Raw genomic sequence first — 52,940 nt, forward strand, 5'->3', positions numbered from 1 at the left:
CGCGACGACCTCGCCGTCGTCGCGCTCACCGGCGACTCGCTGTACGCCGGGTTCGCGTACGCAGACCGGTTCGACCTCCCGTTCCCGGTCGTCGCCGACTTCCACGGGGGCGTCGCGGAGTCGTACGACCTGCTCGCGCCGTCGTGGGAGGGTCACTCCGACATCCCGCGGCGCGCGACCGTCGTTATCGACGGCGACTGGACCGTCCGGTTCGCCGAGGCGACGGCCGACGCGCTCGACCGCTCCGACCCCGCGCCCGTCGAGAACGCGACGGAGGCCGTCCGTGAGATCGGTCTCGACGTCGACCGACCGCGGGTGGAGTACGACGGGGCGTGGTGAGCGCCCGGGTCGCCTCCCTCCCCTCCCGGCGTTGTCGAGGTTATTTGACGCCCGCCCGCACAGGTTCGGACATGGAAGCCGCCCTCGCGGAGTACCTCGACGAGTTCACGCGCCGGGACTGGGAGACGCTCGATCCGGAGGCCGTCACCGACCCTGTCCGGGTCGCGGTCGTCGGCCTCGGGTGGTTCGCCCGCGAGTGGGCGCTGCCCGGCATCGAGCGGTCGGCGTACACCGAGGCGACCGTCGTCACCGACGTCGACGCCGCCGCCGTCGAGGCGGTCGCGGCCGAGCGCGACGTGACTGGCGTCACCCCCGAGGAACTCCGAGCCGGCGCGGTCGCGGACGCGTACGACGCGGTGTACGTCGCGACGCCGAACGCGACGCACTTGGAGTACGTCCGCGCGGCCGCGGAACAGGGGAAGGCCGTCCTCTGCGAGAAGCCGCTGGAGGCGACGCCGGAGCGCGCCCGACGGCTCGTGGCCGCGTGCGAGGAGGCCGGCGTCCCGCTGATGGTCGGCTACCGGATGCAGACCGACCCCGCCGTCCGGCGGCTCCGCGACCTGCTCGACGCGGGCGTCGCGGGCGAGGTGGTCGGCGTCCACGCGACGATGTCGCAGACGATGCTCGGCGAACTCGGCGGCGACGCGGACCAGTGGCGGCTTGACCCGGCGCTGTCGGGCGGCGGCGCGCTCATGGACCTCGGCGTCTACCCGATCAACACGACCCGGTTCGCGCTCGGCGCGGACCCGGTCCGCGTGTCCGGGCGGACCCGCTCGGAGCACGCGGCGTTCGCCGACGTCGACGAGCACGCCACGTTCCGGCTGGCGTTCCCGGGCGGCGTCGACGCGCTGTGTACGGTGAGCCAGAACGCGCAGCACGCGAGCCGGCTGGAGGTCACGGGAACGGAGGCGAGGCTGGTTCTGGACCCGGCGTTCTACGAGCGCGAGGACCGCGGGTTCGCCGTCGTCCGCGACGGCACCAGGATCGACGTGGACTTCGATCAGGTCCACCAGATCGAAGAGGAGTTCGCCTACTTCGGCCACCACCTGCTGGCGGACGAGCCGTTCCACCCGGACGGCGAGCACGCCCTCGTCGACGTGCGCGCGCTCGACGGAATCTACGAGTCGGCCGAGACCGGCGAGCCGGTCGCGCTAGATGACGACTACGACCCCGACGCGGCCTGAGAGCCGCTCTACTGTTCGATCCCGTACACGTCGCTCGTCCAGTCGCGGGCGGGGGTGTCGTACACCGGCGCGTCGCGGTCGCGATTGTCGAGCCGCCGCCGGTCGGCCTCCTCCAGCTCCCAGTCCATCTCGGCGTTGGCCCGGACGTGGGCCGGCGTCGACGAGCGCGGCAGCGGGACGACGCCGCTGTCGATCGCCCACCGGACCACGACCTGTGCGGGGTGCTTGTCGTACTTTTCCGCCAGCTCCGCGACGACCTCGTCGCCGAACACGTCCGTCCGCGCGAGCGGCGCGGCCGCCTCGATGACGGTGTCGGTCTCGCGGCAGTAGTCGACCAGATCGGGGCGCTGGAACCACGGGTGGAACTCGATCTGGTTGACCGCGATCGGCACGTCGGAGATGTGGTGGGCGCAGCTCAGCTGGTAGGCGCTGAAGTTGGAGACGCCCACGTCGCGGACGAGTCCCCGCTCGCGTAGCTCCGCCATCGCCCGGAGCGTCTCGCGCAGCGAGATCGCGGGGTTGGGCCAGTGGATCAGGTATAAGTCGAGGTAGTCGGTGCCGAGCCGGTCGAGCGACGCCTCGCACGACTCGATCACCGACTCGTAGTTGAGGTTCTTCGCGAGCACCTTCGAGGTGAGGAACACGTCGTCGCGGTCGTACTCCGCGAGCGCGCCCCCGATGACTTCCTCGTTGTGGTACCCCTCGGCGGTGTCGATGTGCGCGTACCCCGCGTCGAGGGCCGCCCGCACGCTGTCGGCCGTCTCCTCGTCGTCGAGGCCGTACGTGCCCAGCCCGAGCGCCGGCAGCTCCGCGCCGCTCGGGAGCGTCTTGGTCGGAACGGTCATGCGAGGGGGTTCGCCGGATCGCCGATTGAAAGTACCGGTCGGGGAACCCGCCTCCGCCGAAACGCCGTGCGGTGGCGCGCGCCTCCGAGCGGTCGCCGGAGGCGACCGCGAGGAGCGCGTGCGAGGTCGCTGGCGCTGCGCGCCGGCTGCCAGAGGGACCGAAGGTCCCTCGCTGGACGCGGTGAGCGAGTGGGTGACCAGAGGGAGCCCCGAGCGAACCGCGAGGCTGGAGAGGCGTGAGGTGCGGTGCTGCGAGAGAAGACGGATCTGCGGGGCTACTCCGATCGAGACGAACAACTCCCTGGTTCGACTCGTGAGGTTAGGAAAACGCACCGGCCGAGACTCCCGTGAGCAGCGAGAGGCCTCCGGTGTCTCTGGCAGCCGGCGCGAAGCGCCGGCGACGCAGCGAACGGGAGTCAGGCCGGTGGATTTTCGAACGAAGTGAGAAAATGCACCGGCCGAGATTTGAACTCGGGTTGCAACCATGGCAAGGTTGCGTGATACCACTACACTACCGGTGCGTGCTTCGCATCCGATCGTAGCCGGAGTCGGAGATATAAGGGTTCCGAACGACGGTCGGCGGAAGGGTCATCGGTAGCGCGTTCCCATGTCCGTTCGAACGAAACCAATGGCCGACCGTTCACCTCGAATCGACAGACGCACCGCCCTCCGCGCGACCGGCGGCCTCGTCGGGACCGGAACCCTCCCCGCGATCGCCGGGTGTCTCGGCGGAAACGGCGGCGACGGCAGCGATGACGACGGCAGCGGCGGCGACGACGGCGGCGAAGCCCCCCCGCCGGACGACGGCGCGGACGTGGACTACGCAGTCGAGACCGTCGCGGACGGCTTCGAGAACCCGTGGGGAATCGCCTTTCTGCCCGGCGACGGCCGCCTGCTCGTCACCGAGCGCCCGGGACGACTCTCGCTCGTCGATCCCGCGGACGGGACGGTCGAGGGGGTCGCGGGCGCGCCCGAAGTGTTCCCGGAGGGGCAGGGCGGCCTGCTCGACGTCGCGGTCCACCCCGACTACCCGGACGACGCCCGGGTCTACCTCACCTACAGCGCGACCGCCGACGGCGAGCGCGGCGCGACGACGCACGTCGGGGCCGGGCGGCTCCCGCTCGACGGCGACGACGGCCCCGCGCTCGACGGGTTCGAGGCGTTCTTCGCCGCCGAGCCGTTCCGCGAGGGCGCGAACCACTTCGGATCGCGGGCGACGTTCGGTCCCGACGGGGCGCTGTTCGTCACGGTCGGCGACCGGCGCGACACGAACTTCGGGCCCGACCACGTCTCGCAGGACCGATCGACCGAGCTGGGCGCGACGCTGCGGCTGACGCCCGACGGCGACCCCCACCCGGAGAACCCGTTCGTCGACGATCCGGACGCGGCCGACGCGCTGTACAGCTACGGCCACCGGAACCCGCAGGCGATGGCCGTCCGTCCCGAGACCGGCGGGCTCTGGCAGTGCGAACACGGCGAGGAGGACGGCGACGAGATCAACGTCGTCGAGCGCGGGGGGGACTACGGCTGGCCGGTCGCCAGCGAGGCCTGTCGCTACGGGACCGACGAGCCGTTCGCCCCGGCGCACGACGAGCGCGAGGGCGTGACCGCGCCGGTCCACTACTGGCCGTGCGGCTCCGGCGGCTTCCCGCCGAGCGGGGCCGTCTTCTACGACGGCGACGCGTTCCCCGAGTGGCGCGGCGACCTCCTCGCCGGCACGCTCGCGGCGCAGTACCTCGGGCGGTTCACGGTCGACGGCGACGGCCTCGACGCGACCGTGACCGAGCGCGACCCGCTGCTCGACGACCGGGAGTGGCGGATGCGCGCGGTCGCGGTGGAACCGGCCACCGGCCACCTCTACGTCGCGGTCGACGACGGCGACGCGCCGATCGCGCGGATCGTCCCGGCGTGAAGGCCGTCACCCCCCTGGCGTGAAGGCCGTCACCCCCCTGGCGTGAAGGCCGTCACCCCCCCCCGGCGTGAAGGCCGTCACCCTCCCGGCCTGCCCCCAGCCACCGCGGTGACGGTTCACACGGTCTCGGCGTCGAATTCGACCGCCAGACCCCGTGTGAACGCGGCACAGCCGGAGATCGGGACCGCTATCCTTTTACGGTGGCGTCCGGAATCGAGGGGTACAGTCTCGCCACGATGCGTACCGAAGACGGGCTCACGATCTGTGTACCGTCTTCGCTCGTTCGGGAGGCCGAGGACGACCGCGAGGCGACTCGCAAACTCGGCTACGTCGCCCGTGCGGCGGCGGTGTTCCGGGCGGATCGGCTGGTCGTCTTCCCCGACGCGGAAGGCGACGGTCGACGGGGCGGGGAGTACGTCCGCACCGTGCTGGGGTACGCCGCGACGCCCCCGGAGCTCCGGAAGGACCTCTGGGGACAGCGCGACGAACTCCGGTACGTCGGCGTGTTACCCCCGCTCCGCGTGCTGTGGCGGACCGGCTCGACCCCTAGCGGGGGAGAGTCGAAAACACAGGGACTCGTGACCGAGGTCGGACCTGAAGGCCGCGTCCGGGTCAATTCCCCGCTGCGGGAACACCCGATCTCCCTGCTCGTCCCCTCCGACATGGAGGTCGAGCAGGGGGAGCGCGTCACCATCAGGGTCTCTTCGAGAGAACCGGTCCGCGCCCGCATCGCCGGGAAGCCCGAGGCAGGCTTCCAGGTCGTGGCCGCGGACCTGTCGGAAGCGCTCGCCGGCGACGGACTGGCCGTCGCGACGTCGCGACACGGGGAGGAACTCTCCGTCTCGCGGCTCGGCGACCTCGTCTCGGACGCCCGCGAGGCCGGCGGTTACACCGTCGCCTTCGGCGCGCCCGAGCGGGGGCTTCCGGAGATGCTCGGGCTCTCGCCCGACCGCATTCGGGCGGCCGTCGCCGACGGCCGCTCGGTCGAACCCGATCCGGGGTTCGACCTCTGGCTGAACACGATCCCGGCACAGGCGAGCGAGGTCGTCCGGACGGAGGAGGCTCTGTTCGCGACCCTCGGCTCGCTCACACTCACGGAGTAAACACATGCCACAACCAAGCCGACCACGAAAAGGCTCGCTGGGCTACGGCCCGCGCACCCGCGCAGACAGCGAGGTGCCGCGCATCCGTTCGTGGCCAGAAGACGACGGGGCCCCTGCGCTGCAGGGATTCGCCGGCTACAAAGCCGGAATGACCCACGTCATGATGGTCAACGACGAGGCGAACTCGCCGCGTGAGGGAATGGAGGAGGCCGTTCCCGTCACCGTCGTCGAGACGCCGCAGATGTACGCCGTCGCCGTGCGAGCCTACGAAGAGACGCCGTACGGACAGAAGCCGGTCGCAGAGGTCTGGAGCGGCGAGTTCCACGAGGAGCTCGACCGCGCTCTCGACCTGCCGGCGGAAGACACCTTCGAGGCCGACGCGGAGGAGCTGCGCGCGCTGCTCGACGACGACGTCGTCGACGACGTGCGCGTCATCACTCACACCGCGCCCTCGGAGCTCTCGAACGTGCCCAAGAAGAAGCCCGACGTCATGGAGACGCGCGTCGGCGGCGGCTCCCTCGAGGAGCGCGCCGACTTCGCGCTGGATCTGGTCGCCGAGGGTGGTGCCCACGAGTTCGGCGACGTCTTCCGCGCGGGGCAGTACACCGACGTCTCCGGCATCACGAAGGGCAAGGGGACGCAGGGTCCCGTCAAGCGGTGGGGCGTTCAAAAGCGGAAGGGCAAACACGCCCGTCAGGGATGGCGGCGTCGGATCGGCAACCTCGGTCCGTGGAACCCCTCCCGCGTCCGCTCGACCGTGCCCCAGCAGGGCCAGACCGGCTACCACCAGCGCACCGAGCTCAACAAGCGCCTCATCGACTTCGGCGAGGGCGACGACGCCTCCGTCGACGGCGGCTTCGTCAACTACGGCGAGGTCGACGGCGAGTACGCGCTCATCAAGGGCTCGCTGCCGGGACCGGACCAGCGCCTGCTGCGCTTCCGCCCGGCCATCCGGCCGAACGACCAGCCGCGCCTCGACCCCGAGGTCCGGTACGTTTCAACCGAATCCAACCAGGGATAACCAATGAACGCAACAGTACACGACCTGGACGGCGACGAGGCCGGCACGATCGATCTGCCGGACGTCTTCGAGACCGCGTTCCGACCGGACCTCATCGGTCGCGCGATCGGTGCCGCCCAGGCCAACCGAAAGCAGGCCTACGGGGCAGACGAGTTCGCCGGGCTGCGGACGCCCGCCGAGTCGTTCGGCTCCGGCCGCGGGCTCGCGCACGTGCCGCGTTCCGAGAACGTCGCCCGTCGCGTCCCGCACGCCGTGTCGGGGCGCGCCGCGCACCCGCCGAAGGCCGAGAAGGACCAGACGAAGAAACTGAACGACAAGGAGCGACAGCTCGCCATCCGGTCGGCCATCGCGGCCACGACCGACGCCGAGCTCGTCGCCGAGCGCGGCCACGCGTTCGACGAGGATCTCGACCTCCCGCTCGTCGTGAGCGACGAGTTCGAGGACCTCCAGAAGACGCAGGAGGCCCTGAGCGTGCTCGAAGCCGTCGGCGTCGACGCCGACATCGAGCGCTCCGAGGAGGGCCGCTCCGTCCGCGCCGGGCAGGGCAAGGCCCGCGGCCGCAAGTACCGCCAGCCGAAGTCTGTCCTCGTCGTCACCAGCGAGGAGCCGTCCCGCGCCGCCCGCAACCTCGCGGGCGTCGACGTCGCGACCGCCGACGAGGTCAACGCCGAGGACCTCGCGCCGGGCGCGCACCCGGGCCGACTCACGCTGTGGACCGAAAGCGCCGTCTCGGAGGTGGCAGACCGATGAACTCGGTCATCGAGCATCCGATCGTCACCGAGCAGGCGATGAACGAGATGGACTTCAACAACAAGCTGCTGTTCCTCGTCGACGTGGACGCGACTAAGCCGGAGATCAGCTCCGAGGTCGCCGAGCGCTACGACGTGGGCGTCGTCGGCGTGAACACGCAGGTGACGCCGCAGGGCGAGAAGAAGGCGATCGTCACCCTCTCCGAGGACGACGACGCGACCGAAATCGCCTCGCGCATCGGGGTGTTCTAAGATGGGACGACGAATCCAAGGACAACGGCGCGGACGCGGCGGCCCGACGTTCCGGGCCCCCTCGCACCGTTACAAGGCGGAACTGTCGCACAAGAAGCTCGAAGACCGTGACACGATCACCGGCGAGATCGTCGGGATCGAACACGACCCCGCCCGCTCGGCTCCGCTCGCGGAGATCGAGTTCGAGGACGACGACCGTCGGCTCGTGCTCGCGCCGGAAGGCGTGCGCGTGGGCGAGACGATCCAGGTCGGCGTCTCGGCGGAGATCAAGCCGGGCAACACGCTCCCGCTGGCGGAGATCCCCGAGGGCGTCCCGGTCTGTAACGTGGAGAGCAACCGCGGGGACGGCGGGAAGTTCGCGCGCGCCTCGGGCGTGTCCGCGACGCTTCTCACACACGACCGCGACGTCGCGGTCGTCCAGCTCCCCAGCGGCGAAGTGAAGCGACTCGACCCCCAGTGCCGCGCCACGATCGGCGTGGTCGCGGGCGGCGGCCGGACGGAGAAACCCTTCGTCAAGGCCGGGAACAAACACCACAAGATGAAAGCGCGCGGCACCAAATACCCGCGCGTGCGCGGCGTCGCGATGAACGCCGTCGACCACCCCTTCGGTGGCGGTGGTCGCCAACACCCCGGACAGCCGAAGTCCGTCTCGCGGAACGCCCCGCCGGGACGCAAGGTGGGTGACATCGCATCCAAGCGCACCGGACGAGGTGGCAACAAATGAGTTCAGATTACCGAACCGGCCGCGAGGACAAGGAGTTCGCCTACCGCGGTCACTCGCTCGACGAGCTGCAGGAGATGGACGTAGACGAGGTCGCGGAACTGCTCCCCGCACGCCAGCGGCGAAGCATCGTTCGCGGACTCGGCACCGAACAGCAGAAGCTGCTGGAGACGGTCCGGAGCCGCGACAAGGAGACGACGGCCGACGACCCGATCCGGACGCACCTGCGCGACATGCCAGTGCTGCCGGAGTTCGTCGGCGTCACCTTCGCCGTGTACAACGGTCACAGCTTCGAGCGCGTTCAGGTCGAGCCCGAAATGATCGGGCACTACCTCGGTGAGTTCCACCTCACCCGAAGCACCGTCGAACACGGTCAGGCCGGCATCGGCGCGACCCGGTCCTCGAAGTTCGTGCCCCTCAAGTAACCCATGGGAATCAACTACAGCGTCGAGGCCGACCCGGAGACCACCGCCAAGGGGATGCTCCGCGACCGGCCCATCAGCGTGAAGGACAGCAAGGAGATCTCCCGAGAGATCAAAGGCGAGACGGTCGCCGACGCGGAGGAGTTCCTCCGGGAGGTCATCGACGAGGAGACCTCGGTGCCGATGCGCCAGCACAACGCCGGCGCGGGCCACCGCTCCGACATCGACGGCTGGGACGCGGGACGGTACCCCGAGAAGGCCGCAAAGGACTTCCTCAAGCTCTTGGAGAACGTCAAGAACAACGCCGACGAGCAGGGGTTCGACGGCGAGGAGATGATCATCAAACACGTCGCCCCGCACAAGGTCGGCGAACGCCCCGGCCGGAACCCCCGCGCCGCGGGCGCGACGGAGTGGAACACCACGCTCGCGGACGTCGAACTGATCATCGAGGAGCCGGAGGCTGACAACTAATGGCTGACGAACACCAATTCATCGAGGACGGCCTGCGCCGTTCCCAGATCAACGAGTTCTTCGCGGACGAGCTCGGCCGCGCCGGCTACGGCGGGATGGACGTGGCCCAGACGCCGATGGGCACGCAGATCGTCTTGAAGGCCGAAAAGCCCGGCATGGTGATCGGGAAGGGCGGGAAGAACATCCGCAAGATCACCACCGAGCTGGAGGACCGATTCGACATGGACGACCCGCAGATCGACGTTCAGGAGGTCGACGAGCCCGACCTGAACGCCCAGATCGTCGCGGACCGTCTCGCGAACGCCCTCGAACGCGGCTGGTACTTCCGGAAGGCCGGTCACACGACGATCGACCGGATCATGGACGCCGGCGCGCTGGGTGCCGAGATCGTCCTGTCCGGCAAGGTCACCGGCGCGCGCTCGCGCGTCGAGAAGTTCAACCGCGGCTACATCAAGCACAACGGCGAGCCCGCCGAGGAGGTCGTCGACCACGGCCAGGGCGTCGCGGTCATGAAGCTCGGGACGATCGGCGTCAACGTCAAGATCATCCCGCCGGGCGCGACCCTGCCCGACGACTTCGAGGTCCGCGAGGACGCCGAGGTCCCGGAGGTCGAGCAGGCCGCGGCCGCGGGCGACGACGAAGGCGTCGAGGCGCTCTTAGAAGAGGAGCCCGAGGAGGTCCCGGACGTCGGGGCCGACGACGACGTCGACGTGCCCGACGAGGACCCCACGGAGGTCATCGACGAGGAGGTCGTCGAGGAAGTCGTCGAGGAGACGCAGGACACGGCCAGCGAGGCCACCGACGTCGCCGAAGAGGAGCCGGTCGGCGACGCGGAGCCCGACGAGCTCGACGAGCTCGACGAAGAGATCGAGTCCGAGGCGGCCGACCTCGTCGCGGAGATGGAGGCGGCCGACGAGGAAGACGAGGAGGACGAGTAAATGGCGATACTGTACACCGACGAGATCCGCGACATGACCGCTGCGGAGCGGCAGGTCGAACTCGAGGAGCTCGAGACCGAGCTGCTCAACTCGAAGGCGCAGCGGGCGGCCGGCGGCATGCCGGAGAGCCCGGGCCGCGTCAACGAGCTGAAGAAGACCATCGCGCGGATCAAGACGATCCAGACGGAAGAAGGCGACTTCGACGAGGAACAGTAAGATGATCTCCCCCGACAACCTCGTTCGGCACGAACTCGTCGGCCTCCCGGTTCGGGTGGTCGACGCCGACAGCGACGCCCACGTGGGTATCGCCGGTCGCGTGCTCGACGAGACGTTCGGCACCCTCGTGGTCCGGACGGAGTCGGGGGACAAGCGCGTGCCCAAGTCGGGCGCGACGTTCGAGTTCGGCGTCGTCGAGACGCCGACCGCTCGCACAGATGAAGCCGCCGGCGACGGAGCGTCGCCGGGGTCCGCGTCCCAACTCGGGTCGGATACTACGGGGGTCCGCCCCCGTCAGTCTGGCCCGTCCGGGTCCACAAGCGCCGTCGACGGTGACGGTGCGGGTCCGGCGAGCCGGCGAGGCGAGTGCAAAGACGCGGTCTACGCGACGGTGGATGGCGATCGGTTGCGACATCGGCCCGCCGAACGCACCGAACGAGGTGCCACACAATGGCGATAGGAATCGACGTACCCACGCCTCCGGAGCCAGACAACCCGGAGGATTACGACTACGAGAAGTGCCCGTTCTACGGGCAGCTCTCCGTCCGCGGCCAGACCCGCGAGGGAACGGTCGTGTCGACGGATATGGAAAAGACCGTCATCGTCGAGCGAGAGTACGACGTGTTCGTACCGAAATACGATCGGTACATGAAGCGTCGCTCGCGCATCCCGGCCCACGTGCCGGGCGTGCTCGACTCGCTCGAAGTCGGTGACGAAGTGACAATCGCGGAGACGCGACCGCTCTCGAAGACGAAGTCCCACGTCGTCGTCGAGATCCTGTCGGGTGATCAGTGATGGAGGCGCTCAAGGCCGACGTCACGCAGGGGCTCTCGAAGGGCTCGCTCATCACGTGCGCCGACAACACCGGCGCTCGTGAGCTGAAGGTCATCTCCGTGTCGGGCTACTCCGGCACGAAGAACCGACACCCGAAGGCAGGAATCGGCGACAAGGTGACCGTCTCGGTCACTAAAGGGACGCCGGAGATGCGGCGGCAGGTGCTGGAGGCGGTCGTCGTCCGCCAGCGCAAGCCGATCCGCCGTCCGGACGGCACGCGCGTGAAGTTCGAGGACAACGCGGCCGTCATCATCGACGACCTCGAGGAGCCGCGGGGCACGGAGATCAAAGGCCCCGTCGCCCGCGAGGTCGCCGAACGATTCGGGAGCATCGCCTCGACCGCGACGATGATCGTCTAACTATGACGAAACAGCCACGCAAACAGCGAAAACGGTCGGAGACCGCGCCGCTCCACGAGCGGCAGAACCAGGTCCGGGCCACCCTCACCGCCGATCTCCGCGAGGAGTACGGACAGCGGAACGTCCGCGTCAACGCCGGCGACACCGTCGAGGTGCTTCGCGGCGACGCGGCCGGCACAGAGGCGGAGGTCGTCTCCGTCGACCTGTCCGCCGAGCGGATCACGGTCGAGGACGTCACCGTCGAGAAGGCGGACGGGGAGGAGGTTCCCCGCCCCATCCCGGCGAGCAACGTCCGGGTGACCGAACTGGATCTGGAAGACGAGCGCCGCGAGGCGCGGCTCCAGGAGGACAACGAATGACGCGACACCAGAAGCGACTGTCAGTACCGAACTCCTGGCCGGTCGAGCGCAAGACGGACACGTTCACGGTGAAGGCGGGCGCGGGCCCGCACGGCGAGGCGGGCGTTCCGCTCGTCGTCCTGCTTCGGGACGTGCTCGGTTACGTCGACTCGACGAAGGAGGCGCGCTACGCGCTGAACAACGACTCGATCCTCGTCAACGGGGACGCCATCTCGGACGAACAGCGTCCGATCGGGATGTTCGACATCCTGGCGTTCCCCGAGCGCGGGGAGTACTTCCGCGTCTTCCCCGACGAGGGCGGTCGGCTCGCGCTGACCCCCGTCGACGAGGAGGCCGCGGGTAGCCGGCTCGGGAAGATCACGAACAAGACCGTCGTCCCCGGCGGCGTCGTTCAGCTGACGCTCCACGACGGGACGAACGTCCGCGTCGACGACGACGCGGACTACGACACGAACGACTCGATCGTCGTCGACAACGAGACGAAAGAGATCGTCGCCCACTTCGAGTACGAGGAGGGCGCTCTCGTGACCGCCGTCGCCGGCCAGCACGCCGGGCAGATCGGCGAGATCGACGACATCGACGTGACCCTCGGCTCCGGAGACAACACCGTGACCGTCGCCAGCGAGGACGGCGGCTACGAGACGGTCGAGGAGTACGTCGTCGTGATCGACGAGAACTTCACGGACGACGACGAGGCGGGTGATTCGGATGAGTGAAGCCGAGAGCGCCGACCACGAGATGCGCGAGCCGTACCTCGAGAAGGTCGTCGTCCACATGGGCGTCGGGCAGGGCGGTGAACCCCTCGCCGACGCCGAGGAGATCATCGAGGAGATCACGGGCCAGCAGTCGGTCCGGACCACCTCGAAGCGCACCATCGCCGAGTTCGGGATCCGCAAGGGCGACCCGATCGGCGTCAAGGTGACGCTGCGGGGAGAGGACGCGCACGCGTTCCTCGAAACCGCGCTCGACATCGTCGACGTCTCCGCGAGTCAGTTCGACGACACGGGCAACCTGAGCTTCGGGGTCGAGGACCACACCGACTTCCCGAGCCAGGAGTACGACCCCAACACCGGGATCTACGGCCTCGACGTGACGACGACGATCGTCCGTCCCGGCTACCGCGTCTCGAAACGCGACAAGGCGACGGGGACGATCCCCGCCCGCCACCGGATGACAGCCGAGGACGCGGCCGCGTTCCTCGAAACGAACTTCGACGTCGAGGTAACCGAATGAGCGAAGCGAACAACGACACGGGCGAACACGCCGCGAAGCGCACCGACTCCCGGCACACGTGCCGGCGGTGCGACCGCGAGCAGGGACTCGTCGGCAAGTACGATATCAACCTCTGCCGGCAGTGTTTCCGCGAGGTCGCCCGAGACATGGGATTCGAGAAGTACAGCTGATCATGACGGGAAACGATCCATTCACCAACGCGCTCGCCGGCATGGACAACGCCGAGAGCGTTGGCCATCTGTCGTACACGGTAGAGCCCGCTTCGAACATCATCGGTTCCGTCCTCGAGGTCCTCTACGACCGCGGGTACGTCGACGGCTTCCAGTACGTTGACGACGGGAAGGCCGGGAAGTTCGAGGTCGAACTGAAGGGAGCGATCAACGAGTGTGGCGCGGTCAAGCCCCGCTACTCGGCGGGCGCTGACGAGTTCGAGAAGTGGGAGAAGCGGTACCTCCCCGCCCGTGACTACGGGACGCTCATCGTCACGACGAGCCACGGCGTCATGAGCCACTACGAGGCCCGCGAAGAGGGCATCGGCGGCCAAGTGATCGCATACGTCTACTAACAATGAACAGAGTCGAAATCGAGATTCCGGACGACGTCTCCGCCGAGACCGACCACCTCGAACTCACCGTCGAGGGTCCCAACGGGAGCGTCACGCGACGCCTCTGGTACCCCGACGTCGACGTGTCGGTCGAGGAGGGCGCGGTGGTCATCACCACCGACAACGAGGACGCGAAGACCAACGCCACCGTCGGCACCTTCGAGAGCCACGTCGCCAACATGATCCACGGCGTCACCGAGGGATGGGAGTACGCGATGGAAGTGTACTACGCCCACTTCCCGATGCAGGTGACCGTGGAGGGCGACGAGGTCGTCATCGAGAACTTCCTCGGAGAGAGCGCCGCGCGGCGCACCCCCATCCGCGGAGACACTGAGGTACAGGTCGACGGCGAGACGGTCACGCTTTCGGGCTCCGACAAGGAGGCCGTCGGGCAGACCGCCGCCGACATCGAACAGCTGACGAAGGTGACCGACAAGGACACGCGCGTCTTCCAGGACGGCGTGTACATCGTCGAGAAGCCCACCGGAGGTGCCTAACCAATGGCAGACGAACTGGAAGACATCAGCGGTGTCGGTCCCTCGAAGGCGGACGCCCTTCGGGAGGCCGGCTACGAGACGGTCGAGGACGTGAAGGCCGCCTCCCAGTCGGAGCTCTCCGAGGTCGACGGCGTCGGCAACGCGCTCGCTGCGCGTATCAAGGCCGACGTCGGCGGGCTGGAGGTCGACGAGGAGGCGGACGCGGAGATCGAAGACGAGACGGACGAGGAGGAGGCCGACGAGGCCGACGCCGACGAGACCGTCGAGACGGAACTTCGCCCCCGCGGCCACGCCGACAAGACGCCGGAACTGGACGACGAGACCGCTCGCGCGCTCGCACAGAAGCACCGCGAGGGGAAACCGCAGTTCAACCGGCAGGACTACCACAAGAAAAAGCGGATCCCGACGTCGTGGCGCAAGCCGCGCGGCGGGCTCTCCAAGCAGCGCCGTCGGATGAAATCGAAGGGACCGGTCGTCGAGGCCGGCTTCCGTTCGCCGACGGCGTCCCGCGACCTGCACCCGAGCGGCTTCGAGGAGGTCCGCGTTCACAACACGGACGACCTCGAGGGCGTCGACGGCGACACGCAGGCGGTGCGGATCGCCTCGAAGGTCGGCGGTCGCAAGCGCGAACTGATCGAAGACGAGGCGGAGGAGCGCGAGATCCGCGTGCTGAACCCGACCTACGTCGAAGTGGAGGTCGACGATGAGTGATCTGAAGGCCCAGAAACGGCTCGCGGCGGACGAGTTAGACGTCGGCAAGGGCCGCGTCTGGCTCGACCCCGAGGCACAGGAGGAGATCGCGGACGCGATCACTCGCGAGGACGTCCGCGAACTCATCGAACAGGGAACGATCCGCGCGAAGGACGCGAAGACGAACTCGCGCGGTCGCGCCCGTGAACGCGCCGAGAAGCGCTCCTACGGGCATCAGTCGGGTGCCGGGACCCGCAAGGGGAAGTCCGGCGCGCGGCAGGACACGAAAGACGACTGGAAGGTGCGGATCCGCGCACAGCGGGCGCGCCTGAAGGAGCTTCGCGACGAGGAAGACGTGCTCGACGCCTCCGAGTACCGCACGCTCTACAACAAGGCGAGCGGCGGAGACTTCGAGGACGTCGCCCGTCTCGAGGCGTACATTCGGACGCAGTACGGCTACGAGGTGACGGACTAATGGCGACAGGACCACGATACAAGGTGCCGATGCGCCGCCGCCGCGAGGTCCGGACGGATTACCATCAGAGGTTGCGCCTGCTGAAATCGGGCAAGCCTCGCCTGGTCGCCCGGGTGAGCAACGCTCACGTCAGGGCGCAGCTGGTGACCCCCGGACCCGACGGCGACGAGACCCACGCGGCCGCCTCCAGCGAGGAGCTCGACGAGTACGGCTGGGACGCCCCCACGGGCAACCTCCCCAGCGCGTACCTCACGGGCTACCTCGCGGGCGCTCGCGCCGTCGACGCCGGCCTCGAAGAGGCCGTCCTCGACATCGGGCTCAACACGGCGACCCCCGGCAACAAGACGTTCGCGGCACAGGAAGGAGCGATCGACGCGGGCCTCGAGATCCCGCACAACGACGACGTGCTGGCCGACTGGTCGCGCACGCGCGGCGAGCACATCGCCGACTACGCCGAGCAGCTCGACGAGCCGCTGTACAGCGGCGAGTTCGACGCCAGCGAGCTACCCGAGCACTTCGACGACGTGCTCGCGACAATCCAGGAGGACCATGAGTAGACACAACGACGGCTGGGAACCGCGGACGCGACTCGGCCGCAAGGTACAGGACGGCGACATCACGTCGATGGAACAGGCGCTCGAATCCGGGCTCCCGCTGAAGGAGGCCGAGATCGTCGACCAGCTCCTCCCGGGGCTGGAAGACGAGGTGTTGGACATCAACATGGTCCAGCGCATGACCGACTCGGGCCGCCGCGTGAAGTTCCGCTGCGTGGTCGCCGTGGGCAACCGCGACGGCTACCTCGGCTACGCGCAGGCCCGCGACGATCAGGTCGGCGGCGCGATCCAGAAGGCGATCGACGTCGCGAAGCTGAACATCATCTCCGTCGACCGCGGCTCCGGATCCTGGGAGGACCAGCCCGGCGGCACCAACTCCCTCACCCGGACGGCGAAGGGGAAGGCCGGCTCCGTCACGGTCGAGGTCAAGCCTGCCCCGCAGGGGCTGGGTCTCGCGGCCGCGGAGACGGTCCGCAACATCTTGGAGCTCGCCGGCGTCGAGGACGCCTGGACGAACTCCGACGGCAACACGCGCACGACGGTGAACCTCGCGAAGGCGACGTTCAACGCCCTGGAGAACGCGGCGCAGTCCCGCACTCCGCAGCACGCGCGTGAGGTCCACTACGACGAGGTGAGCGAGTGATGCAGGCGATCGTCCAGCTCCGCGGTGACGTCAACCTCGACTACGGCGTAGAGGACACGCTCGACATGCTGAACGTCGGGCGCGTCAACCACGCGACGTTCGTCCCCGAGACGGACTCGTACAGCGGCATGATCACGAAAGTCAACGACGTCGTCGCGTTCGGGGAACCGAGCGTCGAGAGCGTCGCGCGCACGATCGCGCGGCGCGGCGAGCCGCTCGAAGGCTCCGCCGACATCGACGACGAGTGGATCGACGACAACACCGACTATTCCGACCTTGAGGCGCTAGCGGAGGCGCTCGTCGACGAGGAGACGACCCTGCGCGAGCAGGGCCTCTCGCCGACGCTGCGGCTCCACGCGCCCCGCGGCGGTCACGAGGGCATCAAACACCCCGTGATCGAGGGCGGCGAACTCGGGAAACACACCACCGAGGAGATCGACAGTCTCCTGGAGGCGATGCGATGACGAGCAAGAAAAAGCGACAGCGCGGCTCGCGCACGCACGGCGGCGGCACGCACAAGAACCGGCGCGGAGCCGGTCACCGCGGCGGCCGCGGCGCGGCCGGTCGCGCGAAACACGAGTACCACAACTACGGCCCGCTCGGCAAGCACGGGTTCAAGCGTCCCGAGGACGCCAAGACGGAGGTCCTCGAAGTGAAGGTCCAGAAGCTCGACGAGGACGCGGCGCTGTACGCCGCGGACGGCCTCGCCGAGGAGGACGGCGACGCGTACGTCTTCGACGCGCGCGACGTCGTCGAGGACGGCCACGAGGCGGACGTCGTGAAGGTGCTCGGCGGCGGGCAGGTCCGCCGCGAGCTCCGCGTCACGGCCGACGCGTTCACCGCCGGCGCGGTCGAGCTCATCGAGGAGGCCGGCGGCGAGGCGACGCTCTCGGAGCGCGCCGAAGACGCCGCTGACGAACCGGAAAACACTTCCGACGACGAGAACGACGAGGCGTAACATGAGCTGGAAGGAGGCCGCCGAACCGGTGCTCTCGCGGATGCCTGTCGTGGAGCGGCCCGCGGGACACGTCCCGTTCAGACGGAAGCTCACGTGGACGGCCGGAATCCTGATCGTCTACTTCTTCCTGACCAACATCAACCCGTTCGGGTTGGCGGTCGGGCAGGGGTCGGACTTCTTCGGGCAGTTCCGGTCCGTGCTCGCCGGGTCGTCCGGGTCGCTGCTACAGGTCGGTATCGGACCGATCGTCACGGCGTCCATCGTCCTCCAGCTGTTGGGCGGTGCGAACCTCCTCGGGCTCGACACGGAGAACGACCCGCGAGACCAGGTCCTCTATCAGGGCCTCCAGAAGCTGCTCGTGATCATCGTCTCCGCCCTGACGGCGGCTCCGATGGTGTTCACGGGCTCGTTCCTGCCGGCTGACGAGGCCGTCGCCAGCACGCTCGGGATCGGCATATTCGGCGTGCAGGTGCTGATCTTCGCGCAGATCTTCGTCGGCGGCATCCTCATCCTGTTCATGGACGAGATCGTGAGCAAGTGGGGCGTCGGCTCCGGCGTCGGACTGTTCATCATCGCGTCCGTGAGCCAGCAGATCGTCGGCGGCTTCTTCAGCTTCTCCGCGCTCGGCGCGTCCGGCTTCTTCGCGAACTGGTACGGCGTAATATTCGGCGACGTGCCGGTGTCGATGTCGCCGTTCACGGCCGAAGGACTCCAGAACCTCCTCTTCGATCCGGGGAACATTCTGGCGCTTTTCACCACGGTGTTCATCTTCGGGATCGTCGTGTACGCGGAGTCGGTCCGCGTCGAGATCCCGCTGTCACACGCCCGCGTGAAGGGGGCTCGCGGACGCTTCCCGGTGAAGCTCATCTACGCGTCCGTCCTGCCGATGATTCTCGTTCGCGCGCTACAGGCGAACATCCAGTTCCTCGGCCAGTTCCTCTCCTCGCAGTGGGCGGGGATGCCGGCGTGGCTCGGCACGTACACCGACGCGGGACAGCCCATCTCCGGGCTGTTCTACTACCTGAACCCCATTCAGGCGCGGACCCAGTGGATGTGGTTCCTCGGCGAACTCGAAGCGGCGTCAATCGAGCCGTGGATGATCGGCATCCGGCTCGCCGTCGACCTGACGTTCATGATCGTCGGCGGTGCCATCTTCGCGATCTTCTGGGTCGAGACGACCGGGATGGGACCGGAGGCGACCGCGAAACAGATCCAGAACTCCGGGATGCAGATCCCCGGGTTCCGCCGGAACCCGCAGGTCGTCGAGAAGGTTATGGAGCGGTACATCCCGCAGGTGACCGTCATCGGTGGTGCCCTCGTCGGGCTGCTCGCCGTGATGGCGAACCTGCTCGGCACCATCGGTCAGGTCTCCGGAACCGGGCTCCTGCTGGCGGTCTCTATCACGTACAAGCTGTACGAGGAGATCGCCGAAGAGCAGCTGATGGAGATGCACCCGATGATGCGCCAGATGTTCGGCAACGAGTAGCGAACATCTGCCTTCCCTGATTTATTTTACAACCGCCAGCGACTGCTCCGTCTCCGCCACTCGCTCCGTCCACGCGTCACCTCACGGCTCCGAGTGTATCCGGATCCGGCTGTCGCCTCAATGGACTCGACGACCGCTCGACCGGTGACGGGAGAACTCCGGCTGACCGTTACCCGGTCCGCTGATGACACGCGGAGAGTTCGCGGCCGGTCTGTCGTCGACGTGACGCGCTGACCGAGGTATCCCGACGCACCGACCCGACCGACGCGACACGCCGACGGGGTCGGTGCGGCATCCGTCTCTCTCCGCTCGGTCCGCGTCCCGGCGGCTTGTCGTGATTCATCGTTTCGAAAAAGGACGCCGAAGTCGCGTCGAGTGAGCGGACGCCGGCCGCACTCCGCCGTCAGCGCCGCCTACGACTCGTCGCGTCGGTCGCCGTCCCCGTCCGCTTCGGAGTCGTCCTCGTCGTCCGCGTTGACCTTCTCGTCCACGGTCTTCTCCACTGTTTCTTCGACCGTCTCGCCGACGGTCTCCTCGACGGTCTTCTCGACGGTTTCCTCGACCGCCTCCCCGACGGTTTCCTCGACGGTCTTCTCCACCGTTTCTTCGACCGTCTCGCCTACGGTCTCCTCGACGGTTTCGCCGACCTTCTCCTCGACGGTTTCGCCGACCTTCTCCTCGACGGTCTTCTCGACGGTTTCCTCGACGGTCTTTTCAACCGTTTCGCCGACCTTCTCCTCGACCGTCTCTCCGACCTTCTCCTCGACGGTCTTCTCGACGGTCTCGCCGACCGTCTCTTCGACCTTCCCGCTCACCTCCTCGCTGACGGTGTCGCTGACGTCGTCGGCGACTCCGCTGACCTCCTTGTTGACGGTCTCGCCCACGCTCTTTTCGACCTCCTTGCTCACCGTCTCTTCGACCTTCTCGCCGACGGTCTCCTCGACGGTCTTCTCGACCTCCTTGCTCACCGTCTCGCCGACGGTCTTCTCGACTTCCTTGTTGACTGTCTCGCCGACGGTCTTCTCGACTTCCTTGTCGACGGTCTCGCCGACGCTCTCCTCGACCTGTTTGCCGACCTGGTCCGCGACCTCGCGGGTCATCCAGTCGGGGTCGAACCGCGCCATCTTCCAGACGACGTGGATCACGTACGAGGCGAACACCCCGATCCCGAAGGCCATCGCCACGGTGTTCATCTGGGTCGTCGCGATGAGCACGATCGATACGGCGATCAGCGCCCCGTACGCGATGTCGGTTATCGCGTCCACTCGGGCCGGACTCACCATCCTCGCCCCTCCGTCTCGCCGTCGGGCGCGTCGCGTCGCCGTCGCGTGGCGTCTCCGTTCATACGTCCGCATTCCGCGCCGGCGGCGTAAAAGCCTCCCATTGTCCTCGTCCCCGGTCGATCGGTTCCCGGTCGCCGGCGGCGGCCGCCCGTCTCGGAGCGCGGCCCTTTTAGCTCGGATGGCCGAACCGGAGGCATGGACATCGAAGAGGGCGGGATCACCGTCTCCGTCCCGGAGGCCCGCGACGGTGCCAGCGAGGGCACCGGCGGCGGCGTCTTCTTCAACCCGACGCAGGAACTGAACCGCGACGTGACCGTCGCGACGCTGCGCGCCTACCGCGAGCGCGAGCCGCGGGCGGCCTCGTACCTCGACGCGATGGCGGCCTCGGGGGTTCGCGGCGTCCGGGCCGCCGCCGAGGGGTACGACATCACCTGCGCCGACGTCGACGCGGACGCGGTCGACCTCGCCGCGGCGAACCTTGACGCCAACGGGCTGGACGGCGAGGCGGTCCACCGCGACGTCAACGCCCTGCTGTACGACGAGGGGCCGTTCGACGTCGTCGACCTGGACCCGTACGGCACGCCGATCCCCTTCGCGGACGCGGCGTTCGCGAACGGCCGCAACCTGATCTGCGTCACCGCCACGGACACCGCGCCGCTGTGCGGTGCCCACCTCCAAAGCGGGATCCGGAAGTACGGCGCGGTCCCGCGCAACACCGACTACCACCCGGAGATGGGGCTGCGGACGCTCGTCTCCGCGCTCGTCCGGACCGCGGCGCGCTACGACAAGGCGGCCCGACCGATCCTCTCGCACGTCTCCCGCCACTACGCGCGGACCTACCTCGAACTGGAGTCGGGTGCCCGCGCGGCCGACGACTGCCTCGAAGCGCTGGGCCACGTCGACGGCTGCGAGGACTGCCTGTGGCGGTCGCCGACCCGCGGTCGGATCGCCGACCCGGTCGACGCCTGTCCGGAGTGCGGGAGCGACCGCGTCCTCACCGCCGGGCCGATCTGGCTCGGTCCCGTCGCGGACCCCGACTTCGCGCGCGCCGTCCGGCGCGAGGTGACCGACGACATGGGCGAGGCGAAGCGGGCGCGGAAGCTGCTCGGCACCGTCGCGCGCGAGATCGACACGCCGACCCACTACGACCAGCACCGCCTGTACAAGCAGTGGGGCGAGCCGGCCATCGGCATGGACGAGTTCGTCGAGCGCCTGCGCGCCGCCGGTCACGAGGCGAGCCGCGCGCACTACCGCGGGACGGCGGTCAAGAGCACCGCGTCGATCCCGGAGATGCGCGAGGCGGTCCTCGGAACGGACGCGGACTGACCGCCCGGCCGACCGTCGCGAGGACCCCGCGCCGCCGCGGACCGACCGGTCTCCGCCCCGCCCGCCACCCGCCCGCTTTTGTCGCGGTCGGTCGAAGGGCGGGGCGTGTCCCGACACTCGCGCACCGCGTTCGGCACGGTTCGGCGCGTCGCCGACCTCGCGATCGACCGACAGGTGACGTTCCTCGCGGCCGCGATCGCCTACTACGCGTTCGTCTCGCTCGTCCCCGCGCTCCTGTTGCTCGTCGTCGTCGCCACCGCCGTCTTCGGCGAGACCATCGCCGCGGAGCTGGTCGCGTCGACGGGCGAGTTCCTCACCCCGGCGGGCGAGGAGGCGGTCGTCGGGGCCGTCTCCTCGGCCGGCGGCCGGACCGGCGCGAGCCTGCTCGGACTCGGGGTGCTGCTGTGGTCGACCCTGAAGGTGTTCCGCGGACTCGACACGGCGTTCGTCTCCCTGTACGGCGGCGACGGGACCCCGGGGTTCCTCAAACAGGTCGCTGACGCCGCCTCGGTCGTCGTCGCGGTCGGCGTCGGCATCGGCGTGATGGTCGTCGTCGGCGCGTTCGTCGCGGCCGCGGACGCGGTCCCGCTGGTCGAGGCGGCGAGCGTCCTCGCGCTGCCGGCGTTCCTCGCCGTCGTCTTCCTCCCGATGTACTACCTCCTCCCGCAGCCGACCCTCTCCGTCCGCGAGGCGCTGCCGGGCGCGGCGTTCGCGGCGGTCTGCTGGACGCTGCTTCAGGCCGGGTTTCAGGTGTACGCCGCGAGCGCCGCGCAGTATCAGGTGTACGGCGTCATCGGCGGGATCCTACTGCTAGTCACGTGGCTGTACCTCGCGGCCATCGTCGTCGTGCTCGGCGGCGTGGTCAACGTGGTGCTCGCGGGGCGGGCGACCCCCGACGATCCCGGCGGAACCGGGCCCGCCGGTGCCGCCGGGAGCGCGGACGACGCCGCGGACCGGCAGTTACAACAGGACCGCGGCCGACCCACGGGTATGAACGGCGAGTCGGACGCCTCCGGGGACGACGACGAACGGCCGCGCGGCGCGCCGGACGTCGCCGCCCTCGAAGCGGAGGTCCGAGAGCTGCGGTCGCAGCTCGACGAGTTCGAGGACGACGTGGAACGACGCACGGTCGACAAACCCGAAGTCGAGTCGGAACTGAAGCGGTACGTCCGGTCCCGAATGCGCCGCGGACACGCCCGGGGCTGGGGTCCGTACCTCGTCCTGCTGTACGGCACGGTGCTGACGCTCGCGGCGCTGACGTCGCTGCAGGGGATCTACGCGGTCGGTGCCATCGTCGTCCTCGGGCTGTCGACGCTCGGCCTGTACACGATATTCGTCGTCGTCGGAATCGGGTTGAACCTGCTCGAAACGCCGGGCAAGGCGCTCGATTACGCCCGCGGCCGCGGCGATGACTGAGCCCCGCGACGCCCGGCGCGACGGGACCGGGGTGGCTCCCCGGTGACCGGACTGGTCGCCGCGGAGCGCGGACTCGGCGAGACCGCGATCGTCGACGCCCTCCCGGAGGTCGTCGTCGTGGCCTTCGCGGCCGTCACGCACCTCGCGGACCCGTGGTTCCTCTTCGCGCTGCTCGCGGTCGGCTACTGGTTTGCGAGCGACGGGACCGCGGGGTCACCGCGCCGCGCCGGAGCCACCGCCATCGCGGCCGTTACCTGCGCGTACGCCGCGACGGCGCTCGGCAAGGCGTGGTTCGCGGTCCCCCGTCCCCCGGGCGCGATGGGGCCGGCGGACGTGCCCACGTGGCTCCCCGCGCTCCTCTCGGGATGGTACGAGGCGCAGGTGCTCTCCGACGGGTTCGGCTTCCCGAGCGGCCACGCCACCGGCGGCGCGGCGGCGTACCTCGCCATCGCGCTGCTGTACGACCGGCTCTGGACGCCGAAAACTCGGTACGTCGCGGCCGCCGGCGTCGCCCTCGCGGTCGCGGCCTCGCGCGTCGTCATCGAGGTCCACTACCTCGTCGACGTGCTCGCGGGACTGGCCGTCGGGAGCGGCGTCGTCCTCGGGGCCCTGTGGCTCGCCGGCGACCCGCGGGTCCGCCGGTCGGCGGCCGCGACCTCGCCGGCCGGTCCGACCGCCGACCTGGACCCCGCGCCCGCGTTCCTGACGGCCGCCGGGCTCTCGCTCGTCGCCGCCGGCGTCGCCCTCACGGGCGGACACACCGGCGAGGTCGTCGAGGCCGGAATCGGAATCGCCACCGGGTTCGGCGGTGCGATCGGGTGGCGGCTCGTCGCCGGCGACGAGCCGCCGCTGTCGATTCGGGTCGCCGTCCCCGCGCTGGCGGTCACCGGCGCGCTGTGGGTCGGCGCGTACGCGCTCGCGGACTCGCTGCCCGTCACGCTGGTCGCGACGACCGTCGCCGTGGTCGCGGTCGTCGCGCTGCCCGCACTCCCGGAATACGCGGGACGGCCGACCTGAGTGCTCCTCGTCGACGGTCCACTCGACGGCTGAAAAAAGCGAAAACGAAACGCGACTGCGGCGGCGACGCCGCGAGGGGGAACCCGCCTCAGAACGTCTCCAGGTAGCGGTCCTCCTCCCACTGCGACACCTGGGTGAGGTACTCGCTGAACTCCTGGGACTTCGCCTCGGCGAACTTCTCGGAGGTGTGCGGGCCGAGCGCCTCCTGAAGCACCTCGTCGGCCTCCAGCTCCTCGACGGCGGCACCGAGGTTCGGCGGCAGCGTCTCGATGCCGTACTCCTCGCGCTTCTCGTCGTCGAACTCGTAGATGTCCTCGCGGACCGGGTCGCCGGGGTCGGCACCGGTCTTGATCCCGTCGAGCCCGGCGGCGATGAGCGACGCCATGCCGAGGTAGGGGTTACAGGACGGGTCGGGGCTGCGGACCTCGAAGCGGGCGGAGACGCCCGCGGCGTCCGGGACGCGGACGAGCGCCGAGCGGTTCGTGTCGGACCACGCGACGTAGATCGGTGCCTCGTAGCCGGGCACCAGCCGCTTGTAGGAGTTCACGGTCGGGTTGGTGACGGCCGTGAACGCGGGCGCGTGCTCTAAGATGCCGCCCATGAACTGGTAGGCGGTCTCGCTCAGGTTGAACTCGTCGTCGTCGTCGGAGAACGCGTTGCCGTCCTCGTCGAACAGCGAGATGTGGCTGTGCATGCCCGAGCCGTTGATGTCGGCGATCGGCTTGGGCATGAACGTCGCGTGCAGGTCGTGCTGCTCGGCGACCGCGCGGACGACGGCGCGGAACGTCGCGATGTTGTCCGCGGTCGTGAGCGCGTCGTCGTACTTGAAGTTGATCTCGTGTTGGCCCTCGGCGACCTCGTGGTGGGAGGCCTCGATCTCGAAGCCCATCTTCTCCAGCGTGAAGATGATCTCCTTACGCACGTCGGACGCGAGGTCCTTCGGGGCGAGATCGAAGTAGCCGCCGTTGTCGTGGGGGATCGTCGTCGCGTTGCCGTCGTCGTCCTTCTCGAACAGGAAGAACTCCGGCTCGGGACCGATGGAGACGGAGTAGCCCATCTCCTCGGCCTCTTCGAGGACGCTCTTGAGCACCTGCCGCGGACCGCCGGCGAACGGCTCGCCGTCGGTGTCGACGATGTCGCAGATGAGCCGCGCGGCCCCGCTGTCGCCGTTCCCGTCGCTGCGCCACGGGAGCACCGCGAACGTGTCGGGGTCGGGTACGAGCCGCATGTCCGACTCCTGAATGCGCACGAACCCCTCGATCGAGGAGCCGTCGAAGTAGATGCCCTCGGTGAACGCCTTCTCCGCCTGGTGGGCGGGGACGGAGACGTTCTTCACGACGCCGAGGATGTCGGTGAACTGGAGCCGCAGGAAATCGATGTTCTGCTCTTCGATCTCGTCGAGTACTGCCTGTTCCTCGGCCGTGAGGCCGCCGTCCGGTTTCGCGTGTTCGTCCGTCATGTTCTGGACGTTTGATTCGTTATCTGCCAGTATAAAGGCCTTATCGCTTGGCGCATGAACCGCCGGGTGGGGAAATGTGCTGGACGTTCGTAAAATTCTAAACCCCCGGAAGCGTGATCGGTTGTGATGACGTACGAAAACCTCGACGCGATGCTCATCAACTCCCTGCTCAGTAACGGCCGCGCGAGCCTTCGGAGCCTCGGGGACGAACTGGACGTCTCGGTGACGACGGTGTCGAACCACCTCCGCGACCTCGAAGAGGAAGGGGTCATTCAGGGATACACGCCCGTCGTCGACTACGACAAGCTCGGCTACGACGTGACGGCCGTCCTCCAGCTCAAGGTCGAGGGGAGCGCGCTGCCGGACGTCACCGAGAAACTGCGGCAGGAGAAACAGATGGTGAGCGTCTACGAGGTCACCGGCGACTACGACGTGATCGCGATCGGGAAGTTCACCGACACGGACGGGATGAACGACCAGATCAAGTCGATCCTCACGGACGCGGACATCCGCGAGTCGAACACGAGCGTCGTCCTGAACGCGGTCACCGAGAACGCGCAGTTCGACCTCGACGTCGACGAGGAGTGACTCGGCCGACGGTCTAGCCCGTTACTCCCGCTTCGCGGCCGCCTCCAGCGCCTCCACCGCCGGGAGCGGCTCGCCCGTCAGCGCGCGGATGTACGCCCCGCCGGCGATGGAGACGTGCGAGAACTCGTCCTCGCTCATGCCGTACATCTCGATGGCCCGGGAGGTGTCGCCGCCGCCGACGACCGAGAAGCAGTCGGTCTCGGCGATGGCTTCGAGGACGCCGACCGTCCCGTCCGCGAACCGCTCGTCCTCGAAGACGCCGAGCGCGCCCTTCACGAAGACGGCGTCGGACTCGCGGATCGCCGGCTCGTAGTCGGCGACGGTCTCCGGGCCGACGTCGAGGTACCCCTCGGTCTTCTCGTCGATGTCGTCGACGGCGACCTCCGCGCGGTCGCCGTCGGGGCCCTCGTACGCGAGGTCGCTCGCCAGCCGGATCGCGTCGCCGCGCTCGTCGAGCACCGACTCGATCAGTTCGCGGTTCCGTTCCCACTGCTCGTCGAACAGGTCCATCTCCCCCACGTCGTGACCGACGGGGTGGCCCGCGGCGCGCAGGAACAGTTCGCCCGCGACGCCGCCGAGCAGGAAGCGGTCCACCTTCTCGTCTAAGGCGTCCATCACGCCGATCACGTCCGTCGCCTTCGTCCCGCCGACGACCATCGTCACCGGACCGTCGAACTCGCGGGTGGCGATGGCGGTGTTCGCCTCGTACTCGGTCTCCATCACGCGGCCCGCGTACGACGGGAGGGCGAGCGGGAAGCCGACCAGCGAGGCGTGCTTCCGGTGGGCGGCCGAGTAGGCGTCGTTGACGTACGCGTCGAAGCGCGGCGCGAGCGTCTCGACGAACTCGGTCGCGGCCTTCTCCTCGGGCGACTCCTTCGGCAGTTCGCCGTCGCACATCCGGGTGTTCTCCAAGAGGAGGACCTCGCCTGCGCCGAGCGCGTCGATCGCGTCCAGCGCCTCGTCGCCGTAGGTGTCGGCGACGAACGCCACGTCGCGGCCGACGTGGTCGGCGAGGATCGCCGCGTGGCCCGCGAGCGTGGTGAAGTCGTCGCGGCCGGGGCGGCCCTGATGGGCCATGAGCACGACGCGGTGGCCGGCCTCGGCCAGTTCGCGGACGGTCCGCGCGTGGCGCTCGAACCGGCGGTTGTCCTGCGGTTCGCCGTCCTCGACCGGGGAGTTGAGGTCGAGCCGGACGAGGACGCGTTTGTCTGTCGGGAGGTCGTCGATGGTGTCGAAATCTGTCATGGGTGGACTGTCGTCGATGAACTACTTAGTGGTGGGTTTCCGAACGACGCTGCGGTCGCGCGCCGGAGGGAAGCGGTCGCGATCGGTCGCTACTACGCCGCAAACCGGCCGCTTACGCCTCGTCGTGGACGTACGCGGCCATGTCGAGCATCCGGTTCGAGAAGCCGTACTCGTTGTCGTACCAGGTGAGAATCTTCAGCAGCTTCCCCCCGGCGATGACGTTCGTTGACTGGAGGTCAACGTAGCTGGAGAAGGGGAGACCGACGATGTCCGAGGAGACGACCTCGTCGTCTGTGTAGCCGAGGACGCCCGCGAGCGGGCCGGAGTCCGCCGCGTCGCGGAAGGCGGCGTTGACCTCCTCCTCGGTGACCTGCTCGTCGAGGCTGACGACGAACTCGGTGATGGAGCCGGTCGGCACCGGGACGCGCATCGCCATGCCGTCGATCTTCCCCTCCAGCTGCGGGAGAACCTCCTGGGCCGCGCCGGCGGCACCGGTCGAGGTGGGGACGATGTTCTCGGCGGCCGCGCGCCCGCGGCGGCGCTTCGACATCGGGCCGTCGATGAGGCTCTGCGAACCGGTGTACGCGTGGACGGTGGTGAGGGTGCCGGCGTCGATGCCGAACTCCGCGTCGAGCACCTTCGCGACCGGCGTGATGGAGTTCGTCGTACAGGAGGCGTTCGAGATCACGTCGTCGCCCTCGTACTCGTCGTGGTTGACGCCGTAGACGAGCTGTTTGACCGGCTTCTCGCCCTTCGGCGGGGCGGAGATGATCACGGTGTCCGCGCCGCCGTCGAGGTGCGCGCTCGCGTCGTCGCGGGTGCGGAAGATCCCCGTACACTCCAAGGCGACGTCGACGTCGAGCTCGTCCCACGGGAGGTCGGCGGGGTCCTGGACGTTGAACAGCGGGACCGAGGTGTCGCCGACCGTCAGCTCCTCGCCGTCGCGCTCGACGCCGTCGAGCCGGCCCATGACGGTGTCGTACTTCGCGAGGTAGCCCATGTCGTCGACGTCCATCACGTCGTTGATCCCGACGAGTTCGATCCGCGGGTTCTCCAACACCGCCCGGAACACGTTGCGCCCGATGCGACCGAAGCCGTTGAGCCCCACTCGAACGACCTCGTCGTCGCTCACGTCGTCGCCGGCCGCCAGGTTCGATTTACTCATGTCCGAAAAAGCTGAGACGCAACTACTTAAATCCGGCTCAGTCGCCCGGAGATCGTCATAATCGTTCGAATTTGTTACGAACGCCGGCCGAACGCGAGCGGTGATCCCGGCGCTCGCCGGCGGCCGTCACCCCGCTCGCGCGGGGCGGGTAGCGGCCGATACGGCGACCGACAGAAGGCTTATCGGGGTCACCGACCTCACGGGAGGTATGGACAGAGACGACCGCGACGATCCGTTCGGAGACTTCTTCGAGGAGATCGAGCGGATGATGAACGAGATGGCCAACGCGAACGGGCCGTCGGCCGACGACGCCGGGTTCGGCGACGACACCCACGTCGACGCCTACACCACCGAGGAGTCGGTGCGTCTCGTCGCCGACCTCCCCGCCGTCTCGAAGGAGGACCTCTCGCTGCGCTGTGACGGCGACGCGCTCACCATCTCCGCGGTCTCGGACCGGCGCGAGTACGACGAGACCGTCGACCTCCCCGCCCCCGTCGACGAGCACTCCGCGGACGCGACGTTCAACAACGGCGTGCTGGAGGTCTCGTTCGACCGCGCCGACGACAGCGCGTCGATCGATCTGGTCTGATCCGGCTCGGACTCCCCACTTTCACTCCCGCTCCGCGGTCCGGCGGATCAGCGCCGCGAACCGGTCGTAGAAGTCGTCCTCGTACTTCGTCGCGGCGTCGACGGTCGGTCGGGCGTTCGTCTCGTTGACGACGAGTCGGTCGTCCGTCTCCAGCAGGTCGACGCCGAGGTAGTCGATCCCGAGCGCCTCGGCCGCGCGCTCGGCGAGGTCGCGGGCCTCGGGGTCGAGGTCGACGCCGCGGGCCGTCGCGCCCCGGTGGACGTTGTGCTTCCAGCGCCCGGCCGCGAGCGCGTCGGCGTCGAGTTCGCGCCGCACCGCCCCCGCGCACTCCCCGTCGACGACCATCGCTCGGTAGTCGCGCGCGTCCGGCAGGAACTCCTGGATCAGGAACGACTTGTCGCCGGTCGCGCGGTAGTCGTGGATCAGGTTCAGGTAGTCGACGACGCCCAGAAGCGAGTCGGGGTCGGTCGCGGTCGCGACGCCCACCCCTCGCGTCGCGGAGTTCGGCTTCACGACGACGGGGTACGAGAATCCCTCGACCGCATCGACGACGACCGACTCGTCGACGGGGTTCGAGACGAGCGTCGTCCGGGGCGTGGGGAGTCCGGCGGCGTCGAGTCTCGCCAGCACGCCGGCCTTGTTCCGCGAGGTGACGACCGCGTCGCGGCCGTTCACCCACGGGACGCCGAGTCGCTCGTCGACCACCGCCCCCTCCATCAGCCGGGTGGGATAGACGAGTCCGACGTCGAAGCCGTCGAACTCGCCAGGGATGTCCGCGCTCGCAACGTCCGCGCTCTCGTCGTCCCCGCCCGAGACCCGGAGCGACCGCTCCTTCGCTCGGACGTGGCCGACCTCGATGCCGCGCTCCGCGAGCGGCCCGCGCACGCGCTCGAACGTCTCAGCGTCGGTGGTCATCGCGAGCCGGAGCATAGCCGTGTTCCGGGTCGATCGGACTTAAAAACCGCGCGAGCGGTCGGAGCTATCGGCGGTGGCGCGTTCCTCCGAGCGTGCCGCCGAAGGCGGCCGCGAGGAGCACGCGCGAGGGACGCCGCGAACGCCCGGAGGGCGTGAGCGGCGAGGTTGGGGAGGCGTGAGGTGCTGTGTGAAGCAGTCGGGCCGGACTTAAATGGGCAGTCGCGAGGCGGGCGCAGGCGACGCAAGCAGCGTGGCGCTACGCGCCACGGACAGCCGGCGGCGAAGCCGCCGGCGACACCACAGGAGCGAGTAAAACGAGCGACGAGGAGCACAGCGAGTGTCCGCCCGCCTCGCGACTGGGGCCGGCGGTGTTCGTCGTCGCTCTCCTACCGACGATTGGCAAGCGATTGGCTGGGACCTCGACGCCGTTCACCGTCGATCCGCGCGAAACCGCTTATTGTAGGTGACCTTCCTCGCGGAGCTGTTCCGCCTCGCTCTTCTCGTAGCGCCACGAGATGTCGGCCTTCTCGTCCTGCCAGTCCCACGGCTCGACGAGGACGATGTCGTCTTCGCGGATCCACACGCGCTTTTGCATCCGGCCGGGGATACGCGCGGTTCGCTCGTTCCCGTCCGCACAGCGGACCTTGACGCGGTTCGCGCCGAGCATCTCGACGACCTCCGCGAACACCTCGTCGTCGTCGGGCATCCGGAGGTCGTTCCGACCGCTGCCGTCTCCGTTGCTCATGCGTACCCGGCCATACGCGCTCGCCGAAATAAAAGGGCCGCTCTCCGTCGGGACCGAAACGGCCCTTTTACCTCACCGGACCGCGGACCCGACCACATGCGCGACACGCTCGGACTCGAAGGCATCGTCGGCGTCCTCGTCGTCTTCGCCGGAATCGGCATCCTGACCCTCCACGACCCGGTCGTCGCCGGCGCGCTGATGGTGGTTCTGGCCGGCCTCGCGCTGATCGCGAAGGGACTGACCGACACCGTCATGCGGTCGTTCGGACTGAAGTGAGCCGGGCGCGACGTTCACCGTTCTCTCGAAAGAGTCATAATGATCGACCGTCCCTCGTGGGGTATGGTCGAAGTACCCGCCGTCGCGGTCGAACTCGCCGAACTCCTCGTCGTCACGCTGGGTGCCGGCGTCGCGTCCGTGCTCGGCGTCGTGCTCGAACAGTTCGGACTCTCCGCCGTCTCCGGCGGCGACCTCGTGCTCGGCGCGTGGGCCGTCGGCATGGGCCTGATCGCGCTGTACGTGGGCCTCGTCGGGCTCGGCTACGAGCAGGCGGTCCCGCGGCTGCGGCGGCTCGCGACCGGCGAATAGGCGGTCCGGCTCTCCGGCGACGGTTTCCCTCCGCCCACGGCTACAACTCCCCCGCCGCCGCCAGTTCGCGCACTCGGGCCGCGCGCTCGCGGATCTCCGCCCACTCCGCGTCGTCTTTCCCGTCGACGTGCGAGTACATCAGCCCCATCCGCCCGGTGCCGCGGAGCGTCTCCTCGTTCTCCTTCAGGAAGTCCCAGTAGAGCGCGTTGAACGGACACGCGCCCTCGCCCGTCGTCCGCGAGACGGCGTACGGGCAGTCGGCGCAGTGGTCGCTCATCCGGTTGACGTAGCTCCCCGAGGAGGCGTACGGCTTCGAGGAGAGCACGTCCGTGCCGAACGACCCCATCGCGACGACGTTCGGCGTCGTCACCCAGTGGTATGCGTCGACGAAGCCGAGGTGGAACCACTCGTTCAGGTCGGCGGGGTTCGCGCCGTAGATCAGCGCGAAGTTCGACAGCACCATCAGCCGCTCGATGTGGTGGGCGTAGCCGAACTCGCGGACGTGGCCCACGGCCTCCGAGAGACACTCCATGTCGGTCTCGCCGTCCCAGTAGGCCGGCGGGAGCTCCCGCCGTTGTTCCAGCCGGTTCGCGTCGGCCAACTCCGGCATCGCCTCTCGGTAGACGTGGCGCACGAACTCCCGCCAGCCGATCACCTGCCGTATGAACCCCTCCGCGGCGTTGAGCGGGACCGGGACGGGGTCGTCGCTCCCCGCTTCGCCCCCGTTTCCCGGACCTCCGCTCCCGGTCGCGCCGTCGCCGAACTCGTCGAGCGAGGTCGCTCCGGCGTCCGCGTCGCCGTGTTCCTCGGGGTCGTACGCGCCCGGCTCGACGCCCCGCTCCTCGTAAGCGCGCTCGACCGCCCGGACCGGCTCGCGCGGGTCGAGCAGTCCGAGGTTGATCGCCGGCGAGAGCAGCGAGTGCGAGAGGAACGGCTCGCCGCCGACCATCGCGTCCTGATACCGGCCGAACGCGGGCAGCCCCTCGCGGACGAACCGGTCGAGCGCCCTCTGCGCTTCCTCGCGGGTGACCGGCCATGCGAACCCGTCGAGCGAGTCGTTCCCCCACGTGTCGAACCGCTCGCGGACCCACGCGTGGGTCTCGCGGGTCAGCTCGTCCGGCTCGAACGTCGGCCGCGCGGGCGGCTCCCAGTCGTCGGGCGGCGTCTCCTGGTTCGCGTCGTCGTAGTTCCACTCACCGCCGACCGGGTCGCCGTCGTCCATCAACACGCCCGTCTCCCGGCGGACGTGCCGGTACCAGTTCTCCTGTCGGTAGCCGCGGTCGGCGGCCCCGTCCGGACCGATATCGGTCTCCTCGCCGCCGGCCCACGACCGCCAGTCGGCCGGAGTCGTCCAGAACAGCTCGTTGTCGACGAGTTCGAGGCTCCCGCCGCGCTCGGCGACCAGTTCGCGGAGCCGGTCGCCGGCCCCGTGGCTCGCGGGCCGCATGAGCCGCAGGTCGGGCGCGTCGCCGTCGCCGTCCGTCCCCGCCGAGCGCTCGGCGAAGAACTCGTCGAGCCCGTCGCCGAACGACGGAGCCCGCACGTACGTCACGTCGTGACCGCGCTCGCGGAGTCGGTCCCGGAAGTGCCGCATCGCGGAGAACACCAGCGTCAGCTTGTGCGCGTGGTACGGCTTCCGGTCGGCGAAGCCGTGCGCCTCGATCAAAAGTACCTCGTCGGCGTCGTCGAGGACGTCGAGGTCGGGGTTGAGCTGGTCGCCGAGCAGCCAGCAGGTCGTCCGGTCGCTCACATCGATCAACACGGGAGCCAGCGGCATAGCTCCGGCGGCGCGCCCGCGTACGGAGCCGCTCGCGACTCCCGTGCGCCTCGAGATCGCCGCCGCGCGTAGCTTTTTATCTCGCCTCGAACTGATCCGCGTATGGAGTACACGACGCTCGGGAACACCGGCACCACCGTCTCGAAGATCTGTCTCGGCTGTATGAGCTTCGGCGACTCGGACTGGCGCGAGTGGGTCCTCGACGAGGCGGCGGGGAAGGAGCTGGTCGAGCGCGCCATCGACCTCGGGGTGAACTTCTTCGACACCGCCAACATGTACTCGAACGGCGAGAGCGAGCGCGTCCTCGGGGAGGCGCTCGACGGGTACGACCGCGACGAGTACGTCCTCGCCACCAAGGGGTACTTCCAGATGGACGAGTCGAACCCGAACTCGGGCGGCCTCTCGCGGAAGGCGATCGAACAGGAGCTACAGCACAGCCTCGACCGGCTCGGCGTCGACACGATCGACCTCTATCAGATCCACCGCTGGGACGACGAGACCCCAATCGAGGAGACCCTCGCGGCGCTCGACGACGCCGTGCGGCGCGGCGACGTGCGGTACGTCGGCGCGTCCTCGATGTGGGCACACCAGTTCGCGGACGCCCTCCACACCAGCGACCGCGAGGGGTACGAGCGGTTCGCCACGATGCAGAACCACTACAACCTCGCGTACCGCGAGGAGGAACGGGAGATGCTGCCGCTCTGCGAGAAGCAGGGGATCGGCGTGATGCCGTGGAGTCCGCTCGCCCGCGGCTACCTGACGCGCCCCCACGAGGAGGTGGACGCGACGCTCCGCGGCGAGACGGAAGAGCACCTCTACGCCCACCCGTACCGCGAGGGCGGCGGGCTCGCGGTCAACGAGCGCGTCGAGGAACTCGCCGCGGAGAAGGGCGTGAAGATGGCCCAGATCGCGCTCGCGTGGCTGTTCCACAAGGAGTGGGTCGACACGCCCATCGTCGGCACGACGAGCGTCGAACACCTCGAAGACGCGGTCGAGGCGCTCGACGTCGACCTCTCGGACTCCGACATCGAGTGGCTCGAAGAACCCTACGAGCCGGTCCGCGTCTCCGGACACGAGTGAGCCGCCGGAGCCCCGACTCGTCCGCGTCGCGCCGCTTATAAACGCACCGTCGCGGACGCCACGGCAACCCTTTTCGGCAGCGCCGCCGAACCGTGGCGCATGGCAGACGACGACGCCACAGACGGCGAGGCCGGCGAACAGGGCGACGCCCCGGAGGGCGACGACGGCGAGGAGAAGTCCTTCCGCGAGCGCGTCGAGGAGATCCGCGAGCGACGCGAGCAGGAGCGCGAGGAGGGCGACCGACCGGACCCCGAGGAGATGATGGGCGGCGGCGGCCCGCCGGGGATGGGCGGTGGCGGCGGCGGGGGCAACCCCTTCGCGCAGATGATGTCCGGCATGATGGGCGGCGGCGGCCCCGGCGGCGCGGGCGGCCCGCCCGGCATGGGCGGCGGGCCCGGCGCCCAGGGCGAGCGCGGCGACGACGGCGGCAACGAGGAACTGGTCCGCGAGGTCCGCCAGCTCCGCGACGAGGTCCGCGACGCGACCCGCCAGCTCCAACGCATCGCGCAGGCGCTCGAAGACGACTGACCGACCCGTCGGCGATTCTCTCTCCGCCTTTCGACCCCCGGAGCCGTGCGTCCGGCGATCGACGGGGGATTACCACCCCGTCGAAGCGCGACGTTCGCTCCCGACAGCCGTCGCTTCCGGACCGACCTGAAAAGAAAAACCGCGTCGCCGACCGCTCGTTACCGGCGTCGATCCGCCCCGTCTAACACTCCGACCAGCCGCATGACTCGCACGTCTTGCAGCCCTCGGAGTAGTAGAGGTTCATGCCGCCGCAGTCCGGGCACTCGGGCGACTCGCCCGCCGCGATGAGCTCCTGCATCGCGTCGTCCGCGCCCGCCGCGTCGTCGGCCGCCTCGGGCGCGTCGAGCGCGCCGTTTCCGGCCGCCGCGTCGACCGCACCGCCGTCGGTCTGGCTCGGGCGGCCCGCGGACTCGCTCGCCGCGCTCTCTTCGACGTCGTCGAGGCTCTGCTGCTGGGGAATCCCCTTGTCGACGTCGTCGTCGAGGTAGCGGCGCAGGGCCGTCCCGATCGCGTCCGGGATCGACTGGATCTGCTCGCCCTTGTCCCACGCGACCTTCGGGCTCCGGGTGCCCTGTAGCTCGTCGACGATCTCCTCGGGGTCGACGCCCGAGCGGAGCGCCGTCGAGATAACCTTCGCGAGCGCCTCCGTGAAGGAGTTCGTGTAGCCGCCGGAGTGGCCGATGTTCGCGAACAGCTCGAACGGCAGCCCCTCGTCGTCCTCGTTGATGGTGACGTACAGCTTGCCGTAGCCCGTCTCGACCCGCTGCGTGACGCCGTTCAGGGAGTCGGGACGGGGACTGCGCTCGCTGTAGTCGATCCGGGGCTGCTCGGTCGCTTCGAGCAGGCCCGCGACCTCCGCGTCGATCGCGGTCTGGACGTCCTCGTTGTCGAGGAACGCCTCGACGCCGCCGAAGACCTCGTTGATCTGCTCGACGATGGTCTCCGCGGCCTCGCTCTCGTCGGCGAACTCCGTGTTCTGGGCGCGCGTCGTGAGCACCTGCTTCGAGCGGGTGCCGTCGCGGTAGTAGGTGACGCCTTTCCCGCCGTTCTCGTAGATGTACTCGAACACCTCCTTCGCGTCGCCGAGCGTGGAGTCGTTCGGCGCGTTGACGGTCTTCGAGATGGCGGAGTCGACGCCCTTCTGGCAGGCGACCTGAACGCCCGCGTGGTCCTTCGCCGAGAGGTCGCCGGTGACGACGAACAGCTCGCCGATCGCGTCCGGAACGGTCTCTAAGCCGTCGACGCCATCGAACTCGTTTTCGGCCATCTGGGCCTGCGCCTCCTCCTTGACGGCCTCGACGTCGATGTCGTTGGCCTCCAGCGTGCGGAGGAAGTAGTCGTCGAACTCGACGAGCATCTCGTCGCCCTGAACGTCGTCGGAGACGTTCTTGTAGTAGGCGACGTTGTAGATCGGTTCACAGCCGCCCGTCGTGTTGCCGATCATCGACGTCGTGCCCGTGGGGGCGATCGTCGTCGTGTTGTGGTTACGGATCGGGAACCCGTCCTCCCACTCGTCGGCGTCGAGCCCGGTGTAGTGTTCGAACCAGTCGGCGTACTCCGTCGGGTTCGCGTACTTCGAATCGTCCCAGTCGTTGAACGTCCCGCGCTCCTCGGCGAGCTCGTGGGAGGCCAGCTTCGACTCGTGGTTGATGTGGGTCATCAGCTGGCGGGCGATCTCGTTGCCCTCCTCGGAGCCGTAGCGGACGCCGAGCTGGATGTACAGCTGCGCGAGCCCCATGATCCCGAGTCCAATCTTCCGCATGTCGCGGACCTTCTGCTCGATCTGGTCGACCGGGAAGTCGGACATCGTGACGACGTTCTCGAGGAAGCGGGTGCCGTACGCGATCCGGTCGTCGAACTCCTCGAAGTCGATCGCCTCGTCGAGGAACGCGTCGATCGCGTCGGCGTGCGTCTCGTACTCGTCGGCGTGCTCGTCGGACCACACGCGCCAGTCGGGCGCGTCGAGGTCCGCGAGCGTCGAGAGGTTGATGTGACCGAGGTTACAGGCCTCGTACTCCTCTAACGGCTGCTCGCCGCACGGGTTCGTCGCGAGGATCCGGTGGTCCGGGTTCTCCTCGACGTCGAAGGAGTGCTCCTTGTTGATCCGTTCGAGGTAGACGACGCCCGGCTCGCCGTTCTCGTGGGCCCCCTCGATCATGTCGTCCCAGATCTCGGCGGCCGGGATCGAGAGCTCCTCGCCGACCTCGACGTGCTCGCCGAGCCCGAACATGTCGTACAGCTCCTTCGTCTCCGGCGTCGCGACGTGGGCCTCCCCGGTGCGGGGGTTGGTGAACGTGAACTCCTCGTCGTTGCGGAGCGCGTCCATGAAGTCGTCGGTGACGCCGACGCTGATGTTGAAGTTCGAGAGGTGTCCCTCGACCGCGTTCCGGAGGTGTTCCGGGACCTTCCCGTCCTCGTCGATGAGATCGCGGGCCTCCTCCAAGGCGTCCGCGAAGGAGTTGTGCGTGAAGTCGTCGGGGTCGTTGAGCCGCAGCGAGTGGGCCAGGGAGACGTCCTTGTTCTTCGCGTGGATGAACTGGATGACGTCCGGGTGCGAGATGCGCATGACGCCCATCTGCGCGCCGCGGCGCGCGCCGCCCTGCGCGATCGTCTCGCACATCTGGTCGAACGTCCGCATGAACGTGATCGGTCCGGAGGCGATGCCGCCGGTCGAGCCGACCGCGTCGCCGTAGGGGCGGAGCTGCCAGAAGGCGTACCCCATCCCGCCGCCGGACTGGAACACCTCGGCCGCCTCCTTGGCGGTCTGGTGGATGTCTGTGATGTCGTCGTCGGGGGAGTCGACGAAGCAGGCGGAGAGCTGCTGGAGCTCGTCGCCCGCGTTCATCAGCGTCGGGGAGTTCGGCATGAACGACAGCGACTCCATCCCGTCGCGGAACGTGTCGGCGGTCTCCTCGACGTGCTCGCGCACGCCGTCGGGCAGTTCGGGCACGACGGTGTCGTACGCGAACTTGTTGACGTTGTGCTCCGTCAGCGTCGCCTCCGCGTCGTCGTCGGCGGTGACGCCCGCGCCGAAGACCTCCTCGGCGAGCTCGTCGCGCCGCGGGTGGTCGGGCTTCAGCTGGTCGGGCGTGACGGTGACGTCGACGCCCTGCCGCTCGGCTTCGAAGACCGCCTCGGCGAGCGCGACGTTGCGCGCGACGCGGTCGAACAGCTCCTCTTGGTCTTCGTCCGGTTCTCCGTCCGCGTTCTTCCGGAGGTAGCGCGCGGGCAGGATGTTGTGGTAGGCGTTGCCCGTGAGGCGCTCCTCCATCGTGTCGCCCGTGGTGCGTTTGATCGGCAGTTCGAGGTCGTCCGCGGTGACACCGTCGCTGCTCATTCGACGGTCACCCCGCTGGCTTGGCGTGGGATCTGGATCATTCGTACTGTTGGTGTGGTGGCGAGGCGGGCCCTTGTACGTTCGGATGTCCGGACCCGACCGGCGTCTACGTGTCCGATTCGGTATGTAACGTCTGTGCCGCGCGTCTGACGCTAAATTCGGTACGTCGGTTAGGAACGGCCTCCGGGAAGATAAGCATGGGTAGACCGCGGTGAAACTAATGGTCTCTCGCGAAAACCGCCCGAAGGAAGCTGATCCCCACCGGAACAAAAGGGGGGTTGCGCGCCGACGGATTCCGCGGTCTCGACGACCGTCGACACCCGTACCGCCGGCTCGTTGGCGCGTTTGCGACCGACTCTTCCGCAGTTCTTGCCGCGGACGTATCAATCTCCGATTACTTCCGTCGCGGCCCGGTCCCACAAGCTTATGCCCGGCCTCGCCATGGACCCGGACATGACCGCTTCATCGCTCGCGCTCGCCGGCCTCGCCGCGCCGGCGCAGGCCGCGCTCCTCGGTAGCCAGTTCGGGCAACTGCTCGTCGCCCTGGTCGCCGTCGCGCTCGTCATCGTCGTCGGGAAGTTCATCCTGAAGCTGGCGTGGCGGCTCGTCACGATCGGAATCGTCGTCGTCGCCGCGTTCTACCTGCTGTCGACGCTCGGACTGGTATAACGGATCGCGGGTCGGAGGGTCGGCGGGGCGACTTACTGGAACGCCGCGCCCGGCTCCGCCTCGGTGCGGTCCACGTCGGACCGCTTGAACTGCTTTTCAATCTCCTCGTAGCGCTCGCGCGTCTCGGGGGTGACGCTGGGGTTCACCTCGCTCAGCGCGTCCTCGAAGTGCTGCATCGTCACGCGGACGTTGCCGACGGACTCGCCGACCTCCTCGCGGGAGACGCTGCCGATGAACTCCCGGGAGGCGTTCATCGAGGCCTCGCGGGCGACCGCCTCGATGTCGGCACCCACGTAGCCGTCGGTCTTGCGCGCCAGCGCGTCGAGGTCAACGTCGTCGGCCAGCGGCTTGTCCCGCGTGTGGACCTCAAAGATCCGGCGGCGCGCCGTCTCGTCGGGGACGGGCACGTGGACGTGCCGGTCCAGCCGACCGGGGCGCAGCAGCGCCGAGTCGATGAGGTCGGGCCGGTTCGTCGTCGCGATGACGACCACGTCCTCCAGCGATTCGAGCCCGTCGAGCTCCGTCAGCAGCTGGGAGACGACGCGCTCGCCGACGCCGGAGTCGCCGGAGTTCTTCCCGCGCTCGGTCGCGATCGAGTCGATCTCGTCGAAGAACACGATCGTCGGCGCGTTCTCGCGGGCCTTGCTGAACACCTCGCGGACTCCCTTCTCGGACTCGCCCACGTACTTGTTCAGCAGCTCCGGCCCCTTGATCGAGATGAAGTTGGACTCGCTCTCGTTGGCGACGGCCTTCGCGAGCAGGGTCTTCCCCGTACCCGGCGGGCCGTACATCAAGACGCCCTTCGCGGCCTGCATGTCGAGCTCCTCGAACACCTCGGGATACTCCAAGGGCCACTGGATCGTCTCGCGGAGCCGCTCTTTGGTGCCCTCCAGCCCGCCGACGTCGTCCCAGGTGACGTCGGGGACCTCCACGAACACCTCCCGTAGCGCGGAGGGCTCGATCCCCTTGATCGCCTCCTTGAAGTCCGCCTCGGTCACCTGGATGCTGTTCAGCACGTCGGCGTCGATCTCGTCCGATTCGAGGTCGATCTCCGGGCGGATGCGGCGCAGGGCGTGCATCGCCGATTCCTTCGCGAGCGACTCGAGGTCGGCCCCGACGAAGCCGTGGGTGTTCTCGGCGTACTCGTCTAAGTCGATCCCGTCGGCCAGCGGCATGTTCCGCGTGTGGACCTGGAGGATCTCCTTGCGGCCGTTGCGGTCGGGGACGCCGACCTCGATCTCGCGGTCGAAGCGGCCGCCCCGGCGGAGCGCCTGGTCGATGGCGTCGACGCGGTTCGTCGCCCCGATGACGACGACCTCGCCGCGCTCCTCGAGCCCGTCCATCAGCGAGAGGAGCTGGGCCACGACGCGGCGCTCCACGTCGCCGCCGGCCTCCTCGCGCTTGGGCGCGATGGAGTCGAGCTCGTCCATGAAGATGATCGCGGGCGACTCCTCGGACGCCTCCTCGAACACCTCGCGGAGCTGCTCTTCGCTCTCGCCGTAGTACTTCGACATGATCTCCGGACCGGAGATCGTGTGGAAGTTGGCGTCGATCTCGTTGGCGACGGCCTTCGCGATCAGCGTCTTCCCCGTGCCCGGCGGGCCGTGGAGCAGGACGCCCTTCGGCGGGTCGATGCCGAGGCGCTTGAACAGCTCCGGGTGCCGCATCGGCAGCTCGATCATCTCTCGGACCTGTTCGAGCTCGTCGTCGAGCCCGCCGATGTCCTCGTAGGTGACGTCCGGCCCCTCGCCGGTCCCGCCCGCGGCCTCGCCGCGGTCGGCGATCTCCTCGGCGGAGATCTCGGAGATGCTGATCTCCGTCTCGTCGGTGATGACCACCGTGCCGCCGGGGCTGGTCTCGGCGATCTTCATCGGTACCGCCTGCGACTGACCGCCCATCAGCCCGAAGCCGAGCGACGTCCGGATCGTCTGCCCCTCGGTCACCGGCTGGCCGGAGAGCTTGTCGCGGATGAACGGGGCGATCTGCCCCCGCACCCGCAGCTGGCTCGGGAAGGCGATCGTCACCGCGTCCGCCCGCGAGACGTCCACGTCCTCGACGGTCACGCGGTCGTCGATCCCAACGTCGGCCTCCTGCCGCAGGCGGCCGTCGATGCGGATCACGCCGGTGCCGTCGTCCTCGGGGTAGCCGGGCCAGACGCGGGCGATCGCCGCCCCGTCCGAGCCCTCGACGCGGACGATGTCCCCGCCGGAGAGCCCCAGCTCGTCGGCCGCGACGCGGTCGATCGCCGCGAGGCGGCGACCGGCGTCCTTCTGTTTCAGCGGCTTGACGGTGAGCTTCATCGCTCGCCCTCCACGGTGAGAACGCCGTTGTTCACGGCCGCGGACGCGGCCGTTCCGGGCAGTTCGAACTCCGTTTCGACCGGCTCTTCCGGTCCTTCGACGACGACGATCGCCGTCTCGCCGACGGTGTCGATCGCGACGGTCTCGTCGTCGACGCCCAAGTCGGCGGCGACGATCCACCCGTCGTCGTACTCGTACCGGCGCAACAGCGCGCCGTCGCCGGTCGATTGGGTCTGTATGTGATCCATCCTAACTACGAGTTAGTCGCGCAGGTATATAAACTTATCGCAAAAAATCGCATGACGTGAGAGTCACATCGCGTATCGGTAGTGTAGCGGTTCGGGTCGAATCGACGCCGATTCGAGCCCCGGTTCCCGCCCCCGCGTCCGCTCCCTCCGGCGTTTATGGCCCCCCGCGTCGAACCGGTCCACCATGGAACGGCTCACCCACGACGGCCGCGCGACGGCGTACCGGCGCTTCGACCGCGGCGGCGACGGACCGACGGTCTGTTTTGTCCACGGCAGCGGCGGCACGAAGGACGTCTGGAAGTCGCAGGCGCGGCTCGCCGACCGGTTCCCGGCCGTCGCCGTCGACCTCTCGGGCCACGGGGACAGCGACGACGTCGCGACGCCCGCCGGCCCCGAGACGCTCGACGCGTACGCCGACGACGTAATCGCGGTCGCCGAGGCGACGGGCGCGACCGTGATATGCGGCAACTCGCTGGGCGGCGCGGTCGCGCTGCGGGTCGCCTTAGAGCGCGACCTCGCGCTCGACGGGCTCGTCCTCGCGGGCACGGGCGCGAAGCTCGCGGTGGCCGAGTCCCTCCGCGAGGCGCTCGCGAGCGACTTCGACCGGGCGGTGTCGACGCTCCACGAGCCGGATCGACTGTTCCACGACGCCCCCGCCGAGTACGTCGAACTCTCGAAGGCGTCGATGCGGGCGTGCGGCCGCGAGGTGACCGAACGGGACTTCCTGACCTGCCACCGCTTCGACGTCCGGGAGCGCCTCGACGCGGTCGACGTCCCGGCGCTCGGGGTCGTCGGCGCGCACGACGTACTCACCCCGCCGGCGTACCACGAGTACCTCGCCGACCGGATCCCGGCCGGAGAGTGGACCGAACTCCCCGACGCCGCCCACCTCGCGATGCTCGAACGCCCGGCCGCGTTCAACGAGGCGCTCGCGGGCTTCCTCGACGGACTGTAGCCCGCACCGCGCCCGGGCCCGCCCCGCTGCGGCGGTCCCCTCCCGCGAGCCAGTCACGCTTTTAGGCCGGTCGCCCGTCGCGACAGAACATGGTGGAAAGCGACGAACGGGACGCGGACACGATCCGCGGGGCGGGGTCCGGCGAGGGGACCGACGCCGCGCACGGGCCGGACGAGCCCGACATCGACGACCTGCTCGCGAAGCTCGACGCGCTCAGCGACACGGTCGACGAGGGCCACGAGCGCGAGAAGGTCCGACAGACGATCTCGCTCGTCGAGCGCATGCCCGGCCGCGCGGCGTTCGCCGAGCGGATCACAAAGTACACGTCCCGGGACCTGGCCGAGTCGTTCGTCGGCTCGGTGCTGTTCGCGCTCCCGCTGCTCGTCGAGGGCGGCGTCTTCGAGATCGCGGCGTGGTTCGCGGCGATCACCGTCGCCGGGGTGCCGGTCCTCCTCCTCGTCCACGTCGGGTTCGTCTTCGCCGCGGTCGCCGGGCTGCTCTACTTCGCCGACTTCCGGCAGATCACGATCAGACACCCGATACTCGGCTTCATCCCCCGCCGGTACGCCGGCGTCCTGCTCGTCTCGCTGACCACGTCGACGGTGATGCTGCTGTTCTGGGGGCGGCTCCACGAGGGCGATCCCACGGGCACGGAGCGCGCCGGCCGGATCGCGGTCGTCTGGGCCGCGGCCGCGTTCGGCGCTGGGCTCGGCGACATCCTCCCGGGCGAGTCGCAGGGCGAGGACATCGGGCCGATCGACCTCGACCCGTTCGACGGCGACTCCGACGGCTCCGGGCCCGGCCGCCGCGGCTCCGGCGACCGAGACCGCTCGGAGTGATCGAACCCCGCTTTTCCACAGCTTTTTCGCCGCGGCGACCCTACCGGCCTCTATGTCAGCGCTACGCGACGCGCTCCGGGACCTCCCGGACGCGGTGTTTGCGGACCTACTCGAATCCGACGAGGGGTACGTCCTCGTCATCGACCTCCCGGGCGCGACCGCCGAGACCACCGAGGTCCTCGTCGAGGACGGGCGCATCGAGATTGAGGGTCGCCGCGAGAAGGCGGTCCCCGAGGGGTTCGAGTACGTCCGCGAGGACCGCCCGCTGTTCCTCGACGCGGAGCTCACCCTCCCGACCGACGCCGACGGGGCGGGCGCGGACGCGGAGATCGACCGCGGCGTCCTCGAGATCTCGCTCCCCAAGCGCGACAGCGACGTCTCCCGGACCATCCCCGTCGACGACGCGGACGACGAGGGCGACGCCTGACGGGTGGTCACGCTGGTCAACCTTCGCGCCTACTGGCGGTTCGTCGTCGTCCTGCGGCAGTTCTCGCCGCTCATCGTCGCCTACTGGCGTGACAGGCGACGGTACTTCCTGTTCGGCGGGAGCCGCGAGGTCGACGCCGAGACCCAGCGCGAGCGGGCCGCGGTGCTGCTCGACATCCTGCTCACGCTCGGGCCGACGTTCATCAAGCTCGGCCAGATCCTCTCCACGCGGCCCGACATCCTCCCGCCGGCGTACATCGAGGTGCTGGAGGGGCTCCAGGACGACGTGCCCCCGGCGTCGTGGGAGGAGTCGAGGGTCGTCCTCGAAGACGAGTTCGGCCCGGTCGACGAGACGTTCGACGACTTCGACCGCGACCCGATAAGCGGCGCGAGCCTCGGGCAGGTGTACACGGCCCGGTACGAGGGCGATCAGGTGGCGGTGAAGGTCCGCCGTCCCGGCATCGAGTCGCTCGTCGAGGCCGACCTCCGGACGATCCGCTGGTCGATCCCGCTCATCAAGCGGTTCACGGGTGCCGGCCGGGCGTTCTCCTTGGAGAACCTCGCGGACGAGTTCGACAAGACGATCCACGAGGAGATGGACTACGCCCGCGAGCGGACGATGCTCGAAGAGATCCGCGGCAACTTCGCCGACGAGGAGCGGATCCGGATCCCGCGCACGTACGAGGCGGTCTCCGGCCCGCGGGTGCTCACGATGGAGTACGTTCCGGGCACGAAGATAAGCGACGTCGACGCGCTCGACGAGGCGGGCCACGACCGCACCGCGATCGCCGAGACGCTTCAGGAGGTGTACCTCCAGATGATCATCGAGGACGGCGTGTTCCACGCCGACCCCCACCCGGGGAACCTCGCGGTCGACGACGACGGCTCCGTCATCTTCTACGACTTCGGGATGGCGGGCCGGGTCGACCCGTTCATCCAGGAGAAGATCGTGGAGTTCTACGTCGCGGTCGCCAGACAGGACATCGACGCCATCCTCGACACGCTGGTCTCGATGGGCACGCTCTCCCCGGAGGCCGACCGGGAGGTAATGGGCAACGTGATGGAACTCGCCATCGCCGACGCCAGCGGCGAGGACATCGAGCAGTATCAGGTGAACCAGATCATCGAGCAGGTGGAGTCGACCATCTACGAGTTCCCGCTGCGGCTCCCGCCGAACCTCGCGCTGGTCCTCCGGGTCGCCACCGTCGTCGAGGGGGTCTGCGTCACGCTCGACCCCGAGTTCGACTTCATCTCGACCGCGACCGACTACCTCCGCGAGGAGGGGTACTACGAGCAGACCGCCCGCGACCTCGCCGAGGACGCCGGCAGGCAGGTGCAACGGACCACCGAGGCGCTGTTCACCGTGCCGCCGAAGGCGGACGAGTTCCTCGACCGCGCCAACCGCGACGACCTGACGGTCAACGTCGTCTTGGAGGACGACACCGACGTCTTGGAGAAGCTGGCGATGCGGATCGCCTACTCCGTGCTGCTCGCCGTCGGCGTCCTCTCGGCGACGATCCTCTACTCGTTCACCCAGCAGTGGCGGATCGCCTTGGGCATCCTCGCGCTGTCCGCGCCGCTCGCGATCGCCTTGTACCGGTCGTTCCGCACGAAGCGCGGGCTCCGCGCCACGCCGCAGTTCACCCGACAGGGCATGAAGAACCGGCGCGACGACTGACTCAGTTCCGCGCCGACGCTTCCTCGGTCGGCCGACACACCCACACGTCCTCCGCGTCCTCGACCGCGTAGCCGCGCGCCTGTAGCCACTCGCGGAGGTCGTCGTCGGTCGCGGAACCCTCGGCCGCCTCACCCCCGTCGACTCCCGACTCGGCGTCGTGAACCTCGACCACGAGCAGCGGGCGGTGGGTTTCGATCACCCCCGCCGCCCCCCGGAGGACCGCGGCCTCGTGGCCCTCCACGTCGACCTTGATCGCGTCCGGCGACGGGACGGGGACGCCCCCGGTCGCCCCGGACTCGCCGGCTCTCTCGCCCGGCCGGCGATCGCCGACCCTCTCGTCCGGTCGGCGATCGCCGACCCCCTCAACGAGGTCGTCGAGCCGCCGGACCGGGACCGACTCCGTGCCCGCGACGCTCGCGCCCCACCTCGTGGCGAGGTCGCGGTCGAACGCGGAGCACTTCGAGAACGTCGACCGGTAGAAGGTCAGCGTCGCGTCCGCGTCCCCGACTCCCGCCCGCCGGAGGTCGATCCGGTCGCCGAGCCCGTTCCGCTCCGCGTTCCGGGCCAGCCGGTCCGCGCTCTCGCCGTTTGGCTCGAACGCGACCACCCGCCGGTCGGTGTCCCGAGCCAGCGGGATCGCGTGTTCGCCGACGTGCGCGCCGGCGTCGAGGATCACCGCGTCGTCCGGCAGGCGGTCGAGCGCGGCGAGCCCGGGATCGTCGCCGTGGGGGTTCGTCGGCTCGTAGCTCCAGTAGGTCCCGGCGACCGTCCGCTTCGGGGTCGCGACGCCGAGCGCGTACGTCAGGTCGGCGAGCCGGTACAGCGTCCGGAAGCCGAGCCGTTCGGCCCGCGCGGACAGCAGCGAGGTGAGTCCGCTCATCGCGGCGTCACCCTCCGATGACTTGGATCGGCACTAAGAGGAAGCAGAGCGCGCCGACGGCGAACGTGGCGACGCCGACGGCGAGCCGCGGCAGCCCCAGCCCGCCCTCGTCGGTCGGGTCCGCCGGGCCGTTGAACGCGATCACCGCCGCGAACACGCCCCAGAAGGCCCACAGTCCGACGGACTCGTTCAGGCCGAGCCCCCGCCAGAAGTGGAGGTACGCGGCGATCCCGAACAGGACGCCGGGGACGAGCGCCGCGACCGTCTCCTGTCGCGGCCCGAGCATCGCCCGGACCATGTGGCCGCCGTCCAGTTGGCCCACCGGCAGGAGGTTGAGGAGGGTAAAGAACATCCCTACCCACCCCCCGATCACCACCGGGTGGGCGGTGAGCCGCGGGTCGCCGTAGCTCGTCGGCTGACCGAGCACGTCGGCGATGAGCCCCAAGAGCGGCGGGTTGTTGAACCGGATCATCGCCCCGGAGGAACTCGCCAGCTCCGCGGGCACTCGGATCGGGTCGAGCGAGAGGCCGATCGCGGTCACCGCCACCGTCGCGACCAGCCCGGCGATGGGACCGGCCGCGCCGATGTCGAAGAGGACCTTCCGCGAGGGCATGCGGCCGCGGATGCGGATGACCGCGCCCAGCGTCCCGAACGGGAAAATGAACGGGATGACGTACGGGAGCGAGACGGGGACGCCGTGGTAGCGCCCGGCGGCGTAGTGGCCGAGTTCGTGGGTCATCAGGACGCCGAGGACGGCGGCGGTGAACGGCCACGCCCGAAGCAGCGTCAGCGGGTTCGACTGGATCTCCGAGAGCGGGACGTAGTACCAGCCGTACGCGCCGACGAACAGCGTCGACAGCACGGTCGCCGCGAACATGGCGACGTTCACCCAGGGGATCCCGTCGCCGCCGCGGTCGAACGGCGTCGCGACGACGACGTGGCCGCCCTCGACGGCCTCGACGTCGACCTCGTAACCCGCCTCCCGGAAGTACGGAGTCAGCTTCCGCAGCAGCGTCCGCTCCGGGACGTACGACTCGCCATGGTATCGCACGCGGCCGTCCTCGCGACGGACCTCGTCGATCCGGAAGAAGGTTCGGAGCGGCTCCGGACGCGGCGCGCCGTCGTCGGGCGTCGCCGCGTCCTCGTGGTCTGACATCGGCACGTCGTAACCGGTCGGCGAGTATAAACCCCGCGTCGGCGGGCACGGGGACCGGAACCGAACCACCGGAGCGGTCGCTCGCGGATTCGAGCGTGTCCGAAAAGCGCGGGCGGGGACCGCGCCGCGGGTCGAGCGCGGCGGGGATCGAACGAGTCGGCTGCTGTCGCGGCGCGAGACCGGATCAGGCGGGCTCGACGCGCCAGGTCGTCGCGCCCGTGTACGACCACTTCTCGACCGTGAGCTCCGTCGCGGAGTCGCGGAGCTTCACCATCAGCGCGCCGATCTCCTTCGGGGAGAGGTCGACGTCCTCGGAGATGAACTTCCCTTTGAAATACATCTCGCCGTCCTGTGCGCGGTCGAGCAGGTAGTCCTTCAGCCGCTCTTCCTTGCTGCGGTCGTCGTTCGCGCTCGCGTTCGTGGAGGGGTTCGCAGTCGCGCTCATAGTACATCCCACGCTTGCCGCCGGAGGGTGTTATAAAGGTGACACCGTTGGGTGACGTTCAGAGGGTTTCAGGGCGTTTCACCGAGACCGCGCGGCTAAAACGTGTCTGACGGACGTTTTAGAAACGTTTTAAACCGGCTTAGAAATTTTATAAACAGTTCTAAACCCTTCTTCTCGGATCACGACTTCGTCATCGATGCCGTCGTCGTCGCTCCGTTCGACCGACGGTTTGCGGCAAAAACGACCCTATTCCGGCCCCTCGGACCGACCGCGCGCCCCTCGCGCGGCGTCGACCGCGCCGGCGTCCGCACCGTCCGCGCGGGCCTCCGGCTCCCTCAGTCGCGCCGGTGAACCCAGAACGTCTCCGACTCCGTCGCCTCCTTCTTGAATATCGGCACCTCGTCTTTCAGGCGGTCGATCCCGTCCTCGACGGTCCGGAACGCCTCCCGCCGGTGGCCAGCGAGGACGACGACGAACACGATGTCCTCGCCCGCCTCGATCACGCCCGTGCGGTGGTGCATCCGCACGTCGAAGACGCCGTCGCGGTCCGTCAGCTCGTCGGCGATGGCGTCCATCCGCTCGGCGGCGACCCCCTCGTACTTCTCGAAGGCGAGGTGCGTCGTCCGGTCGTCCTCGGGACCATCGCGGGCGCGCACGCGACCGGTGAACGTGGCGATCGCGCCCGACCGGTCCGCGTCCGCCGACGCCTCGACGCGCCGCACCAGCGTCTCGCGGGTGATCCACGGCTCCGCGGCGTCGAGGTCCGCGACCAGCCCCTCGAGGTCGACCGCGTCCGGGGCGGGCGCGGTCGCGAGGACGGTCCCCGGCACGCTCTCGGGGTCCGGGTCCTCGCCGAGGAGGACCGCGGGCACCCGCAGCCGCGACTCGCCGACCGCGATCAGGTAGTCGTGGTCGGGGGCGAGCCCGTCCAGCAGGTCGTCGAACCCCTCGGTCTCCCCTCGGCCGGTCCAGTTCCCGTCGCCGTCGAACGCGAGCGCGGTGTCGGCACCGGGGCGCTGTCCGGGGTCGGCGACCCCGCCGTCGACGACCCCGCCGTCGGCGGTCGCGTCGCCCGAGCCCGGTCGGTCGCCGTCGGCGGCGTCGTCCCGCTCGACGACGGCGACGCGCCCGCCGAGCCGCGCCGCGAGCCGTCGCGCCAGCCTCGGAGCACCGTCCCCGACGATCGATATCGGTCGCATACCCGAGAGCGGGACGCGACCGGCTTAGGCGTTTCCCGGTCGGCTCGGGGCGACGGCCGGGGGTCGGCGGCTCCCTCGGCGCGACCCGCGCGTCCGGGCTTGACAATCCTTAAGACCGCGACAGGGGTACTCGTCGCCAATGAGAGTCGTCGTTTCTGTCGGCGGAAGCGTCCTCGCGCCGGACCTCGACCCCGAGCGCGTGGCCGCGTACGCCGAGGCGATCGAACGGCTGGTCACCGACGGCTGCGAGGTGGGGGTCGTCGTCGGCGGGGGCGGCGTCGCCCGCGAGTACATCGAGACGGCCCGCGAGATCGGGGCCAACGAGGTCGAACTCGACCGGCTCGGCATCGGCACCACTCGGCTCAACGCGCGACTGCTGATCGCGGCGCTCGGCGACCGCGCGAACCTCGCGCCCGCGACCGACTACGAGGAGGCCGGCGCGGCGCTCCGCCGCGGCGAGGCCGCGGTGATGGGCGGCGTCACCCCGGGACAGACGACCGACGCGGTCGCGGCCGCGTTCGCGGAGTCGGTCGACGCCGACCTGCTCGTGTACGCCACCAGCGCCGACGGCGTGTACGACGCCGACCCCAACGCCGACCCCGATGCGACGCAGTACGCGTCGCTGTCGCCGGCCGAACTCGTCGATATTGTCCTCCCGATGAGCCGGAACGCTGGGGCCTCCGCGCCCGTCGACCTGCTCGCCGCAAAGCTGATCGACCGGGCGGGGATCCGGTCGATCGTCCTCGACGGGACCGACCCGACCGCCGTCGTCGACGCCGTCCTCCGCGGCGACCACACCGGGACGGACGTGGTGCCGACCGACGGCGACGAACCGAGCTACTGGACGGGTGAGCGATGAGCGCGGACGACGCCGACCGCGACGGTCCGGCCGACGACTCGCCGGCCGACTCCCAGCCCGACGACTCCCCGCACATCCTCTCCGAGGCGTCCGCGTTAGACGAGGGAGAGGCGACCGACGACCGGGCGGACGAGACGTTCCGCGCCTTCTGGGCCGACGTGGTCGCCGACGAGATCGAGGCGCGCGAGCCCGACGAGCCGATCGTGATCAAGGGCGGCGTCTCCCCCTCCGGGGTCGCGCACCTCGGCAACTTCAACGAGATCATGCGCGGCTACTTCGTCGCCGAGGTGCTCCGCGACCGCGGCCGCGAGGTCCGACAGGTGTTCACCTCCGACGACAAGGACCCGCTCCGGAAGGTCCCGCGCAAGCTGGCGAACGCCGACGGCGACATCGTCGGGCTCGGCGAGGTCGACGCCGGCGCGCTCGGCCGCAACCTCGGGAAGCCGTACACGTCGATCCCGGACCCGTTCGGCGAGTCCGAGTCGTACGCGGCCCACTTCGCCGGCCTGCTGAAGGCCGACGCCGACCGGCTGAACGTCCCCGTCGAGATGCTCTCGAACACCGAGCTGTACGCCGACGGCGACTTCGACGACGCGGTCCGGACGGTCCTCGGCGACGTCGACCGCGTCCGCGAGGTGCTCTCCGAGTATCAGGACAAGGTCGACGACGAGTACGTCCCGTTCAACCCCGTCTGCGAGTCGTGCGGGAAGGTCACGGAGACGGTGACGGCCATCGACCTCGATCGTGAGACCGTCGACTACCTCTGTACCGACATGGACGCCGGCGGCAACACCATCGAGGGGTGCGGCCACGAGGGCACCGCGACGTTCCGGGAGGGGAAGCTCCCGTGGCGGCTGGAGTGGCCCGCCCAGTGGGGCGTCCTCGGCGTCGACTTCGAGCCGTTCGGCAAGGACCACGCGGAGGGGTCGTGGCCCTCCGGCGTCGACGTCGCCCGGAACGTGTTCGGCGAGGAGCCGCCCGTGCCGATGGTGTACGAGTGGTTCACGCTCAACGGCGAGGCGTTCTCCTCCTCCGAGGGCAACGTCGTCACGGTACAGGAGCTGCTGGGACTGCTCGAACCCGAGGTGCTGCGCTTCTTCTTCGCGCTCCACCCGAAGAAGGCCCGCGACCTCGACGTCGAGCGGCTCGACCAGCTCGTCGACCGCTTCGACCGGTTCGAGCGCGCCTACTTCGGCGAGGTCGACGACCCGGACCTGACCGCCTTCGCCGAGCGCGCGTACCCGTTCGTCGTCGGTCGGCCCGACGACCCGCCGACGGAGAAGCCGATCCGGCTCCCCTACACGTTCGCGGCGGTCCTCGGGATGGTGGACGACCCCGACTTCCGCGAGCGGCTCGCCCGCGACGAGGGGCACATCCCCGACGACGCCGACGACGCCGCGGTCGACGCCGCGCTCGCCCGCGTGGAGCAGGCCCGCAACTGGTCGGAACGGACCGGGAACGAGTACGACTACCGGCTCCAGACCGACCTCCCCGAGGCCGAGTTCGACGACGACGTCGCGGCCGCGCTCGACGACCTCGCCGACTTCGTCGCGGCCGGCCAGGACGGCGAGGAGATTCAGGCGGAGATGTACGAGACCGCCCGCGACCACGGCGTCGAGGTGAGCGACTTCTTCGCGGCGGGGTACCGCCTGTTCTTCGACGACACGCAGGGGCCCCGGCTCGGCGAGTTCCTCGGCGAACTGGAGCGCGAGTACGTCGTCGACCGGCTCCGGCGGGAGGCGTAGATGTCCGAGGACCGGTCGCTCGACGACTTCGCCCCGGACGGAGCCGTCGACGACTCCGACGAGACCACCGAGGCCGACTCGGACGCCGATCCCCCGGACACCGACCCCGCCGCCGACGCCCCGGACGCCGCTCTCGCGACCGCCACCTCGACGTGGCACGCCGACGGCGCGGCCTGCGACCGGTGCGGCGAGCGCGTCGAGCGCCGCTGGCGCGACGGCGAGGCGTTCGTCTGTGCGGACTGCGCCGCGTGGTGACCCCCCGCCGCTCCGGCGTCGGGCGGTCAAAGTTTAAGCCGTCGGCCGTAGACGCGCCCCCTACGAGAACATTCACTTGAGTATAAATTAAATACAAATGAAATGTAGATCGGAATTCGTCTACGGCCGGTCGGCGACCGCGCTCACGGCGGCGTACCTCTGTGTCGGAGCGCTGTTCGCGGTCGCGGCCGACCTCGCGGTCGCCGCCGCGAGCGGCACCGCGACCGCGTGGACGCCGACGCGTCTGGTCGGCGACTGGCTGCTGATCGCCGGCTCCGGCGGTCTCCTCTACGGAGCGGTCACCTACCACCGCCGCCGGGCGGAGCTCGCCCGTCGGGACCTCGAAACCTCCAACCAGCAGCTACAGGTGTTGAGCCGGGTGTTCCGGCACAACGTCCGGAACGACCTCAACGTGATCCGCGGGTACGCGGACCTCCTCGGCGACCGGATCGACGACGACCGCGGCGAGGAGTACGTCGCGACGATCCGGGAGACGACCGACGACGTCGTCGCGATCAGCGAGAAGCTCCGGGTGATCGAGGACGCGTCGCCCGAGCGACCCGACGGTCGGGTCGACCTCGTCGACGCGGTTCGCGAGGCGGTCGGAACCGTCGACGCCGACGACGCCTCGGTCACCGTCGAGGGCCCCTCGGAGGCGTGGATCCGCGCGGACGACTCCGTCGCCTTCCCGATCCGCGAGGTGTTCGAGAACGCGGTGACGCACAACGACGCGTCGACCCGACGCGTGGACGCGACGATCCGCGACGACGGGGCGACGACGTGCCTGGAGGTCACCGACAACGGCCCGGGCATCCCCTCGGACGAACGCGCCGTGTTACAGGCCGAAGAGGAGACGGCGCTCTCGCACGCGAGCAGCATCGGACTGTGGCTCGTCAAGTGGATGTGCGAGACGCAGGGCGGCACCGTCCGGTTCGAGGCGGACGACGACGGCACCACGGTCCGGCTCCGCTTCGAGTCGACGACCCCGCCCGCTACTCCAACTCGGTGATCGTCACGGCGTACACCGCGCCGCAGTTGCCGCACTCCACGTGAACCCCGCGGCTGGTCTCTCCGCGGGTGAACTCGGAGATCTCCTCCGAACACGAGCACTCGAACTGTACCTTCATTGGCTCCACTCCGTCCTTCTCGTATTTAAAAGAAACCGATACGGAATCAGCGGCGAGAACCGGCGACCGCGTCGTCGCGGCACGCGGAACCGACCGGTGGATCCGGCGCGACCGCGCTCAGTCGTCGTCGACGATCACTTCCACCGGCCCGTCGTCGTCCTCGGGCGCGTCCTCGTCGAGGCCGCCCGAACCCCCGGACTGCTGTTGCTGGTAGTACAGTCCGCCCGCGACCGCGAGGA

63 protein-coding genes and 1 tRNA gene (2 of these 64 running past the window's edge) are annotated in these 52,940 nt (G+C 69.3%); 46 read left to right on the plus strand and 18 right to left on the minus strand.

Going from position 1 to position 52,940, the window contains the following annotated elements:
* Together NAF06_RS07160 and gfo6 are read left to right on the plus strand one after the other, a co-directional pair.
* On the plus strand, positions 1 to 339 hold the 3' portion of the coding sequence (locus NAF06_RS07160) for a redoxin domain-containing protein (RefSeq protein WP_008584917.1). 189 nt of this gene lie to the left of the window's left edge; 339 of the gene's 528 nt are visible here — the last part of the coding sequence; its start codon lies off the left edge, out of view; it ends in the stop codon at positions 337 to 339.
* Between the two features lie 71 nt (positions 340 to 410).
* Entirely contained in the window at positions 411 to 1,523 is a 1,113-nt protein-coding gene (gene gfo6, locus NAF06_RS07165) for a D-xylose 1-dehydrogenase Gfo6 (RefSeq protein WP_008584915.1), read from the plus strand.
* Between the two features lie 8 nt (positions 1,524 to 1,531).
* On the opposite strand, the gene NAF06_RS07170 is transcribed toward gfo6, so the two are convergent.
* Together NAF06_RS07170 and NAF06_RS07175 are read right to left on the minus strand one after the other, a co-directional pair.
* On the minus strand, positions 1,532 to 2,368 hold the full coding sequence (locus NAF06_RS07170; RefSeq protein WP_008584913.1) for an aldo/keto reductase: 837 nt from the start codon (positions 2,366 to 2,368) through the stop codon (positions 1,532 to 1,534).
* A gap of 450 nt (positions 2,369 to 2,818) precedes the next feature.
* A tRNA-Gly gene (locus tag NAF06_RS07175) sits at positions 2,819 to 2,889 on the minus strand.
* A 107-nt stretch (positions 2,890 to 2,996) separates the two neighbouring features.
* On the opposite strand from NAF06_RS07175, the gene NAF06_RS07180 reads away from it, so the two are divergent.
* From NAF06_RS07180 to secY, 26 genes are all read left to right on the plus strand, one after another.
* Positions 2,997 to 4,280 carry a PQQ-dependent sugar dehydrogenase gene (locus NAF06_RS07180; protein ID WP_008584911.1) on the plus strand — a complete coding sequence of 428 codons (1,284 nt, stop codon included), beginning with the start codon at positions 2,997 to 2,999 and terminating at the stop codon, positions 4,278 to 4,280.
* 236 nt (positions 4,281 to 4,516) lie between these two features.
* Positions 4,517 to 5,383 carry a putative RNA uridine N3 methyltransferase gene (locus tag NAF06_RS07185; RefSeq protein ID WP_049908819.1) on the plus strand — a complete coding sequence of 289 codons (867 nt, stop codon included), beginning with the start codon at positions 4,517 to 4,519 and terminating at the stop codon, positions 5,381 to 5,383.
* Between the two features lie 4 nt (positions 5,384 to 5,387).
* Positions 5,388 to 6,404: a 50S ribosomal protein L3 gene (locus tag NAF06_RS07190; protein ID WP_006630124.1), complete on the plus strand. Its 1,017-nt coding sequence runs from the start codon at positions 5,388 to 5,390 to the stop codon at positions 6,402 to 6,404.
* A gap of 3 nt (positions 6,405 to 6,407) precedes the next feature.
* On the plus strand, positions 6,408 to 7,154 hold the full coding sequence (gene rpl4p / locus NAF06_RS07195; protein WP_008584907.1) for a 50S ribosomal protein L4: 747 nt from the start codon (positions 6,408 to 6,410) through the stop codon (positions 7,152 to 7,154).
* The gene (locus tag NAF06_RS07200; protein WP_008584905.1) at positions 7,151 to 7,405 is read left to right on the plus strand and encodes a 50S ribosomal protein L23; all 255 of its coding nucleotides are present in this window, start codon (positions 7,151 to 7,153) and stop codon (positions 7,403 to 7,405) included. Before rpl4p ends, NAF06_RS07200 begins: the two co-directional genes overlap by 4 nt.
* Position 7,406: 1 nt before the next feature.
* The gene (locus tag NAF06_RS07205; RefSeq protein WP_008584902.1) at positions 7,407 to 8,129 is read left to right on the plus strand and encodes a 50S ribosomal protein L2; all 723 of its coding nucleotides are present in this window, start codon (positions 7,407 to 7,409) and stop codon (positions 8,127 to 8,129) included.
* Complete coding sequence (locus tag NAF06_RS07210) at positions 8,126 to 8,551, plus strand: 30S ribosomal protein S19 (RefSeq protein WP_006630128.1); 426 nt, start codon at positions 8,126 to 8,128, stop codon at positions 8,549 to 8,551. The genes NAF06_RS07205 and NAF06_RS07210 overlap by 4 nt, the downstream gene beginning before the upstream one ends.
* Before the next feature lie 3 nt (positions 8,552 to 8,554).
* A complete protein-coding gene (locus NAF06_RS07215; protein ID WP_008584898.1) occupies positions 8,555 to 9,019 on the plus strand; it encodes a 50S ribosomal protein L22 in 465 nt (154 codons plus the stop codon).
* On the plus strand, positions 9,019 to 9,957 hold the full coding sequence (locus NAF06_RS07220) for a 30S ribosomal protein S3 (protein WP_008584895.1): 939 nt from the start codon (positions 9,019 to 9,021) through the stop codon (positions 9,955 to 9,957). The genes NAF06_RS07215 and NAF06_RS07220 overlap by 1 nt, the downstream gene beginning before the upstream one ends.
* Positions 9,958 to 10,173 (plus strand): 50S ribosomal protein L29, encoded by a 216-nt coding sequence (gene rpmC / locus NAF06_RS07225; RefSeq protein ID WP_006630131.1) that lies wholly within the window; start codon positions 9,958 to 9,960, stop codon positions 10,171 to 10,173.
* A gap of 1 nt (position 10,174) precedes the next feature.
* Entirely contained in the window at positions 10,175 to 10,633 is a 459-nt protein-coding gene (locus NAF06_RS07230; RefSeq protein WP_008584892.1) for a ribonuclease P protein component 1, read from the plus strand.
* Positions 10,624 to 10,968, plus strand: coding sequence for a 30S ribosomal protein S17 (locus NAF06_RS07235; protein WP_006630133.1), 345 nt, complete (start codon positions 10,624 to 10,626; stop codon positions 10,966 to 10,968). The genes NAF06_RS07230 and NAF06_RS07235 overlap by 10 nt, the downstream gene beginning before the upstream one ends.
* On the plus strand, positions 10,968 to 11,366 hold the full coding sequence (locus NAF06_RS07240) for a 50S ribosomal protein L14 (protein WP_004597429.1): 399 nt from the start codon (positions 10,968 to 10,970) through the stop codon (positions 11,364 to 11,366). The genes NAF06_RS07235 and NAF06_RS07240 overlap by 1 nt, the downstream gene beginning before the upstream one ends.
* Positions 11,367 to 11,368: 2 nt before the next feature.
* Positions 11,369 to 11,725, plus strand: a complete 357-nt coding sequence (gene rplX / locus NAF06_RS07245) for a 50S ribosomal protein L24 (RefSeq protein ID WP_008584888.1) — start codon at positions 11,369 to 11,371, stop codon at positions 11,723 to 11,725.
* Positions 11,722 to 12,441 carry a 30S ribosomal protein S4e gene (locus tag NAF06_RS07250; RefSeq protein WP_006630135.1) on the plus strand — a complete coding sequence of 240 codons (720 nt, stop codon included), beginning with the start codon at positions 11,722 to 11,724 and terminating at the stop codon, positions 12,439 to 12,441. Before rplX ends, NAF06_RS07250 begins: the two co-directional genes overlap by 4 nt.
* Complete coding sequence (locus NAF06_RS07255; RefSeq protein ID WP_008584869.1) at positions 12,434 to 12,958, plus strand: 50S ribosomal protein L5; 525 nt, start codon at positions 12,434 to 12,436, stop codon at positions 12,956 to 12,958. The genes NAF06_RS07250 and NAF06_RS07255 overlap by 8 nt, the downstream gene beginning before the upstream one ends.
* Entirely contained in the window at positions 12,955 to 13,128 is a 174-nt protein-coding gene (locus NAF06_RS07260; protein ID WP_004597423.1) for a 30S ribosomal protein S14, read from the plus strand. The genes NAF06_RS07255 and NAF06_RS07260 overlap by 4 nt, the downstream gene beginning before the upstream one ends.
* 2 nt (positions 13,129 to 13,130) lie before the next feature.
* Entirely contained in the window at positions 13,131 to 13,523 is a 393-nt protein-coding gene (locus tag NAF06_RS07265; protein ID WP_008584866.1) for a 30S ribosomal protein S8, read from the plus strand.
* A gap of 2 nt (positions 13,524 to 13,525) precedes the next feature.
* Positions 13,526 to 14,059: a 50S ribosomal protein L6 gene (locus tag NAF06_RS07270; protein ID WP_008584864.1), complete on the plus strand. Its 534-nt coding sequence runs from the start codon at positions 13,526 to 13,528 to the stop codon at positions 14,057 to 14,059.
* A 3-nt stretch (positions 14,060 to 14,062) separates the two neighbouring features.
* Positions 14,063 to 14,770 (plus strand): 50S ribosomal protein L32e, encoded by a 708-nt coding sequence (locus NAF06_RS07275; RefSeq protein ID WP_008584862.1) that lies wholly within the window; start codon positions 14,063 to 14,065, stop codon positions 14,768 to 14,770.
* Positions 14,763 to 15,224, plus strand: coding sequence for a 50S ribosomal protein L19e (locus NAF06_RS07280; protein WP_008584860.1), 462 nt, complete (start codon positions 14,763 to 14,765; stop codon positions 15,222 to 15,224). The genes NAF06_RS07275 and NAF06_RS07280 overlap by 8 nt, the downstream gene beginning before the upstream one ends.
* A complete protein-coding gene (locus tag NAF06_RS07285; RefSeq protein ID WP_006630140.1) occupies positions 15,224 to 15,781 on the plus strand; it encodes a 50S ribosomal protein L18 in 558 nt (185 codons plus the stop codon). The genes NAF06_RS07280 and NAF06_RS07285 overlap by 1 nt, the downstream gene beginning before the upstream one ends.
* Entirely contained in the window at positions 15,774 to 16,421 is a 648-nt protein-coding gene (locus NAF06_RS07290) for a 30S ribosomal protein S5 (protein ID WP_006630141.1), read from the plus strand. The genes NAF06_RS07285 and NAF06_RS07290 overlap by 8 nt, the downstream gene beginning before the upstream one ends.
* Positions 16,421 to 16,885: a 50S ribosomal protein L30 gene (locus tag NAF06_RS07295; RefSeq protein WP_008584857.1), complete on the plus strand. Its 465-nt coding sequence runs from the start codon at positions 16,421 to 16,423 to the stop codon at positions 16,883 to 16,885. The genes NAF06_RS07290 and NAF06_RS07295 overlap by 1 nt, the downstream gene beginning before the upstream one ends.
* Entirely contained in the window at positions 16,882 to 17,379 is a 498-nt protein-coding gene (locus NAF06_RS07300; RefSeq protein WP_006630143.1) for an uL15m family ribosomal protein, read from the plus strand. Before NAF06_RS07295 ends, NAF06_RS07300 begins: the two co-directional genes overlap by 4 nt.
* A 1-nt stretch (position 17,380) precedes the next feature.
* A complete protein-coding gene (secY, locus tag NAF06_RS07305; protein WP_008584854.1) occupies positions 17,381 to 18,865 on the plus strand; it encodes a preprotein translocase subunit SecY in 1,485 nt (494 codons plus the stop codon).
* A gap of 413 nt (positions 18,866 to 19,278) precedes the next feature.
* Here the strand turns inward: secY and NAF06_RS07310 are convergent, their stop codons facing one another.
* Positions 19,279 to 20,148, minus strand: coding sequence for a hypothetical protein (locus NAF06_RS07310; protein ID WP_049908813.1), 870 nt, complete (start codon positions 20,146 to 20,148; stop codon positions 19,279 to 19,281).
* A gap of 195 nt (positions 20,149 to 20,343) precedes the next feature.
* Between NAF06_RS07310 and NAF06_RS07315 the strand changes: the two genes are divergently transcribed.
* The 3 genes from NAF06_RS07315 to NAF06_RS07325 all read left to right on the plus strand — a co-directional run bounded on the left by NAF06_RS07315 (position 20,344) and on the right by NAF06_RS07325 (position 23,907).
* Complete coding sequence (locus tag NAF06_RS07315; protein ID WP_008584850.1) at positions 20,344 to 21,474, plus strand: tRNA (guanine(26)-N(2))-dimethyltransferase; 1,131 nt, start codon at positions 20,344 to 20,346, stop codon at positions 21,472 to 21,474.
* Between the two features lie 105 nt (positions 21,475 to 21,579).
* On the plus strand, positions 21,580 to 22,890 hold the full coding sequence (locus tag NAF06_RS07320; RefSeq protein ID WP_008584848.1) for a YihY/virulence factor BrkB family protein: 1,311 nt from the start codon (positions 21,580 to 21,582) through the stop codon (positions 22,888 to 22,890).
* Between the two features lie 42 nt (positions 22,891 to 22,932).
* The gene (locus tag NAF06_RS07325; protein WP_008584846.1) at positions 22,933 to 23,907 is read left to right on the plus strand and encodes a phosphatase PAP2 family protein; all 975 of its coding nucleotides are present in this window, start codon (positions 22,933 to 22,935) and stop codon (positions 23,905 to 23,907) included.
* A gap of 88 nt (positions 23,908 to 23,995) precedes the next feature.
* On the opposite strand, the gene glnA is transcribed toward NAF06_RS07325, so the two are convergent.
* Positions 23,996 to 25,366 carry a type I glutamate--ammonia ligase gene (glnA, locus tag NAF06_RS07330; protein ID WP_008584844.1) on the minus strand — a complete coding sequence of 457 codons (1,371 nt, stop codon included), beginning with the start codon at positions 25,364 to 25,366 and terminating at the stop codon, positions 23,996 to 23,998.
* A gap of 126 nt (positions 25,367 to 25,492) precedes the next feature.
* On the opposite strand from glnA, the gene lrp reads away from it, so the two are divergent.
* Positions 25,493 to 25,954, plus strand: a complete 462-nt coding sequence (gene lrp / locus NAF06_RS07335) for an HTH-type transcriptional regulator Lrp (protein ID WP_008584842.1) — start codon at positions 25,493 to 25,495, stop codon at positions 25,952 to 25,954.
* A gap of 21 nt (positions 25,955 to 25,975) precedes the next feature.
* On the opposite strand, the gene NAF06_RS07340 is transcribed toward lrp, so the two are convergent.
* Both NAF06_RS07340 and gap read right to left on the minus strand, forming a co-directional pair.
* Positions 25,976 to 27,199, minus strand: a complete 1,224-nt coding sequence (locus NAF06_RS07340; RefSeq protein WP_008584840.1) for a phosphoglycerate kinase — start codon at positions 27,197 to 27,199, stop codon at positions 25,976 to 25,978.
* Between the two features lie 112 nt (positions 27,200 to 27,311).
* Positions 27,312 to 28,364: a type I glyceraldehyde-3-phosphate dehydrogenase gene (gene gap, locus NAF06_RS07345; protein ID WP_008584838.1), complete on the minus strand. Its 1,053-nt coding sequence runs from the start codon at positions 28,362 to 28,364 to the stop codon at positions 27,312 to 27,314.
* 208 nt (positions 28,365 to 28,572) lie between these two features.
* Here gap and NAF06_RS07350 point away from each other — a divergent pair, with 208 nt between their 5' ends.
* Entirely contained in the window at positions 28,573 to 28,953 is a 381-nt protein-coding gene (locus NAF06_RS07350; RefSeq protein ID WP_006630207.1) for an Hsp20/alpha crystallin family protein, read from the plus strand.
* 21 nt (positions 28,954 to 28,974) lie between these two features.
* On the opposite strand, the gene NAF06_RS07355 is transcribed toward NAF06_RS07350, so the two are convergent.
* Both NAF06_RS07355 and eif1A read right to left on the minus strand, forming a co-directional pair.
* The gene (locus NAF06_RS07355; RefSeq protein ID WP_008584835.1) at positions 28,975 to 29,883 is read right to left on the minus strand and encodes an ATP-grasp domain-containing protein; all 909 of its coding nucleotides are present in this window, start codon (positions 29,881 to 29,883) and stop codon (positions 28,975 to 28,977) included.
* Between the two features lie 439 nt (positions 29,884 to 30,322).
* On the minus strand, positions 30,323 to 30,613 hold the full coding sequence (gene eif1A, locus NAF06_RS07360; RefSeq protein WP_008584833.1) for a translation initiation factor eIF-1A: 291 nt from the start codon (positions 30,611 to 30,613) through the stop codon (positions 30,323 to 30,325).
* 96 nt (positions 30,614 to 30,709) lie between these two features.
* Here eif1A and NAF06_RS07365 point away from each other — a divergent pair, with 96 nt between their 5' ends.
* Together NAF06_RS07365 and NAF06_RS07370 are read left to right on the plus strand one after the other, a co-directional pair.
* Positions 30,710 to 30,889 (plus strand): DUF7470 family protein, encoded by a 180-nt coding sequence (locus NAF06_RS07365; RefSeq protein ID WP_008584831.1) that lies wholly within the window; start codon positions 30,710 to 30,712, stop codon positions 30,887 to 30,889.
* 63 nt (positions 30,890 to 30,952) lie between these two features.
* On the plus strand, positions 30,953 to 31,198 hold the full coding sequence (locus NAF06_RS07370) for a DUF8151 family protein (RefSeq protein ID WP_008584829.1): 246 nt from the start codon (positions 30,953 to 30,955) through the stop codon (positions 31,196 to 31,198).
* Between the two features lie 40 nt (positions 31,199 to 31,238).
* On the opposite strand, the gene NAF06_RS07375 is transcribed toward NAF06_RS07370, so the two are convergent.
* Positions 31,239 to 32,948, minus strand: coding sequence for a cryptochrome/photolyase family protein (locus NAF06_RS07375; protein ID WP_008584826.1), 1,710 nt, complete (start codon positions 32,946 to 32,948; stop codon positions 31,239 to 31,241).
* A gap of 129 nt (positions 32,949 to 33,077) precedes the next feature.
* On the opposite strand from NAF06_RS07375, the gene NAF06_RS07380 reads away from it, so the two are divergent.
* Both NAF06_RS07380 and NAF06_RS07385 read left to right on the plus strand, forming a co-directional pair.
* Positions 33,078 to 34,055, plus strand: a complete 978-nt coding sequence (locus NAF06_RS07380) for an aldo/keto reductase (RefSeq protein ID WP_008584824.1) — start codon at positions 33,078 to 33,080, stop codon at positions 34,053 to 34,055.
* Positions 34,056 to 34,154: 99 nt separating this feature from the next.
* Entirely contained in the window at positions 34,155 to 34,583 is a 429-nt protein-coding gene (locus tag NAF06_RS07385; RefSeq protein WP_008584822.1) for a hypothetical protein, read from the plus strand.
* A gap of 181 nt (positions 34,584 to 34,764) precedes the next feature.
* On the opposite strand, the gene NAF06_RS07390 is transcribed toward NAF06_RS07385, so the two are convergent.
* The gene (locus NAF06_RS07390; RefSeq protein WP_008584820.1) at positions 34,765 to 37,920 is read right to left on the minus strand and encodes an adenosylcobalamin-dependent ribonucleoside-diphosphate reductase; all 3,156 of its coding nucleotides are present in this window, start codon (positions 37,918 to 37,920) and stop codon (positions 34,765 to 34,767) included.
* A gap of 426 nt (positions 37,921 to 38,346) precedes the next feature.
* On the opposite strand from NAF06_RS07390, the gene NAF06_RS07395 reads away from it, so the two are divergent.
* Positions 38,347 to 38,589, plus strand: coding sequence for a DUF8029 family protein (locus tag NAF06_RS07395; protein WP_008584818.1), 243 nt, complete (start codon positions 38,347 to 38,349; stop codon positions 38,587 to 38,589).
* Between the two features lie 32 nt (positions 38,590 to 38,621).
* On the opposite strand, the gene NAF06_RS07400 is transcribed toward NAF06_RS07395, so the two are convergent.
* Both NAF06_RS07400 and NAF06_RS07405 read right to left on the minus strand, forming a co-directional pair.
* Complete coding sequence (locus NAF06_RS07400) at positions 38,622 to 40,889, minus strand: CDC48 family AAA ATPase (protein ID WP_008584816.1); 2,268 nt, start codon at positions 40,887 to 40,889, stop codon at positions 38,622 to 38,624.
* Positions 40,886 to 41,137, minus strand: a complete 252-nt coding sequence (locus tag NAF06_RS07405; protein ID WP_008584814.1) for an Hsp20/alpha crystallin family protein — start codon at positions 41,135 to 41,137, stop codon at positions 40,886 to 40,888. The genes NAF06_RS07400 and NAF06_RS07405 overlap by 4 nt, the downstream gene beginning before the upstream one ends.
* 184 nt (positions 41,138 to 41,321) lie before the next feature.
* Between NAF06_RS07405 and NAF06_RS07410 the strand changes: the two genes are divergently transcribed.
* From NAF06_RS07410 to NAF06_RS07425, 4 genes are all read left to right on the plus strand, one after another.
* Entirely contained in the window at positions 41,322 to 42,092 is a 771-nt protein-coding gene (locus NAF06_RS07410; RefSeq protein ID WP_008584812.1) for an alpha/beta fold hydrolase, read from the plus strand.
* An 89-nt stretch (positions 42,093 to 42,181) separates the two neighbouring features.
* Positions 42,182 to 42,931, plus strand: a complete 750-nt coding sequence (locus tag NAF06_RS07415) for a DUF2391 family protein (RefSeq protein ID WP_008584810.1) — start codon at positions 42,182 to 42,184, stop codon at positions 42,929 to 42,931.
* Positions 42,932 to 42,983: 52 nt separating this feature from the next.
* Positions 42,984 to 43,358 (plus strand): Hsp20/alpha crystallin family protein, encoded by a 375-nt coding sequence (locus NAF06_RS07420; RefSeq protein ID WP_008584808.1) that lies wholly within the window; start codon positions 42,984 to 42,986, stop codon positions 43,356 to 43,358.
* Between the two features lie 3 nt (positions 43,359 to 43,361).
* On the plus strand, positions 43,362 to 45,035 hold the full coding sequence (locus NAF06_RS07425; RefSeq protein ID WP_008584806.1) for an ABC1 kinase family protein: 1,674 nt from the start codon (positions 43,362 to 43,364) through the stop codon (positions 45,033 to 45,035).
* A 1-nt stretch (position 45,036) separates the two neighbouring features.
* On the opposite strand, the gene NAF06_RS07430 is transcribed toward NAF06_RS07425, so the two are convergent.
* The 4 genes from NAF06_RS07430 to NAF06_RS07445 all read right to left on the minus strand — a co-directional run bounded on the left by NAF06_RS07430 (position 45,037) and on the right by NAF06_RS07445 (position 48,715).
* Positions 45,037 to 45,915: an FkbM family methyltransferase gene (locus tag NAF06_RS07430; RefSeq protein ID WP_008584804.1), complete on the minus strand. Its 879-nt coding sequence runs from the start codon at positions 45,913 to 45,915 to the stop codon at positions 45,037 to 45,039.
* Between the two features lie 7 nt (positions 45,916 to 45,922).
* The gene (locus tag NAF06_RS07435; protein ID WP_008584802.1) at positions 45,923 to 47,071 is read right to left on the minus strand and encodes a site-2 protease family protein; all 1,149 of its coding nucleotides are present in this window, start codon (positions 47,069 to 47,071) and stop codon (positions 45,923 to 45,925) included.
* A gap of 184 nt (positions 47,072 to 47,255) precedes the next feature.
* Positions 47,256 to 47,516 carry a DUF7123 family protein gene (locus NAF06_RS07440; RefSeq protein ID WP_006630225.1) on the minus strand — a complete coding sequence of 87 codons (261 nt, stop codon included), beginning with the start codon at positions 47,514 to 47,516 and terminating at the stop codon, positions 47,256 to 47,258.
* A 335-nt stretch (positions 47,517 to 47,851) separates the two neighbouring features.
* Entirely contained in the window at positions 47,852 to 48,715 is an 864-nt protein-coding gene (locus NAF06_RS07445) for a molybdopterin synthase (RefSeq protein ID WP_008584798.1), read from the minus strand.
* Positions 48,716 to 48,854: 139 nt separating this feature from the next.
* Between NAF06_RS07445 and pyrH the strand changes: the two genes are divergently transcribed.
* From pyrH to NAF06_RS07465, 4 genes are all read left to right on the plus strand, one after another.
* Entirely contained in the window at positions 48,855 to 49,574 is a 720-nt protein-coding gene (gene pyrH, locus NAF06_RS07450) for a UMP kinase (protein ID WP_008584796.1), read from the plus strand.
* Positions 49,571 to 51,319 (plus strand): lysine--tRNA ligase, encoded by a 1,749-nt coding sequence (gene lysS, locus NAF06_RS07455; RefSeq protein ID WP_008584794.1) that lies wholly within the window; start codon positions 49,571 to 49,573, stop codon positions 51,317 to 51,319. Before pyrH ends, lysS begins: the two co-directional genes overlap by 4 nt.
* Positions 51,320 to 51,574 carry a DUF7573 domain-containing protein gene (locus NAF06_RS07460; protein WP_008584792.1) on the plus strand — a complete coding sequence of 85 codons (255 nt, stop codon included), beginning with the start codon at positions 51,320 to 51,322 and terminating at the stop codon, positions 51,572 to 51,574. It begins immediately after the preceding gene.
* Between the two features lie 97 nt (positions 51,575 to 51,671).
* Positions 51,672 to 52,583 carry a sensor histidine kinase gene (locus NAF06_RS07465; protein WP_008584790.1) on the plus strand — a complete coding sequence of 304 codons (912 nt, stop codon included), beginning with the start codon at positions 51,672 to 51,674 and terminating at the stop codon, positions 52,581 to 52,583.
* On the opposite strand, the gene NAF06_RS15480 is transcribed toward NAF06_RS07465, so the two are convergent.
* Both NAF06_RS15480 and NAF06_RS07470 read right to left on the minus strand, forming a co-directional pair.
* A complete protein-coding gene (locus NAF06_RS15480; RefSeq protein WP_004597316.1) occupies positions 52,567 to 52,701 on the minus strand; it encodes a hypothetical protein in 135 nt (44 codons plus the stop codon). The genes NAF06_RS07465 and NAF06_RS15480 overlap by 17 nt on opposite strands.
* Before the next feature lie 117 nt (positions 52,702 to 52,818).
* Positions 52,819 to 52,940 carry the 3' end of a DUF5808 domain-containing protein gene (locus tag NAF06_RS07470; protein ID WP_008584787.1) on the minus strand. It continues 172 nt past the right edge of the window, so 122 of the gene's 294 nt are visible here — the last part of the coding sequence; its start codon lies off the right edge, out of view; it ends in the stop codon at positions 52,819 to 52,821.

This window comes from Halorubrum hochsteinianum, assembly GCF_023702125.1.
In the GTDB taxonomy this organism is placed as follows: domain Archaea; phylum Halobacteriota; class Halobacteria; order Halobacteriales; family Haloferacaceae; genus Halorubrum; species Halorubrum hochsteinianum.

Coding starts and splice junctions, on each gene's coding strand:
- gfo6 (WP_008584915.1), top strand. CDS start 411: ATGGAAGCCGCCCTCGCGGAGTACCTCGACGAGTTCACGCGCCGGGAC.
- NAF06_RS07170 (WP_008584913.1), bottom strand. CDS start 2,368: ATGACCGTTCCGACCAAGACGCTCCCGAGCGGCGCGGAGCTGCCGGCG.
- NAF06_RS07180 (WP_008584911.1), top strand. CDS start 2,997: ATGGCCGACCGTTCACCTCGAATCGACAGACGCACCGCCCTCCGCGCG.
- NAF06_RS07185 (WP_049908819.1), top strand. CDS start 4,517: ATGCGTACCGAAGACGGGCTCACGATCTGTGTACCGTCTTCGCTCGTT.
- NAF06_RS07190 (WP_006630124.1), top strand. CDS start 5,388: ATGCCACAACCAAGCCGACCACGAAAAGGCTCGCTGGGCTACGGCCCG.
- rpl4p (WP_008584907.1), top strand. CDS start 6,408: ATGAACGCAACAGTACACGACCTGGACGGCGACGAGGCCGGCACGATC.
- NAF06_RS07200 (WP_008584905.1), top strand. CDS start 7,151: ATGAACTCGGTCATCGAGCATCCGATCGTCACCGAGCAGGCGATGAAC.
- NAF06_RS07205 (WP_008584902.1), top strand. CDS start 7,407: ATGGGACGACGAATCCAAGGACAACGGCGCGGACGCGGCGGCCCGACG.
- NAF06_RS07210 (WP_006630128.1), top strand. CDS start 8,126: ATGAGTTCAGATTACCGAACCGGCCGCGAGGACAAGGAGTTCGCCTAC.
- NAF06_RS07215 (WP_008584898.1), top strand. CDS start 8,555: ATGGGAATCAACTACAGCGTCGAGGCCGACCCGGAGACCACCGCCAAG.
- NAF06_RS07220 (WP_008584895.1), top strand. CDS start 9,019: ATGGCTGACGAACACCAATTCATCGAGGACGGCCTGCGCCGTTCCCAG.
- rpmC (WP_006630131.1), top strand. CDS start 9,958: ATGGCGATACTGTACACCGACGAGATCCGCGACATGACCGCTGCGGAG.
- NAF06_RS07230 (WP_008584892.1), top strand. CDS start 10,175: ATGATCTCCCCCGACAACCTCGTTCGGCACGAACTCGTCGGCCTCCCG.
- NAF06_RS07235 (WP_006630133.1), top strand. CDS start 10,624: ATGGCGATAGGAATCGACGTACCCACGCCTCCGGAGCCAGACAACCCG.
- NAF06_RS07240 (WP_004597429.1), top strand. CDS start 10,968: ATGGAGGCGCTCAAGGCCGACGTCACGCAGGGGCTCTCGAAGGGCTCG.
- rplX (WP_008584888.1), top strand. CDS start 11,369: ATGACGAAACAGCCACGCAAACAGCGAAAACGGTCGGAGACCGCGCCG.
- NAF06_RS07250 (WP_006630135.1), top strand. CDS start 11,722: ATGACGCGACACCAGAAGCGACTGTCAGTACCGAACTCCTGGCCGGTC.
- NAF06_RS07255 (WP_008584869.1), top strand. CDS start 12,434: ATGAGTGAAGCCGAGAGCGCCGACCACGAGATGCGCGAGCCGTACCTC.
- NAF06_RS07260 (WP_004597423.1), top strand. CDS start 12,955: ATGAGCGAAGCGAACAACGACACGGGCGAACACGCCGCGAAGCGCACC.
- NAF06_RS07265 (WP_008584866.1), top strand. CDS start 13,131: ATGACGGGAAACGATCCATTCACCAACGCGCTCGCCGGCATGGACAAC.
- NAF06_RS07270 (WP_008584864.1), top strand. CDS start 13,526: ATGAACAGAGTCGAAATCGAGATTCCGGACGACGTCTCCGCCGAGACC.
- NAF06_RS07275 (WP_008584862.1), top strand. CDS start 14,063: ATGGCAGACGAACTGGAAGACATCAGCGGTGTCGGTCCCTCGAAGGCG.
- NAF06_RS07280 (WP_008584860.1), top strand. CDS start 14,763: ATGAGTGATCTGAAGGCCCAGAAACGGCTCGCGGCGGACGAGTTAGAC.
- NAF06_RS07285 (WP_006630140.1), top strand. CDS start 15,224: ATGGCGACAGGACCACGATACAAGGTGCCGATGCGCCGCCGCCGCGAG.
- NAF06_RS07290 (WP_006630141.1), top strand. CDS start 15,774: ATGAGTAGACACAACGACGGCTGGGAACCGCGGACGCGACTCGGCCGC.
- NAF06_RS07295 (WP_008584857.1), top strand. CDS start 16,421: ATGCAGGCGATCGTCCAGCTCCGCGGTGACGTCAACCTCGACTACGGC.
- NAF06_RS07300 (WP_006630143.1), top strand. CDS start 16,882: ATGACGAGCAAGAAAAAGCGACAGCGCGGCTCGCGCACGCACGGCGGC.
- secY (WP_008584854.1), top strand. CDS start 17,381: ATGAGCTGGAAGGAGGCCGCCGAACCGGTGCTCTCGCGGATGCCTGTC.
- NAF06_RS07310 (WP_049908813.1), bottom strand. CDS start 20,148: ATGGTGAGTCCGGCCCGAGTGGACGCGATAACCGACATCGCGTACGGG.
- NAF06_RS07315 (WP_008584850.1), top strand. CDS start 20,344: ATGGACATCGAAGAGGGCGGGATCACCGTCTCCGTCCCGGAGGCCCGC.
- glnA (WP_008584844.1), bottom strand. CDS start 25,366: ATGACGGACGAACACGCGAAACCGGACGGCGGCCTCACGGCCGAGGAA.
- lrp (WP_008584842.1), top strand. CDS start 25,493: ATGACGTACGAAAACCTCGACGCGATGCTCATCAACTCCCTGCTCAGT.
- NAF06_RS07340 (WP_008584840.1), bottom strand. CDS start 27,199: ATGACAGATTTCGACACCATCGACGACCTCCCGACAGACAAACGCGTC.
- gap (WP_008584838.1), bottom strand. CDS start 28,364: ATGAGTAAATCGAACCTGGCGGCCGGCGACGACGTGAGCGACGACGAG.
- NAF06_RS07350 (WP_006630207.1), top strand. CDS start 28,573: ATGGACAGAGACGACCGCGACGATCCGTTCGGAGACTTCTTCGAGGAG.
- NAF06_RS07355 (WP_008584835.1), bottom strand. CDS start 29,883: ATGCTCCGGCTCGCGATGACCACCGACGCTGAGACGTTCGAGCGCGTG.
- eif1A (WP_008584833.1), bottom strand. CDS start 30,613: ATGAGCAACGGAGACGGCAGCGGTCGGAACGACCTCCGGATGCCCGAC.
- NAF06_RS07365 (WP_008584831.1), top strand. CDS start 30,710: ATGCGCGACACGCTCGGACTCGAAGGCATCGTCGGCGTCCTCGTCGTC.
- NAF06_RS07370 (WP_008584829.1), top strand. CDS start 30,953: ATGGTCGAAGTACCCGCCGTCGCGGTCGAACTCGCCGAACTCCTCGTC.
- NAF06_RS07380 (WP_008584824.1), top strand. CDS start 33,078: ATGGAGTACACGACGCTCGGGAACACCGGCACCACCGTCTCGAAGATC.
- NAF06_RS07385 (WP_008584822.1), top strand. CDS start 34,155: ATGGCAGACGACGACGCCACAGACGGCGAGGCCGGCGAACAGGGCGAC.
- NAF06_RS07390 (WP_008584820.1), bottom strand. CDS start 37,920: ATGAGCAGCGACGGTGTCACCGCGGACGACCTCGAACTGCCGATCAAA.
- NAF06_RS07395 (WP_008584818.1), top strand. CDS start 38,347: ATGCCCGGCCTCGCCATGGACCCGGACATGACCGCTTCATCGCTCGCG.
- NAF06_RS07400 (WP_008584816.1), bottom strand. CDS start 40,889: ATGAAGCTCACCGTCAAGCCGCTGAAACAGAAGGACGCCGGTCGCCGC.
- NAF06_RS07405 (WP_008584814.1), bottom strand. CDS start 41,137: ATGGATCACATACAGACCCAATCGACCGGCGACGGCGCGCTGTTGCGC.
- NAF06_RS07410 (WP_008584812.1), top strand. CDS start 41,322: ATGGAACGGCTCACCCACGACGGCCGCGCGACGGCGTACCGGCGCTTC.
- NAF06_RS07415 (WP_008584810.1), top strand. CDS start 42,182: ATGGTGGAAAGCGACGAACGGGACGCGGACACGATCCGCGGGGCGGGG.
- NAF06_RS07420 (WP_008584808.1), top strand. CDS start 42,984: ATGTCAGCGCTACGCGACGCGCTCCGGGACCTCCCGGACGCGGTGTTT.
- NAF06_RS07430 (WP_008584804.1), bottom strand. CDS start 45,915: ATGAGCGGACTCACCTCGCTGCTGTCCGCGCGGGCCGAACGGCTCGGC.
- NAF06_RS07435 (WP_008584802.1), bottom strand. CDS start 47,071: ATGTCAGACCACGAGGACGCGGCGACGCCCGACGACGGCGCGCCGCGT.
- NAF06_RS07440 (WP_006630225.1), bottom strand. CDS start 47,516: ATGAGCGCGACTGCGAACCCCTCCACGAACGCGAGCGCGAACGACGAC.
- NAF06_RS07445 (WP_008584798.1), bottom strand. CDS start 48,715: ATGCGACCGATATCGATCGTCGGGGACGGTGCTCCGAGGCTGGCGCGA.
- pyrH (WP_008584796.1), top strand. CDS start 48,855: ATGAGAGTCGTCGTTTCTGTCGGCGGAAGCGTCCTCGCGCCGGACCTC.
- lysS (WP_008584794.1), top strand. CDS start 49,571: ATGAGCGCGGACGACGCCGACCGCGACGGTCCGGCCGACGACTCGCCG.
- NAF06_RS07460 (WP_008584792.1), top strand. CDS start 51,320: ATGTCCGAGGACCGGTCGCTCGACGACTTCGCCCCGGACGGAGCCGTC.
- NAF06_RS07465 (WP_008584790.1), top strand. CDS start 51,672: ATGAAATGTAGATCGGAATTCGTCTACGGCCGGTCGGCGACCGCGCTC.
- NAF06_RS15480 (WP_004597316.1), bottom strand. CDS start 52,701: ATGAAGGTACAGTTCGAGTGCTCGTGTTCGGAGGAGATCTCCGAGTTC.